Origin of the sequence: Sediminibacterium soli, assembly GCF_009939225.1 — a bacterium.
Taxonomy (GTDB): domain Bacteria; phylum Bacteroidota; class Bacteroidia; order Chitinophagales; family Chitinophagaceae; genus Sediminibacterium; species Sediminibacterium soli.
Window position 1 is genome coordinate 346,029 of the sequence record NZ_JAACJR010000003.1, and the last position, 57,671, is coordinate 403,699.

Annotated in this window: 51 protein-coding genes (2 of these 51 cut by a window edge); 23 read left to right on the top strand and 28 right to left on the bottom strand. The window is 50.3% G+C overall.

The annotated features are described in order from the left end of the window. The 8 genes from obgE to paaA form a co-directional block, all read right to left on the bottom strand. On the bottom strand, positions 1-893 hold the 5' portion of the coding sequence (gene obgE, locus GWC94_RS01580) for a GTPase ObgE (RefSeq protein ID WP_161833247.1). 106 nt of this gene lie to the left of the window's left edge; 893 of the gene's 999 nt are visible here — the first part of the coding sequence; the start codon lies at positions 891-893; its stop codon lies off the left edge, out of view. Positions 894-1,010: 117 nt separating this feature from the next. Further along, the gene (locus GWC94_RS01585) at positions 1,011-1,610 is read right to left on the bottom strand and encodes an acyltransferase (protein ID WP_161833248.1); all 600 of its coding nucleotides are present in this window, start codon (positions 1,608-1,610) and stop codon (positions 1,011-1,013) included. A 55-nt stretch (positions 1,611-1,665) separates the two neighbouring features. Further along, positions 1,666-2,088: a hydroxyphenylacetyl-CoA thioesterase PaaI gene (gene paaI, locus GWC94_RS01590; RefSeq protein WP_202628599.1), complete on the bottom strand. Its 423-nt coding sequence runs from the start codon at positions 2,086-2,088 to the stop codon at positions 1,666-1,668. A gap of 1 nt (position 2,089) precedes the next feature. Continuing rightward, positions 2,090-2,866, bottom strand: a complete 777-nt coding sequence (locus GWC94_RS01595; protein ID WP_161833249.1) for an enoyl-CoA hydratase-related protein — start codon at positions 2,864-2,866, stop codon at positions 2,090-2,092. Positions 2,867-2,904: 38 nt separating this feature from the next. Continuing rightward, complete coding sequence (paaD, locus tag GWC94_RS01600) at positions 2,905-3,417, bottom strand: 1,2-phenylacetyl-CoA epoxidase subunit PaaD (RefSeq protein WP_161833250.1); 513 nt, start codon at positions 3,415-3,417, stop codon at positions 2,905-2,907. A gap of 2 nt (positions 3,418-3,419) precedes the next feature. Next, positions 3,420-4,184, bottom strand: coding sequence for a 1,2-phenylacetyl-CoA epoxidase subunit PaaC (gene paaC, locus GWC94_RS01605; RefSeq protein WP_161833251.1), 765 nt, complete (start codon positions 4,182-4,184; stop codon positions 3,420-3,422). A 106-nt stretch (positions 4,185-4,290) separates the two neighbouring features. Next, a complete protein-coding gene (gene paaB, locus GWC94_RS01610; protein ID WP_161833252.1) occupies positions 4,291-4,575 on the bottom strand; it encodes a 1,2-phenylacetyl-CoA epoxidase subunit PaaB in 285 nt (94 codons plus the stop codon). 129 nt (positions 4,576-4,704) lie between these two features. Continuing rightward, a complete protein-coding gene (paaA, locus tag GWC94_RS01615; RefSeq protein WP_161833253.1) occupies positions 4,705-5,643 on the bottom strand; it encodes a 1,2-phenylacetyl-CoA epoxidase subunit PaaA in 939 nt (312 codons plus the stop codon). A 130-nt stretch (positions 5,644-5,773) separates the two neighbouring features. On the opposite strand from paaA, the gene GWC94_RS01620 reads away from it, so the two are divergent. Together GWC94_RS01620 and GWC94_RS01625 are read left to right on the top strand one after the other, a co-directional pair. Next, positions 5,774-6,430 carry a GDSL-type esterase/lipase family protein gene (locus GWC94_RS01620; RefSeq protein WP_161833254.1) on the top strand — a complete coding sequence of 219 codons (657 nt, stop codon included), beginning with the start codon at positions 5,774-5,776 and terminating at the stop codon, positions 6,428-6,430. A gap of 1 nt (position 6,431) precedes the next feature. Continuing rightward, positions 6,432-7,139: a hypothetical protein gene (locus tag GWC94_RS01625; protein WP_161833255.1), complete on the top strand. Its 708-nt coding sequence runs from the start codon at positions 6,432-6,434 to the stop codon at positions 7,137-7,139. A gap of 8 nt (positions 7,140-7,147) precedes the next feature. Here the strand turns inward: GWC94_RS01625 and paaE are convergent, their stop codons facing one another. Together paaE and GWC94_RS01635 are read right to left on the bottom strand one after the other, a co-directional pair. After that, on the bottom strand, positions 7,148-8,227 hold the full coding sequence (paaE, locus tag GWC94_RS01630; RefSeq protein ID WP_161833256.1) for a 1,2-phenylacetyl-CoA epoxidase subunit PaaE: 1,080 nt from the start codon (positions 8,225-8,227) through the stop codon (positions 7,148-7,150). A 102-nt stretch (positions 8,228-8,329) separates the two neighbouring features. Then, positions 8,330-8,923: a TetR/AcrR family transcriptional regulator gene (locus GWC94_RS01635; RefSeq protein ID WP_161833257.1), complete on the bottom strand. Its 594-nt coding sequence runs from the start codon at positions 8,921-8,923 to the stop codon at positions 8,330-8,332. Between the two features lie 291 nt (positions 8,924-9,214). Here GWC94_RS01635 and GWC94_RS01640 point away from each other — a divergent pair, with 291 nt between their 5' ends. Next, a complete protein-coding gene (locus tag GWC94_RS01640) occupies positions 9,215-10,135 on the top strand; it encodes a PfkB family carbohydrate kinase (RefSeq protein WP_161833258.1) in 921 nt (306 codons plus the stop codon). 255 nt (positions 10,136-10,390) lie between these two features. After that, entirely contained in the window at positions 10,391-11,380 is a 990-nt protein-coding gene (locus tag GWC94_RS01645; protein WP_161833259.1) for an aspartate-semialdehyde dehydrogenase, read from the top strand. A gap of 190 nt (positions 11,381-11,570) precedes the next feature. Here GWC94_RS01645 and GWC94_RS01650 read toward each other — a convergent pair whose 3' ends face one another. Both GWC94_RS01650 and ligA read right to left on the bottom strand, forming a co-directional pair. Beyond that, on the bottom strand, positions 11,571-12,236 hold the full coding sequence (locus GWC94_RS01650) for a DUF2461 domain-containing protein (protein ID WP_161833260.1): 666 nt from the start codon (positions 12,234-12,236) through the stop codon (positions 11,571-11,573). Between the two features lie 82 nt (positions 12,237-12,318). Beyond that, positions 12,319-14,472: an NAD-dependent DNA ligase LigA gene (gene ligA / locus GWC94_RS01655; protein ID WP_161833261.1), complete on the bottom strand. Its 2,154-nt coding sequence runs from the start codon at positions 14,470-14,472 to the stop codon at positions 12,319-12,321. A 121-nt stretch (positions 14,473-14,593) separates the two neighbouring features. On the opposite strand from ligA, the gene GWC94_RS01660 reads away from it, so the two are divergent. From GWC94_RS01660 to GWC94_RS01685, 6 genes are all read left to right on the top strand, one after another. After that, positions 14,594-15,331: an NUDIX hydrolase gene (locus tag GWC94_RS01660; protein WP_161833262.1), complete on the top strand. Its 738-nt coding sequence runs from the start codon at positions 14,594-14,596 to the stop codon at positions 15,329-15,331. Positions 15,332-15,516: 185 nt separating this feature from the next. Continuing rightward, positions 15,517-16,392: a YicC/YloC family endoribonuclease gene (locus GWC94_RS01665; protein WP_161833263.1), complete on the top strand. Its 876-nt coding sequence runs from the start codon at positions 15,517-15,519 to the stop codon at positions 16,390-16,392. 100 nt (positions 16,393-16,492) lie between these two features. After that, on the top strand, positions 16,493-16,957 hold the full coding sequence (locus tag GWC94_RS01670) for a gliding motility lipoprotein GldH (RefSeq protein WP_161833264.1): 465 nt from the start codon (positions 16,493-16,495) through the stop codon (positions 16,955-16,957). After that, on the top strand, positions 16,954-17,928 hold the full coding sequence (locus tag GWC94_RS01675; protein ID WP_161833265.1) for a sensor histidine kinase: 975 nt from the start codon (positions 16,954-16,956) through the stop codon (positions 17,926-17,928). The genes GWC94_RS01670 and GWC94_RS01675 overlap by 4 nt, the downstream gene beginning before the upstream one ends. Then, positions 17,925-18,629, top strand: coding sequence for a response regulator transcription factor (locus tag GWC94_RS01680; RefSeq protein WP_161833266.1), 705 nt, complete (start codon positions 17,925-17,927; stop codon positions 18,627-18,629). The genes GWC94_RS01675 and GWC94_RS01680 overlap by 4 nt, the downstream gene beginning before the upstream one ends. Before the next feature lie 194 nt (positions 18,630-18,823). Further along, positions 18,824-19,957: a formimidoylglutamase gene (locus GWC94_RS01685; RefSeq protein ID WP_161833267.1), complete on the top strand. Its 1,134-nt coding sequence runs from the start codon at positions 18,824-18,826 to the stop codon at positions 19,955-19,957. A gap of 73 nt (positions 19,958-20,030) precedes the next feature. Here the strand turns inward: GWC94_RS01685 and GWC94_RS01690 are convergent, their stop codons facing one another. After that, positions 20,031-22,073, bottom strand: coding sequence for a M13 family metallopeptidase (locus GWC94_RS01690; protein WP_161833268.1), 2,043 nt, complete (start codon positions 22,071-22,073; stop codon positions 20,031-20,033). Positions 22,074-22,173: 100 nt separating this feature from the next. Here GWC94_RS01690 and GWC94_RS01695 point away from each other — a divergent pair, with 100 nt between their 5' ends. Next, entirely contained in the window at positions 22,174-23,505 is a 1,332-nt protein-coding gene (locus GWC94_RS01695; RefSeq protein ID WP_161833269.1) for a D-alanyl-D-alanine carboxypeptidase/D-alanyl-D-alanine-endopeptidase, read from the top strand. 80 nt (positions 23,506-23,585) lie between these two features. Here the strand turns inward: GWC94_RS01695 and GWC94_RS01700 are convergent, their stop codons facing one another. From GWC94_RS01700 to mutL, 4 genes are all read right to left on the bottom strand, one after another. Then, positions 23,586-24,230: an SCO family protein gene (locus tag GWC94_RS01700; RefSeq protein WP_161833270.1), complete on the bottom strand. Its 645-nt coding sequence runs from the start codon at positions 24,228-24,230 to the stop codon at positions 23,586-23,588. Beyond that, positions 24,227-24,892, bottom strand: a complete 666-nt coding sequence (locus GWC94_RS01705; protein WP_161833271.1) for a toxin-antitoxin system YwqK family antitoxin — start codon at positions 24,890-24,892, stop codon at positions 24,227-24,229. The genes GWC94_RS01700 and GWC94_RS01705 overlap by 4 nt, the downstream gene beginning before the upstream one ends. Next, complete coding sequence (locus GWC94_RS01710) at positions 24,861-25,646, bottom strand: YHYH protein (RefSeq protein WP_161833272.1); 786 nt, start codon at positions 25,644-25,646, stop codon at positions 24,861-24,863. The genes GWC94_RS01705 and GWC94_RS01710 overlap by 32 nt, the downstream gene beginning before the upstream one ends. Before the next feature lie 122 nt (positions 25,647-25,768). Then, on the bottom strand, positions 25,769-27,628 hold the full coding sequence (gene mutL / locus GWC94_RS01715) for a DNA mismatch repair endonuclease MutL (protein ID WP_161833273.1): 1,860 nt from the start codon (positions 27,626-27,628) through the stop codon (positions 25,769-25,771). Positions 27,629-27,735: 107 nt separating this feature from the next. Here mutL and GWC94_RS01720 point away from each other — a divergent pair, with 107 nt between their 5' ends. Beyond that, positions 27,736-29,454, top strand: coding sequence for a M3 family oligoendopeptidase (locus GWC94_RS01720; RefSeq protein ID WP_161833274.1), 1,719 nt, complete (start codon positions 27,736-27,738; stop codon positions 29,452-29,454). A 186-nt stretch (positions 29,455-29,640) separates the two neighbouring features. On the opposite strand, the gene ricT is transcribed toward GWC94_RS01720, so the two are convergent. The 5 genes from ricT to radA all read right to left on the bottom strand — a co-directional run bounded on the left by ricT (position 29,641) and on the right by radA (position 35,655). Further along, on the bottom strand, positions 29,641-31,083 hold the full coding sequence (gene ricT / locus GWC94_RS01725; protein ID WP_161833275.1) for a regulatory iron-sulfur-containing complex subunit RicT: 1,443 nt from the start codon (positions 31,081-31,083) through the stop codon (positions 29,641-29,643). A 308-nt stretch (positions 31,084-31,391) separates the two neighbouring features. Then, a complete protein-coding gene (locus GWC94_RS01730; protein ID WP_235918419.1) occupies positions 31,392-32,651 on the bottom strand; it encodes a DNA polymerase III subunit in 1,260 nt (419 codons plus the stop codon). Between the two features lie 57 nt (positions 32,652-32,708). Beyond that, positions 32,709-33,242 carry a glutathione peroxidase gene (locus GWC94_RS01735; protein WP_161833276.1) on the bottom strand — a complete coding sequence of 178 codons (534 nt, stop codon included), beginning with the start codon at positions 33,240-33,242 and terminating at the stop codon, positions 32,709-32,711. 116 nt (positions 33,243-33,358) lie between these two features. Next, positions 33,359-34,054: a ComF family protein gene (locus tag GWC94_RS01740; protein WP_161833277.1), complete on the bottom strand. Its 696-nt coding sequence runs from the start codon at positions 34,052-34,054 to the stop codon at positions 33,359-33,361. A gap of 230 nt (positions 34,055-34,284) precedes the next feature. Further along, positions 34,285-35,655: a DNA repair protein RadA gene (gene radA, locus GWC94_RS01745; RefSeq protein WP_161833278.1), complete on the bottom strand. Its 1,371-nt coding sequence runs from the start codon at positions 35,653-35,655 to the stop codon at positions 34,285-34,287. A 494-nt stretch (positions 35,656-36,149) separates the two neighbouring features. Here radA and GWC94_RS01750 point away from each other — a divergent pair, with 494 nt between their 5' ends. The 4 genes from GWC94_RS01750 (at position 36,150) to GWC94_RS01765 (ending at position 42,826) form a co-directional block, all read left to right on the top strand. Beyond that, complete coding sequence (locus GWC94_RS01750; protein ID WP_161833279.1) at positions 36,150-36,806, top strand: hypothetical protein; 657 nt, start codon at positions 36,150-36,152, stop codon at positions 36,804-36,806. 392 nt (positions 36,807-37,198) lie between these two features. Then, complete coding sequence (locus GWC94_RS01755) at positions 37,199-40,378, top strand: SusC/RagA family TonB-linked outer membrane protein (RefSeq protein WP_161833280.1); 3,180 nt, start codon at positions 37,199-37,201, stop codon at positions 40,376-40,378. A gap of 22 nt (positions 40,379-40,400) precedes the next feature. Beyond that, positions 40,401-42,038, top strand: a complete 1,638-nt coding sequence (locus tag GWC94_RS01760; RefSeq protein ID WP_202628601.1) for a RagB/SusD family nutrient uptake outer membrane protein — start codon at positions 40,401-40,403, stop codon at positions 42,036-42,038. An 80-nt stretch (positions 42,039-42,118) separates the two neighbouring features. Continuing rightward, the gene (locus tag GWC94_RS01765; protein ID WP_161833281.1) at positions 42,119-42,826 is read left to right on the top strand and encodes a hypothetical protein; all 708 of its coding nucleotides are present in this window, start codon (positions 42,119-42,121) and stop codon (positions 42,824-42,826) included. A gap of 83 nt (positions 42,827-42,909) precedes the next feature. On the opposite strand, the gene GWC94_RS01770 is transcribed toward GWC94_RS01765, so the two are convergent. The 3 genes from GWC94_RS01770 to GWC94_RS01780 all read right to left on the bottom strand — a co-directional run bounded on the left by GWC94_RS01770 (position 42,910) and on the right by GWC94_RS01780 (position 45,912). Further along, positions 42,910-44,460, bottom strand: coding sequence for an Rne/Rng family ribonuclease (locus tag GWC94_RS01770; RefSeq protein WP_161833282.1), 1,551 nt, complete (start codon positions 44,458-44,460; stop codon positions 42,910-42,912). Positions 44,461-44,763: 303 nt separating this feature from the next. Then, complete coding sequence (locus GWC94_RS01775) at positions 44,764-45,612, bottom strand: tetratricopeptide repeat protein (protein WP_161833283.1); 849 nt, start codon at positions 45,610-45,612, stop codon at positions 44,764-44,766. Between the two features lie 9 nt (positions 45,613-45,621). Next, complete coding sequence (locus GWC94_RS01780) at positions 45,622-45,912, bottom strand: HU family DNA-binding protein (protein WP_161833284.1); 291 nt, start codon at positions 45,910-45,912, stop codon at positions 45,622-45,624. A gap of 189 nt (positions 45,913-46,101) precedes the next feature. On the opposite strand from GWC94_RS01780, the gene mutY reads away from it, so the two are divergent. The 7 genes from mutY (at position 46,102) to GWC94_RS01815 (ending at position 53,286) form a co-directional block, all read left to right on the top strand. Beyond that, complete coding sequence (gene mutY, locus GWC94_RS01785) at positions 46,102-47,175, top strand: A/G-specific adenine glycosylase (protein WP_161833285.1); 1,074 nt, start codon at positions 46,102-46,104, stop codon at positions 47,173-47,175. 108 nt (positions 47,176-47,283) lie between these two features. After that, complete coding sequence (locus tag GWC94_RS01790; protein WP_161833286.1) at positions 47,284-47,712, top strand: single-stranded DNA-binding protein; 429 nt, start codon at positions 47,284-47,286, stop codon at positions 47,710-47,712. Between the two features lie 60 nt (positions 47,713-47,772). Beyond that, positions 47,773-49,125, top strand: a complete 1,353-nt coding sequence (gldE, locus tag GWC94_RS01795) for a gliding motility-associated protein GldE (RefSeq protein ID WP_235918420.1) — start codon at positions 47,773-47,775, stop codon at positions 49,123-49,125. Between the two features lie 9 nt (positions 49,126-49,134). Then, positions 49,135-49,749 carry a gliding motility lipoprotein GldD gene (gldD, locus tag GWC94_RS01800; RefSeq protein WP_235918421.1) on the top strand — a complete coding sequence of 205 codons (615 nt, stop codon included), beginning with the start codon at positions 49,135-49,137 and terminating at the stop codon, positions 49,747-49,749. A 207-nt stretch (positions 49,750-49,956) separates the two neighbouring features. Then, complete coding sequence (locus GWC94_RS01805) at positions 49,957-50,544, top strand: DUF3109 family protein (RefSeq protein ID WP_161833287.1); 588 nt, start codon at positions 49,957-49,959, stop codon at positions 50,542-50,544. Between the two features lie 23 nt (positions 50,545-50,567). Beyond that, on the top strand, positions 50,568-51,947 hold the full coding sequence (locus GWC94_RS01810; RefSeq protein ID WP_161833288.1) for a LutB/LldF family L-lactate oxidation iron-sulfur protein: 1,380 nt from the start codon (positions 50,568-50,570) through the stop codon (positions 51,945-51,947). A 19-nt stretch (positions 51,948-51,966) separates the two neighbouring features. Next, positions 51,967-53,286: a polysaccharide deacetylase family protein gene (locus GWC94_RS01815; RefSeq protein WP_161833289.1), complete on the top strand. Its 1,320-nt coding sequence runs from the start codon at positions 51,967-51,969 to the stop codon at positions 53,284-53,286. A 147-nt stretch (positions 53,287-53,433) separates the two neighbouring features. On the opposite strand, the gene purH is transcribed toward GWC94_RS01815, so the two are convergent. From purH to GWC94_RS01830, 3 genes are all read right to left on the bottom strand, one after another. Beyond that, positions 53,434-54,936, bottom strand: coding sequence for a bifunctional phosphoribosylaminoimidazolecarboxamide formyltransferase/IMP cyclohydrolase (gene purH, locus GWC94_RS01820; RefSeq protein ID WP_161833290.1), 1,503 nt, complete (start codon positions 54,934-54,936; stop codon positions 53,434-53,436). Positions 54,937-54,965: 29 nt separating this feature from the next. Beyond that, a complete protein-coding gene (locus tag GWC94_RS01825; protein WP_161833291.1) occupies positions 54,966-57,053 on the bottom strand; it encodes a ComEC/Rec2 family competence protein in 2,088 nt (695 codons plus the stop codon). A gap of 117 nt (positions 57,054-57,170) precedes the next feature. Further along, positions 57,171-57,671, bottom strand: the 3' portion of a protein-coding gene (locus GWC94_RS01830) for a serine hydrolase domain-containing protein (protein ID WP_161833292.1). The gene runs 693 nt beyond the window's last position; 501 of the gene's 1,194 nt are visible here — the last part of the coding sequence; its start codon lies beyond the right edge, outside the window — the gene reads right to left on this strand; the stop codon is at positions 57,171-57,173.

The following is a 57,671-nucleotide window of genomic DNA, read 5'->3' on the forward strand; positions in this document are numbered from 1 at the left end:
TTTGCGATCGCTTCTTTCAGTTCCTCATCCAGCATATCGCTTTTACTTACTGCGATGATAAAGTCTTTCTGCAATAATTCGGGATTGTATTCTTCGAGTTCTTTTCTGAGTATCTCAAATTCCTGTTTATGGTCTTTGCTGTCGGCCGGTAGCAGGAACAGCAAAACGGAATTGCGTTCTATATGCCGCAGGAAGCGATGGCCCAGTCCCTTTCCCTCTGCCGCTCCTTCGATAATGCCGGGCAGGTCTGCAATGCAGAACGAGCGCTGGTCGCGGTACTGCACCATACCCAGTTGCGGTACCAGTGTGGTAAATGCATAATTCGCGATCTTGGGTTTTGCCGCAGTGATCACCGATAACAAAGTTGATTTACCTGCATTGGGGAAACCCACAAGACCCACATCGGCGAGCACTTTCAGTTCGATGACCTTCCATCCTTCCATGCCTGGTTCGCCGGGTTGTGCATGTTCGGGCGCCTGGTTGGTGGGAGTGGCAAAATTGCCGTTACCCAAACCGCCGCGGCCGCCGCGCAGCCAGATGATTTCCTGGCCGTCCTGAAGTATTTCTGCTTCTTTTTCCCCGGTCTCTTCATTACGCGTGATCGTTCCCAGGGGCACTTCTATGATGATGTCTTTACCGTCTCTGCCGGTGGAATTGTTTTTGCTGCCGTTCTCTCCATTTTCCGCAAGCACATTCTTGAAGTACCGCAGGTGCAGCAATGTCCATAGATTGCTGTTGCCTTTAAGAATGATATGTCCTCCGCGACCGCCGTCACCGCCGTCGGGTCCGCCGTAAGCAGTAAGCTTGTTGCGCATAAAATGACGCGATCCCGCACCTCCATGGCCGCTCCGCGCAAATATCCTGATATAGTCTATAAAGTTCTTTTCCGACACAGCGCGAAGGTAGGTATTTGGTTTGTTCGGTTGGTTTATCGATGCTAATGGTTATCGGCGCCCTGTCATACAAGGTATAACAGTCAGAACAGGGTTCTTTTGAGCGATGAAAAACGATCAGTCCCCCGGTTTCATTTCTTCCCATGTCCGGTACAGCACTTCCTGCGCCGGTCTGCCGGGTGGTATTTCCCTCAGCGGCTCGGTTTCTTTCCAGCTGGCGCGCATGTCTGCGGGAAGGGACTGGTACAGTCGGGTGCCGGCTGTTTTCCAGCGTATCATGTCATCGCTGACGGCTTTTGTTCTTTTTGCAGGATTGCCGACGATCAGGCTTCTTGCCTCGAATACTTCACCGGCTTTCAGAAAACTCAGTGCACCAACAATGCATTCGTCGCCCAGCACAACTTCATCCATGATAATGCTGTTCATTCCCACCAGGCAGTTTTTTCCGATCTGCGCCCCGTGGATAACGGCGCCATGACCGATATGTGCATTTTCTTTCAGCACCACGGTAATACCCGGAAACATATGAATGGTACAGTTCTCCTGCACATTGCAGCCGTCTTCGATAACAATGCCGCCCCAGTCGCCGCGTATGGCTGCGCCGGGACCGATGTATACATTTTTACCGATGACCACATTGCCCGTAACGGCTGCCTGCGGATGCACAAAAGACGAGGGATCTATGACGGGGATGAAATCTTTGTAGGCGTAGACCATGGATAATTTGAAAATTTGATAATTTGAAAATGCAGAACCAAATCAACTTCCGGGCTTAGGGTAAATGTTTGTCTGTTTTGTAGCAGGTGCCTTTGAAGAGGGCCACAAGTTCGTTGTGCTGGTTGGTAACATGGATCAGGTACAGGCCTGTGCGCCTGGTCTGGCTGATGCGTTTTGCTTCTGCGGTAAGTGTATCGCCTTCCCGGCCGGGTTTGGGAAAAGAGATCGATGCATCCAGCGCCACGGTGATCATGCCATCGCTGTTGCACGCAAATGCGAAGGCGCTGTCGGCAAGTGCAAAACTGATACCGCCGTGGGCAATGCCGAAGCCGTTGAGCATTTCCTTTCGCAGCACCATCTGTATCCTGCTGTACCCTTCTTTTACATCGAGTACCTGTACATTCATCCACCGGCTGAAATAATCGGTTTCCAGCATCCGGTTCACCACTTTTTTTGCAAGCAGGTCTTTTTCGTCCATATTATTCGCCTTTGAAGTTGGGAGATCTTTTTTCGAGGAAAGCCTGTACACCTTCTCTGAAATCATGTGTTGCGGCACAGACCTGCTGAAAAGTGTCTTCCAGCTGCAGCTGCCCGTTGAGATCGCCGGTGGCAGAATGATTCAGCAGTTCTTTGATATGCCCCAGCGCTTTGGTGGGCATGGCCGCCAGCGAGACCGCTATCTTTTTGCTTTCATCGGCCAGTGCTTCGTCTGCAAACACTTTGTATACCATCCCCATCGAGAGCGCATCCGCGGCAGACACTTTATCGCCCAGCATCATCAGTGCGCTTGCGCGCTGAAAGCCAACCAGTCTTGGCAGATGCCAGGTGCCGCCGCTGTCAGGTACCAGTCCTATTTTTGAAAATGCCTGCAGGAACGATGCCGATGCTGCGGCCACCACGATATCGCAGGCCAGCGCTATATTGGCACCCGCACCTGCCGCCACACCGTTTACCGCAGCCACAACCGGTTTGGGAAGGGAGCGGAGTCTTTGTATGATCGGGTTATACTGTTCGCTCAGTATCCGGCCCATGCCCGGGCCATCGGGATCCACCACGTCCGCCAGGTCCTGTCCTGCAGAAAATCCCTTGCCTGCACCGCTGATATGTATACACCTGATGCCGGTATCTTTCCGGCAGGTGTCAAGCGCTTCCTGTAACCGAAGCGCCATTTCCCGGTTAAAGGAATTGAGTTTGTCGGGCCGGTTCAGTGTGATGAACGCAACACTATTTTCTGTATGGAACAGAATGGAAGACATAAAAATCGTTTATTATTAAAATAAGAGGCTTTGCTATCTCAATGACACTTAAAATAATCAAACGGCTCTCCGCAATCATTGCACTGGTACAGGGCCTTGCATGCCGTACTGCCAAACTGCGATACCACTCTTGTACGGTACGAGTTACAGAGCGGGCACTGAATTGCCTCCTCCCGCTGAAAATGGTCGGGCGTACAAACCGATTGAGCGGGAAGGGGCGGCGCAATGCCAAATGCTTTCAGTTTCTGTTTGCCCGATTCGCTGATCCAGTCTGTTGTCCAGGCAGGCGATAATGTCTGGTTGATCACGATATCCTGAAATCCGGCCTGCAGCAGCGCCATGCGGATATGCATTTTCATCATGTCTATGGCCGGGCATCCGCTGTACGTGGGCGTAACCGTTATTTCCACACACCGGCCCTCTGTTTCGATATTGCGGACGATACCCAGATCGATCACCGATAAAACGGGCACTTCGGGGTCGGGCACCGTTTCCAGTATCTCACGGATATGCTGTATGGCCGGGTCGATATGTGTTGCCGTTGTTTTCATGATCACCATGCTGCGCCGGGATAGGCTCTTTGCAGGAACTGCATTTCTGCAAGGATATAACCCAGGTGTTCGGAATGTATTCCTTTTTTGCCTCCCGATTGCGTCCAGGTATTTTCCGGAACAGTCAGTGTTGCTTCTTCCAGAACCTGTTTTATTTTTTGTTCCCAGTCTGCTTTGACCCGCGCAGGATCCACGGCAAACACTTCCGTTTCGTATGCTTCCGGAATAAACATGTCGCCGGTATACGTCCAGAGCAGGTCAAGCGCCCGGTTCATTCTTTCATGACTCTCTTCCGTACCGTCACCAAGACGTATCACCCACTCGCTGCTCCAGCGCAGGTGATAGCTTACTTCTTTCCACGCTTTTTCCGCTATGGCAGCCAATTGTGCATCACCGCTTTTCTGCAGCTGCCGGTAAAGATAATATTGGTAAGCGCTGAAAAAGAACTGTCGCAAAACCGTCTGCGCCCAATCGCCGTTGGGCAATTCAGCGATCAGGGTATTCTTAAAATCCGGTACGTCGCGCAGGTAGGCCAGGGTATCTTCCGTGGCGCCATTACCGGTTAATTCCGCTGCATACTGGTAAAAATTACGCGCCTGGCCAAGCAGGTCCAGCGCAATATTGGAGATGGCGATATCCTGTTCCAGTACCGGTCCGTGCCCGCACCATTCGCTGTTGCGGTGTCCCAGGATGAGTGCATTGTCTCCCAGGTGCGTTGCATAATGGATAAGCCTGCTTTTTGTGGTATCGGTTATCTGGTCAGCCATGTCTAACTGTTTGGTGTACCTTCCGTGCCGCCGTGTCTCTGTTGTTATTTTCCGAAAACCGGGAACGTTGTATTAGCGCAGAGACAGGCGGACAGGGAGGATGGTATTACATATGTTTGACCTCATCGGGCAGATCGTAAAAGGTCGGGTGCCGGTAAGCCTTGTCATTGGCCGGATCATATAGTTCACCGGCTTCGGTGGGATTACTGGCATGGATGTGTTTGCTCTCAACAACCCAGATGCTCACACCTTCCATGCGGCGGGTATACACGTCGCGCGCGTTTTCGATCGCCATCTGTGCATCGGCCGCATGCAGACTGCCCACATGTTTGTGATCCAGTCCCTGGCGGCTGCGGATGAATATTTCCCAGAGAGGCCATTCTTTGTTCATGTCAGTCTATTAGATTGTTGGTAGATAGGTTCAATTGTTATATGGTTCGGATCAGTTGTAAGCAATCAGGCTGTATGACAATTAAGCCATATAACCATTCAACTTATCAGCCGATCAGCCTTTCAACTGTTACGCCACTTTCTGTTCGCTCTTTTTCTTCTCTGCATAGGCCGATGCCGCTTCCCTTACCCAGGCGCCGTCTTCCCAGGCTTTTTTCCTGGCGTTGAGACGATCCCTGTTGCAGGGACCGTTGCCGCTGACCACCTGCCAGAACTCGTCCCAGTTGATCGGTCCAAAATCGTAGTGACCGCGGGTTTCGTTCCATGTAAGGTCTTTGTCGGGCAGGGTCAGTCCCAATATCTTTACCTGGTCTGCACAGATGTCTACAAATTTCTGGCGCAGTTCGTCGTTGGTGAAGCGTTTGATCTTCCAGCGCATGCTTTGTATCGTGTTGGGACTTTCGTCGTCCGTGGGACCGAACATCATGATGCTGGGCCACCACCAACGGTTAAGGGCATCCTGCGCCATGTTCTTCTGTGCTTCGTTTCCCCTGCTGAGCGTGAGCAGTATTTCAAAGCCCTGGCGCTGGTGAAAGCTTTCTTCTTTGCAAACACGCACCATCGCCCTGGCATAGGGACCGAAGCTTGCGCGGCAAAGCGGCACCTGGTTCATAATAGCGGCCCCGTCTACCAGCCAGCCTATGGCACCCATATCGGCCCAGCTTAGTGTGGGGTAATTGAAGATGGAAGAATATTTAGCCCTGCCTGAATGCAGCTGTTCATACATCTCATCACGTGTGATGCCCAGTGTTTCGGCGGCGGAATACAGATAGAGACCATGCCCGGCTTCGTCCTGCACCTTGGCCAGCAGTATCGATTTCCTGCGCAGGCTGGGTGCACGCGTAATCCAGTTGCCCTCGGGCAGCATGCCAACGATCTCGCTGTGCGCATGCTGGCTGATCTGGCGGATCAGTGTCTGCCGGTATTTTTCCGGCATCCAGTCCTTCGGCTCGATGCGGATCTCCCTGTCGATCTTATCCTGAAATATGTCTTCCAGGTTCTTCTCCATATAAACGATTGAGACGTAAATGTACAGAAATCAGCCGAATCGCTAACAAATGTTAGCTTTTTCAATACATAAAATCGAGGATTTTGTTAGCATTTACATGGTAGCCGCAGATGGTCACTATCTTTCCTGCATGAAAAAGCTATTGTTTGTGCTGTTAACGGGGCTCTGTTTGCATGTGTATGCACAGAACACCCCGCCGTTCAGGAAAGAGATCGATGCATTCAGGAAAAAAGACAGCCTGCAGATGCCGGCGAAAGGAATGATCCTGTTCGTGGGAAGTTCCTCTTTTACCAAATGGACCGATGTGCAGTCTTATTTTCCGGGTTATGCGATCCTGAACCGGGGATTCGGAGGATCTTCCTTACCCGATGTAATACGGTATGCGGATGAGATCATCTATCCCTACCAACCCAAACAGATCGTGATCTATTGCGGTGAGAACGATATTGCCGCATCGGATACAGTGACCGCCCAGACGGTACTGAAAAGGTTTACGCAATTGTTCGGTATGATCCGTTCCCACCTGGGCAATGTGCCGGTGGCTTTTATCTCTGTCAAACCCAGTCCGAGCAGAAGAAAATTCCGTCCCGTTGTTATCGAAGCCAATAAACTGATCAGGGATTTTCTTCGCCGGAAGGCCAATACAGCTTATATCAACGTGTACGATGCCATGCTGAACAGCGATGGTTCTGAAAAAGGCGGGATATTTGTACAGGACAGCCTGCATATGAATGCGAAAGGGTATGCGATATGGCAGCCGATCATTCAGAGAAAACTAAAAAAATAATATGCGCAACAGGGTTCGCATAGGATTATCGGTGATCGCATTGTGTGCCGTTATGCAGGTGACGGGACAAAAAAAGCGGGACACCATTTTCCTGATGCGCGAATTCATTACAGAAGGGGATTCAGAGTTGTACCACACGGTATTTATCGATATCGATAAACGTTCACGGTATTACCGCCGGGCGGCCGATTTTTCGGTGGACAGGTTCGGCAGGGAAGCACTCAAAAACTCACTTGCCTACCTGGCCAAAAATAAACGGAAACTTACCAGGAAACCGGTTACGGGCCTGCCAAGAAAATGGGTGCCGCTGGAATGGTATAAAAACAAATACTATCTCTATCATCCCAGTGATTTTTACGGGTATTACCGGGTTAACATAACAGACACCGCGTTTCTTGATGATTATGGGGAGGGACTGACAGCCAATAAAATCCTTTCCTTCACGAGACAGGACGCAAAGACATTTGCGTTTGAGCTGACCGGTATTGAAAAACCGCAGCATTCGCTTGTTATTCACCTGGTCGACAGTAAAAAAGGAATTGCTGTTTTTGAAGACCGGTTTAACAAAGGCAAAAAGCAATATTACCTGATGATCGATGCAGGTAAGATCAGGCAGTTCCCGGTGATCGTTAATTATTGTAAGGATTCGAAAATGAGAGAGTTTGATTTTGACAAGCCGGATTTTGAGAAGCTGATCAGTGGGAAGTAGCCCGCCGGTTATTTTACATCAAAATCCACCACCACTTTCTCTGTACGCGGGTGCGACTGGCAGGTGAGGATGAATCCCTGTTCTATTTCTTCCTGTTCCAGGCCATAATTGACTTCCATATCCACTTCGCCTTCCAGCAGTTTTGCGCGGCAGGTACAGCATACACCGCCCTTGCATGCATAGGGAAGATCGGCGCCCTGTTTCAGGGCCGCATCCAGGATGGGTTCGCTGTTGAAGCCCAGGTCAAAATCAAAACTGATACCGTCGAGCTTTACTGTGATCCGGCTTTTGGCTTCGGTTTTTTCGTTGGTATGCTGCTGCTGACCGGTATGCTTTTTTGCGCCCGGTGTGGTAAACAATTCAAAATGGATCTTGGCGGGTTCAACACCCAGTTTTTCCAGCTGTTCCTTTACCGAAAAGATCATGGTCTCCGGTCCGCAGAGAAAAAATGCGTCCGTACTGTCTGCATCGATCGTTTTCTCACAAAGTGCGCAGCATTTTTCTCCGTCGATCCTGCCGAAATTGATCTCCGCATCTGTCTTTTCCCTCGAGAGTATATAGATCACGCGGAACCGGTCCATGTATTGGTTCTTCAGCGCCTCCAGTTCTTCCCTAAAAATGATGGAATGTCTGTTGCGGTTTCCGTATACCAATGTAAAGCTGCTTAACGGTTCGGTGCGCAGCGTTGTTTTGATAATGGATAACAATGGCGTAATACCGCTGCCTGCAACGAAACCCGTGTACTGTTTTTTCTGAGCCGGATCCAGTTCCGTAAAGAATTTGCCGATGGGCGGCATTGCTTCGAGAGCGTCGCTTTTTTTCAGTTGTGTATTGGCAAAGCCCGAAAAAAGGCCCTGCTCCGTCTTCTTCACCGCCACCCTGAGCTCATGGTCCAGCGGGCTGCTGCAGATAGAATAAGATCTTCTTATTTCCTCGCCGTTGAGATGGGTACGCAGGGTAATGTATTGTCCCTGTATAAAACGGAATGTCTCCGCCAGGGATTCCGGCACGGCGAACGCAATCGAAACACAGTCTGCGGTCTCTCTCCTGATATCACTGATAACAAGCGGATGAAAATGTATGGCCATGTAAGCAAGTCAAAAGTCAAAATTCAACAATCAGAACCCCACCCTCCTCTGTCAAAAAAACCCACGCCACTCACGATAACTCACGTTTCACGTCTCAACTCCCTACCTGTTCACCAACCCCCCCACCAATATCGTAATCATATTGTCTTCAAGCGATTCGGCGCTGATCTTCTGGGTGGAGCGGTGCCAGCTTTCTATGCCGCTTACGGCGTGTAGCATAATGAGCACGGCGGTAGGCGCATCGATCTTCTTGATCTCTTTGTTGCGGATGCCGTTCTCGATAATGGCGGCAAAACGTTTGCGGTAAATACGCCGCTGGTTCTGGAAATTGGAGAGATAGGGATCGGAGAGGTGTTTCCATTCGCGGTCGCTTACATACACCTCCTCGTAATGCTCGATCATTTCATTGATATGAAAACGGAGCAGTTTCTCCACTTTCTCAATCGCCGTGCCCGGGCCGGCCTCTATCTCGTCTATTTTCTGCATAAACCGGTTAGCAACGCCAAAGCACAGTTCGTGCAGCAGTTCGGTTTTTGATTTGATGTGGTTGTACAGACTGGCCGCTTCCACGCCAACCGATTCGGCCAGGTCGCGCATGCTGGCTGCTTTAAAGCCTTTTTCCCTGAAAAGCGCGGCGGCTTTGGTTACGATCACGTCTTTCCGGGAGATATTTTTCTCAGTTTTGATCCGTGCCATGCCACGAAGATAACATTTGTTAGTTAAAATTCCTGTTCGAAATACTTCCGGGTGTTAGTTTGGGGGGAAGAGACTAAAGGATTGGCGGATGATGGATTAGCGGATTGGCGTTTCAGGTTCGGAATACGGTCTTTTTTGTGTCCTGATTTATTGAAGCCGCCCCAAGCACAGGATGCACTAAACCAGAACCACGCCAAACACAATCCGCTAATTCATCATCCGCTAATCCTGGAATCTTTATTAATCGCCCGAAACCCTTAATTTCGGCCCCCGATACCAAAATCACCTATTATGTCCCTAGTTGTTGTCGGATCTATGGCCTTTGATGCTATTGAGACGCCGTTTGGCAAAAGCGATAAAATCATCGGCGGAGCGGGCACCTATATTGCATGGTGCGCTTCCAATTTCACCCCTGTTAAACAGATATCCGTTGTGGGCGGCGATTTTCCGCAGACCGAACTGGATGCGCTCACTGCGCGCAATGTATCGCTCGAAGGCGTACAGGTTAAGAAGGACGAGAAGACGTTTTTCTGGAGCGGCCGTTATCATATGGATATGAATACCCGCGATACGCTTGATACGCAGCTGAACGTGCTGGCCAACTTCGATCCCGTGGTGCCTGACAGCTACCAGGATTGCGAATTCCTGATGCTCGGTAACCTGCTTCCCTCCGTACAGAGCAGTGTGATCAGCCAACTGAAAACACGTCCTAAACTGATCGTGATGGATACCATGAACTTCTGGATGGAAGTGGCGATGGACGATCTGCGCAAGACCATATCAATGGTGGATGTGCTGATGGTGAACGACAGCGAAGCAAGACAGTTAAGCGGCGACTATTCCCTTCTCAGGGCCGCATCCACCATTATGAAGATGGGTCCCAAATACGTAATCATCAAAAAAGGGGAACACGGGGCGCTGTTGTTCCATGGCAAACAGGTGTTCTTTGCACCGGCGCTTCCGCTCGAGGAAGTGTTCGATCCCACCGGTGCGGGCGATACTTTTGCCGGCGGTTTTATCGGCCACCTGGCGCGTACCAAGGATATCTCGTTCGAAAACATGAAAACAGGTATTATCCTGGGCAGCGCGATGGCTTCTTTCTGCGTGGAAAAATTCGGCACCGAAAGACTCCGCCAGATCAACAAGGCAGATATTGATGCCAGGATGAACGAGTTTGTTCAGCTGGTGAATTTTGATATCAGCCTGGTGTAATTGCTGAATGGCTGAATGGCTGTATTGCCTGCGGAAGGCAATTCGGTCCAGCCAGGCCAGAATTTTTTTTGGCAGACAATTTCTCCCGTATTACATTCGCAGTACAATGATGAATAAGAAACATACAAAACGTACCAAGAAACCTCTCTGACGGGAAGTGCTTTACGTTTTTGTATGAGTCCATATAATACTGAAGGCCTTCCCGAAACGGAGGGTCTTTTTTTTATGTAAACCTAAAACAACAAACAAACCCAAATGAAAGTAGCAGTCGTAGGCGCCACCGGTCTGGTTGGCACCAAAATGATGCAGGTTCTCGCAGAACGCAATTTCCCGGTAACCGAACTGGTTCCCGTGGCTTCAGAAAGATCCGTAGGTAAGGAAGTGGAGTTCAAGGGAAAGAAATACAAGGTGGTGGGTATGCAGGAAGGCATTGACGCGAAACCGGCTGTTGCTATTTTCTCTGCAGGCGGCAGCACTTCGCTCGAATGGGCGCCGAAATTTGCGGAGGCCGGCATCAAGGTCATCGATAACTCCTCTGCCTGGCGTATGGATCCCGCCAAAAAACTGGTGGTACCCGAGGTGAACGCGGATGTGCTCACTGCCGAAGACATGATCATTGCCAACCCCAACTGCTCTACCATACAGATGGTGGTGGCGCTGCAGCCTTTGCACAAAAGATACGGTATCAAACGCGTTGTGGTAAGCACCTACCAGAGTGTAACAGGCACCGGCAAGAAAGCGGTTGACCAGCTGTTTAATGAACGAAACAAAGTGCCGGGCGAAATGGCTTACAAATACCAGATAGACCTGAACGTAATACCCCAGATAGATGTTTTTCTTGACAACGGTTATACCAAGGAAGAAATGAAAATGGTAAAAGAAACCTGCAAGATCATGGGCGACGATACCATCAAAGTAACCGCAACCACTGTGCGTATACCCGTGGTGGGCGGTCACAGCGAAAGCGTAAACCTGGAATTTGTGCATGATTTCGATCTGGCTGAGGTAAAAGACCTGTTAAGCAAAGCCCCCGGTATCATTGTACAGGACGATCCTGCCGCAGCGTTGTATCCCATGCCTTTGTGGGCGCATGAAAAAGACGAAGTGTTTGTAGGCAGGCTGCGCCGCGACGAAACCCAGGCCAATACCCTCAATATGTGGATCGTAAGCGATAACCTCAGAAAGGGCGCAGCTACCAACGCAGTGCAGATCGCCGAATACCTTAGCGCTAAAGGACTGCTGTAAAAAATTGTGAGTGAGTGCAGGCAACCGTGAGACAGCCCCGTGAAAACGGGGCTTTTTAATTTGAAAATTCGGCAATTTGAAAATTTGAAAATGAGAGCATTGCTTAATGGGTGCATGGTTATATGGCTATAAGAAGGTATCCAGCTGCCAATATCCCATTTTCAAATTTTCAAATTGCCAAATTTTCAAATTACTCAATCGCCCTGTTCAAAAAATAAATCATCGGTTGCAGTGCTTCGAAGGACTGGATGATCTTTTTGACAAGGGTTTTGTCTGTAAGTTCGGCATCTGTGAGCGGGTGAAATGCGATCCAGCTTTTGAGCTTGATATAATCGATGGCGGGATTGTCTTTTTCATAATCCTTGGGCTCCCTGCTTAAGGAGAATTCGGGGCTTTTGTCGAGATCGCCGTAGACGGAAACAAATTTTCTGCTCCTGAGTATGGCGCGGAACGCTTCCCAGTTATAGTCTATCTCCTGCCGGATTCGCTTCAGCATCGGCGGATCTGTCATGTACTTGCCGCCACCGATAAAGGAGCTGCCCGGTTCGATATGAATATAGTAACCTGCGAGGTCAGATTTCTTGCCGCCGCTGATCAGGCTGGCGGCCATGTTTTTCTTGTAGGGAGATTTGTCTTTGCTGAAACGGATATCCCTGTTGATACGGTACAGGCAATCCCTGCCCGACAATGCAGCGATCGTGGGATCTTTTTTACCAAAACCGCTGACCACCTCGCTGATCATCCCGATCATATCCGATTTGGCCTCCTCGTAAGCTCCGCGGTTCTTTTCAAACCATTCGCGGTTATTGCTCTTAGCCAGTTTTTTCAGAAAGGAAAGCGTGCCTGGATTAAGCATACAGTAAAATTCAAAGTTCAAAAATAAAAAGCAAATCACACATTTCACTTCCCTCAACTAACGCCAACTCACGTTTGACGTCTCACGCCTCCTCCCCCGCCAACTCCAAAAATTCATCTTCCGAAATAATTTTCACCGTATTGATCTTTTTTGCTTTTTCAAGTTTGCTGCCGGCGTCTTCGCCCACCACCAGGTAATTGAGTTTGGCGCTGACGCCGCTGACGATCACACCGCCCCGGGCTTCGGCCATGGCTTCGGCTTCGCTGCGTTTGAGTTTGGCGAGTGTGCCGGTGAACAGGAAGGTCTTACCCGTTAAAGAGCCCGCAGCTACCGCCTGTTTTTTTTGGTTCTTCAGCTGCAGACCCAGCTGTTCCAGCTCTTTCAGCATGTGCAGGTTCTGTTCGTTCAGAAAAAACTGGTGGATGCTTTTTGCCACTTTCACACCCACATCCTCCATCTGTGTCAGGTCCTCTTCCGAACGGTCTTTGAAATCGAAGATATTTTCCACGGAATTGGCGAGTGTTTTGGCGGTGGTCTCGCCAACAAAGCGGATGCCCAATGCGTAAACGAGCCTGTGCAGCGGCTGCTGTCTGGAAGCTTCTATCGCCGCTTTGAGGTTGTCGAGGCTTTTTTTTCCAAAGCCTTCCAGCCCGCCTATTTTATCATAAGGCAAACGGTATATGCCGGGGATATCTTTCAGGAAACCGAGTTCATAAAATTTGCGCACATTGGCTTCGCCGAAACTTTTGATGTCCATCGCGTCCTTGCTCACAAAATGGATCATTTTCTCAACCACCTGCGCCTCGCATTCTATGTTGATGCAGCGCCATACGGCTTCGGTTTCCTCCTTGAACAATTCACTTTTGCAGACAGGGCAACTGCGCGGAAATGCGATGGCGGTTTCTGATCCGTCGCGCAGCTCGGGCATCGATTTTACGATCTGCGGTATCACATCGCCCGCGCGTTCGATCAGTACGGTATCGCCGATCTTCAGGTCTTTTTCGCGGATATACTCTTCGTTGTGTATCGAGATGCTGGATACGGTAACACCGCCCAGGTACACGGGATCCAGTTTGGCAACAGGGGTAACGGCTCCCGTTCTGCCCACCTGAAACTCCACGCCCCTGAGGGCAGTGGTTGCCTGCCGAGCTTTGAATTTAAAGGCAACCGCCCACCGGGGGTGGTGCGAGGTCATACCCAGTTTATCCTGTAAAACAACATCGTTCACTTTTACCACCATGCCGTCGATCTCGTAGGGCAGGTCATCGCGTTTTGCTTCGAACTCATGACAGTAATCGATCACTGCCTGAATACCCTTTACCACTCTTTTTTCTTTTTCGGGAGACCGGAAACCCAGGTCCCACAGCATTTTCAGCGAACCGGAATGCGTGCGCAGCGGGTCTCCTTTTTCCAGGTGGTCTTTGATGTCTGCATCATGGTTCTCGTCCGATTTCTGCCATCCGTCCGCCATCGTAAAAAAACTGACATGGTAAAGGAACGCATCCAGTCCCCTGCGATGCACTTCTTTGGGATCTTTCATACGCAGGCTTCCCGATGCGGCGTTGCGGGGATTGGCCAGGGGAGGCAGTGCCTGTTCCGCCAGCCAGCCGTTGTAACGGTCAAATGATTTTTTGCTCATGATCACTTCACCGCGTATCTCTATCTGCTGCAGGCCGTACCTGGAGAATTCGGCCGTCAGCGGGATGGATCTTACCTGTTTCAGGTTATTGGTGATCTCTTCTCCTTCCACACCATCGCCGCGGGTAGCTGCCCGGGCCAGCATATCGTTCTCGTAGATCAGTGAGATACTTGCGCCGTCGAACTTGGGTTCAATGCAATAGTCGATCGTGTCAAGACCGGAGAGCTCCCTTGCTTTGCGGTCGAAATCGAGCAGGTCGTCCGCATTATAACTGTTGTCGAGGCTCAGCATGGGCACCAGGTGCTGTACCGTGGCAAATCCCTGGTTCAGGCTGCTGCCCACCCGCTGCGTGGGAGAATCGGGTGTTTGCAGCGCAGGGTGTTTGTTCTCGGTACGCAGTAACAACTGGTATAGCTGGTCGTATTCAAAATCGGAGACAAGCGGTTCGTTGAGTACATAATAGCGGTACTCGTGAAAGCGGAGCAGGTTCCTTAACTGCGCTATTTCATTTGCGGCCGTACTGCCGGGTATTTGTGCATGCATCAGCAATACCCGGGACTGTTCCTGTAACTCGCGGGTCTGTTGGGTACCGTACATAGGGTAAAAATTGGCCCTTAAAGGTAAGCGCTTGTAAGTTTACCGGGAAACATCGGTTGCGATGCAGAATCTTTGTATCTTGTTCGCCTGGCCCGATCCACAAAGTGCCTGATGTTTTGCGATGAAAAAAAATGCTGCCGGCGTTTCTCACAATGCCCATCTTATTGCCGATGCCAGGGAACTGGTAAACTCTTATCCGAAAGTTCCCCTCACTGTTGACTGTGTGATCTTTGGTTTTGAAGAAAACAAACTGAAAGTATTGCTGATCAAAAGCGACCTGGCCATTTATGAAGGCAAATTATCATTGCTCGGAGACATGGTTAAAGACGATGAAGACCTTGAGAATGCCGCCTACCGTATCCTGAAGGAAAGAACCGGAATGAACGATGTGTTCCTGGACCAGGTCAGGGCCTTCAGTCACCCAGCCCGCCACCCCGGCGGACGTGTGATCACCATAGCATATTGTTCACTGCTGAACGTGAACCACCACGAGTTGAAAATTCATGATAACGATCTTCACTGGCATAGCGTATCGTCGCTTTCCGAGATGGCTTTCGATCATAAGGAAATCGTCGATGTTTGCTACCAGTGGCTGCAGAAACGTATACAGGAGCATCCGCTTGGTTTTAACCTGCTCCCCGAAAAATTCTCACTCCGCGAATTACAGAACCTGTATGAGGCTATCCTGGGGATATCCCTCGACAGACGGAATTTTCGAAAAAAATTCGCTTCTATGGACCTGCTCATCGATATCGACGAAATGGAACAGGATGTTCCCCATCGCCCCGGCAAACTCTACAAATTCAACTTCGAAAAATACGAACGGAATAAGCGGAAATGGGTGGGGATTGATTTTTAATTTGAAAATTTGATCATTTGAAAATTTGAAATTGTGGGTACAGCTTGTTTCCCGCTGACAGCGGAATCATACAGCTGTAACAATTGAGCCATACAGCCATTAAGCCATACAATCCATTTTCAAATTTTCAAATGACCAAATTTCCCAATTGATTAATCCCTACATTTACAAACAACCTACTCCTTATGTTACATTCAATGACGGGTTATGGAAGAGCGGAACAGACGCTGGCGGATAAGAGCTATCTGGTGGAAGTTCGTTCGCTTAACGGTAAGCAGTTTGATCTTCGTCTGAGCATCCCTGCCTTACTGAAGCCCTACGAATTTGAAGTGCGTAACCTGCTCAACGAGGGTTTGCAGCGGGGGAGTGTGGAATGCACCATCACCATCAAACAGAACGGTGCGGGCAAACCCGTCTCCATCAACACCGATCTGGCAAAAGCCTATTACGAACCCGTGGCTCAGCTGGCTGCGGAATTGAAACTGGAAACAGGTGATATACTCGGTACCCTGCTGAAACTGCCCGATGTGATCACACCCTCAACAGAAGTGCTGGGCGATGAAGACTGGAAATGTTTTGAAAATGTATTGCGCGATGCCATAGCCGAACTGAACAGGCACAGGCTTGATGAAGGTAAATCCATCGAGGAAGACCTGGTGCTTCGGATAACGAATATTGAATCGCACCAGACAACGGTTGCCGGACTGGAGCCTGCCCGCCGTACCAAGATCCGGGAGGGACTTATCAAACTGCTGGAGGAAAACCTGGGCGCCGACGGCTACGATGCCAACAGGCTTGAGCAGGAGCTGATCTATTACATTGAAAAGATGGATATCAGCGAAGAGCAGGTGCGTTTAAAGAACCATTGCGACTATTTCAGGTCCGTGCTCACCGACACCGAAACGGGAAAGGGTAAAAAACTGTCCTTTATCCTGCAGGAGATCGGCCGCGAGATCAATACCACCGGCTCAAAAGCCTACGATTCCACCATCCAGAAATGCGTGATCCTTATGAAAGACGAGCTGGAGAAGGCGAAGGAGCAGATATTGAACGTGCTCTGAGGCCGATGGATTGCCTGTTTTGGCGGATTTAACCGGTGCTCACTTTTTTCGGCCCGCGCTTCACGCCCCGTGTTTCCTATCTTTGCCCAAATCCATCATGGTGAAAAAATTTCTTGTTACGGCGGTGGTTGTATGCATGATTGCCGGTTGCGGTACAATGGATGTATTTGAACGAACGGTATTCTTTCCCAAACACGAATGGCCGGGCAGTGAAAAGCCGTCTTTTTATTTCCAGGTGGAAGACACTGCCGCGCGGTACCATATTTTTGTGGTCTTCCGTCACGAAGACGCCTATCATTTCAATAACCTCTGGCTGAACATTATTACCCGGGCGCCAGGCGATACGGCGGTTACGCAGCAGGTGGATATCAAGCTGGCAGACAATACACGCGGCTGGCTGGGCACCGGTATGGACGATGTGTATGATCACCGTACCCGTATTACGCAATCGCCCGTAAAACTCCGCAAAGGCGCTTATACCTTTACCCTGCAGCAAACCATGCGCGAGGATCCGCTGCAGTCTGTGCTCAATGCGGGCATCCGCGTGGAAAAAGTGCAGCCATGAGTTTTTTCCGGAAACATAGACTGGCGGTGGCAACAACTGTTTACTGGCTGCTGCTGTTATACATGATCGCCGCCCTGCTGTTCTGGTTCCTGGCTTTGGAGAACCAGAATAAAAATATCGCCACCATCCGGCTGAATGAGCTGCAGTATAAAGACGATCCGGCTTATTTTTCAAGAGCGTCGGAGATAGAAGACATCAAAAAAAGAAAGACCGCACAGTACCTCGGCGAGGGTATTACTTTCCTGGCAGTGATCGTAGTGGGTGCGGTGTTCGTATTTCGTGCCACACGAAGACAGTTCCGCCTGTCGCAGCAGCAGCAGAATTTCCTGATGGCGATCACCCACGAACTGAAAACCCCGATCGCCGTTACCCAGCTGAATCTCGAGACCCTGCAAAAAAGAAAACTCGATGAAGAGAAACAGCAGAAACTGATCAGCAGTACCCTGCAGGAAGCCAACCGGCTGAATATGCTCTGCAACAATATCCTGCTGGCCACCCAGCTTGATGCGGGGTATGTTTCCAATAAACAGGAGATCAACCTGACCGATCTGGTAGAAGGTTGCGTGGACGATTTCAGGATGCGTTTTCCGCAACGTGTCGTTGAAGAAGCTATCACCCAAGCAATTTACCTGAACGGAGACACGCTGTTACTGCAGATGCTCGTAAACAACCTGGTCGAAAACGCGATAAAATATTCCCCGAAAGATACACCGGTGCGGGTTTGCCTGGGCAACGAACAGGGTAGGATCCGGTTGTCTGTTTTAGACGAAGGGTACGGCATACCTGCGGAGGAAAGAAAAAAGGTGTTCGAGAAATTTTACCGGATCGGCAATGAGAACACCCGCAAAACAAAAGGCACCGGCCTGGGTCTTTACCTGTGCAGGAAGATCGCAGAAAGCCATAATGGCTACATTTCTGTGACAGATCATAAGCCCTCGGGAACTAATTTTGCCGTACTGTTCAGACCATGAAAGACAATAAGGCCAATATATTGCTGGTAGAAGACGAGGAAAACCTGCACGAAACCCTTCGCCTGAACCTGGAAATGGAGGGGTATGATGTTACCTCTGCCTTTGATGGCAGCGAGGCACTGCGTAAGGTAGGCAACGAATATTTTGATCTGATCATCATGGACATTATGCTGCCGGAACTGGACGGCATCAGCGTAACAGAAAGTATCCGCGTTAACCATAACGAAGTGCCCATCCTGATGCTCAGCGCCAAAAACGCCGGTGCCGACAAAGTACTGGGATTGAAGAAAGGCGCCGACGATTACCTGACCAAACCCTTTAACCTGGAAGAGCTGCTGCTGCGTGTAGGCAAGCTGATCGACAAGAACAAAAAGATACAGGAAAAAGAAGGCATCGGCGATGCGTACGATTTTGGGAATAACAAAATAGACTTCAAAGCCCAGGATGCCATCACCTGGAGCGGGCAGCGTGTGGAGCTCAGCAAGAAGGAAGCCATGCTGCTGAAACTGCTGATCGAGAACAAAGGAGACGTGGTAACCAGGGAAAAAATCCTGCAGGTGGTCTGGGGCTACAATGTTTACCCCACCACGCGTACCATCGATAATTTCATTCTCAACTTCCGCAAATATTTTGAAGAAGACAGCCGCAACCCCCGCTATTTCCATTCGGTGAGAGGGGTGGGGTATAAGTATACGGATTAGCGGATTTCGGATTCGCGGATTATTCGTTTTCTGCGGTGGTCGTCTGTATTTTATCCGGGTTACACTGAAACGAAGAAAAACAATTTTACAGGAAAACAATCCGCGAATCTGCAATCCGTTAATCCGCTAATTCAAGCCCCGCTTGACAATAAACCGCGCTTCTTTTCGTTCTTGCAAATGCAAACCAACCATTCATGTCTCTCCAAACAATCATAGATTTTCTCGAACCGGTGAATATCGCCCAGATATCCAACGATGAGGGCTTTAAGGAAACACAGCTGGGAAAACATATTGCCGTATACGACGAATCATTCCCCGATATAACAGAAGCCGATATGGTACTGATCGGCTGCGGCGAAATGCGGGGCTCGGGCATACAGCATAACAAGACAGACGCCCCCGATATTATCCGCTCGGAGTATTACAGGCTTTTTCACTGGCATACGGCGGTAAAAGTGGCCGACCTGGGCAATGTAAAAACCGGAGCAAGTCTGCCCGACAGTTATGCGGCGCTTCGCACGGTGATCAACGAATTGGTGGAGCAGGGTAAAAAAGTGGTCATTATCGGAGGTTCGCATGATAATACCACGGCACAGTACCAGGCTTACGGTGTACAGAGTAAGATCATCGACGCGGTCTGCGTGGATGCCAGGATCGATCTGGATATGGACAGTGTATTGCCTGCCGATAATTTTTTAGTGGATATGTTCACAGGCATGCCCAATCACCTGAAACATTACACGCATATCGGTTTTCAGAGTTATTTTATGCATCCCAATATGCTGGAAACGATCGACAAACTGGGGTTCGATTGTTTTCGCGTCGGAAAAGTCAAAGAGGCCATAGAAGAAATGGAACCAGCTATCCGTAACGGCGATATGCTGAGTTTTGATATCGCCGCCATTCAATATGCACATGCACCTGCCAATCATATCACCCCCAATGGTTTTAACGGCGAGGAAGCCTGTACACTCATGCAGTATGCGGGCATGAGCAGGCAATGCACCAGTATCGGCATCTACGGTTATATACCGCAGCAGGACCAGCACCAGCTTACCGCCAAACAGGTATCGCATATGCTGTGGTATGTGATGGACGGCATTAACAGGGGAAAGCAGGAGGCGGAGATCAGCAACAGGGCCGAATTCGACGAGTTTACCATTGCGTTTGGCGAAGTGGAGACAGCCTTTCTCCGAAGCAAACGCACCGGCCGCTGGTGGATGCAGATGCATACCGGCGAGTTTGCCGCCTGCAGCTACCACGATTACCTTACCGCCAGCAGAAACGATATACCCGAGAGATGGATGCGCGCGGTGGAGAGAAGCTGAGATAGTCTGTAGTCTGTGGTTTGGGGTTGATTCAACGAACCACAAACCACAGACTACGGACCCCACCACCCGTTTACCAAACCTTAATTCTTTCCTCCGCAGGTTTATACATTTTATCGCCCGGTTTTACCTGGAATGCATCGTACCACGCATCGATATTGGTAACGGGTGCGTTGGCGCGGTGTTCGCCGGGTGAATGCGGGTCTGTTTTGATGAGGTTGGCCGCGGTTTCGGGCAGGGTGTTGTTACGCCAGATCTGTGCCCAGCTCAGGAAGAAACGCTGCTGCGGTGTTAACCCGTCTATCTTTTTTCCTTCTTTGAACTGCCTGGTCTTGGTGAACGCTTCGTACGCCATATTCAGACCGCCAAGATCGGCAAGGTTTTCACCGAGCGTCAGTTTGCCCTGTACATGGATAGTGTCGAGCACGGTCAGTGCATTGTATTGCGCCACCACCTGGTCGGCGCGGGATTTGAATTTATCCGCATCTGATCTGGCCCACCAGTCTTTCAGGTTGCCGCTTGCATCAAACTGCCTGCCCTGGTCATCAAAGCCATGGGTTATCTCGTGGCCTATCACCGCCGCAATGCCGCCGTAATTGACCGCATCATCGGCCCCGAAATCAAAGAAAGGAAACTGCAGGATGCCGGCAGGAAACGTGATATCGTTATTCGAAGGACTATACGAAGCGTTGATCGTAGGAGGTGTCATGCCCATTTCCTTGCGGTCAACGGGTTTACCCATCCTGCTCACATTGTAGGTATACTGCCATACACTTACCCTGCGCACATTGCCGTAGAAATCGCGCCGGTCGGTGGTAACGCCATCGTATGTTTTCCATTTATCGGGGTAAGCGATTTTTTTGGCGATGGCATTCAGTTTCTCAAGCGCTTTCGTCTTGGTTTCATCGCTCATCCAGTCGAGACGGCGGATACGATCGGCAAAAGTGCTTTGCAGGTTGTTTACCATCTTCACCATATAGTCCTTGGCTTCGGGTTTGAAATATTTAGTCACATACAATTCCCCGATCATATCTCCGAGTGTACGATCTATCAGACTACTGAGCCGCTGCCACCTGGGGGTCTGCTCTTTTTGTCCGCTCACCACTTTGCTGAAAGCAAATTCAGCATTTACAAACGCACTGCTGAGGTACGGTGCGGCGTTTTTGATCAGGTTCCATTTCAGGTAGGTTTTCCATTCGCCCACGGGAACAGCAACAAGCATTTCGTTCACCGTTTTTACAAAAGCAGGATTGGTGACCACCACGCTGTCGGCGCCCGCTATCCTGGACTCAGCGAGGATATTTGCCCAGTTCATATTCGGCGTAACGGCGGAAAGATCCGCCACGGAAAACTTGTTATAGGTGGCGTTGGGATCGCGCATCTGAATGCGCGACAGCTGCGCTTTGGCCAAAGCGGTCTCTATTTTCAGAACGGTCTCTGCACTTGCCGCGGCCGTTGCAGCATCCTGTCCCACCAGCGAAAAAGCCCTGCGCAGGTAATTGCCATAAGCCTCGCGGATCGCAATACTGCGGGGGTCGTTGTTGAGGTAATAATCCCTGTCGCCAAGCGTGGTGCCGCCCTGGCTGATATTGGGTATGTACCTGGTAACATTTTTCCTGTCGGGCCCAACGGCCATGTTAAACAGTGCGCTGCCCAGGCCGTTGATCTTCAGATAGGCGATCTCATGCAATACGTCTGCAGTAGAACCGATATTGGCGATCCTGTCAAGATCGGTTTTAATGGGCTGGTAACCCCTGGCTTCAATGGCAATACTGTCCATGCCGCTGGTATAAAAATCGCCGATGATCTGTGTTTTGCGGTCGCGGTTGGTTTTTTTAGCCGCATCCTGCAGCAGGTTCTGCAGGCGCCTGGAGCTTTCTTCGCGCAGCATATCAAAACTGCCCCAGCGCGTTTTGGAACCGGGCACGGGATTTTTCCTTAACCATCCGCCATTGGCATAGCGGTAAAAATTGTTGCCGGGGTTTACCGACAGATCCATATTCGCTCTGTCGATGTATTTTGGAATTTCCTTCGAGAATCTGTCATCGCCCGATGCAAAGGCAAGGCATCCCGATAGCAGACCTGCCGCAAGCAGCGCCGTAGTATTGATTTTCATAGCAAGTTTTTTTGAGGGTAACCAAGTTAGGGATTTGCCGGTAATCGCAGGCGGATAATGGATGAATGGGCTAAATTTAGCACCAGTATAACCAAACCATATGCGAAACACCGCCGGTATCTGTTTGTTGCTGCTGTTGCTGAGCTCCTGCAGCAGCTCCCGTAAATTGTCTGCCGCGGCAGACAGCGCCATCCTGTCCAATACCGATTTTGCTTCGGCCCATATCGGCATCAGTGTATACGATCCTGCAAAAGCAAGCTATCTTTTCGATCACCAGGGCGATAAATTTTTCGTTCCCGCCAGCAATACCAAACTGCTTACCTGTTACGCGGTGATGAAATACCTGAGCGACAGTTTGCCGGGAATGCGGTACGAACGCCAGGGCGATGGGAAGGTACGGATCAGCCCAACCGCAGACCCCACTTTCCTGCATCCGGATTTTGCAAAACAGCCGGTACTGGAGCTGTTGAAACAATTGCCCGCAATGGCGTATGCGCCCAACCCGCAAAACCGGTTTCAGCCGCTGGGCCGTGGCTGGGCATGGGACGATTACGAAGCGGATTATATGCCCGAAAGAAGCGCTATGCCTGTATATGGCAATACGGTTTCTTTTTATTACCGTAATGACAGCCTCGGCGTATCCCCGCATTTTTTTTATGATTCGAGTAACCTGTCGGCCATTAATAAAACAGCGCCGGCGCAGCGCAAAGCCACCCGGTTTTCCAGAAAGGAAACCAACAATGCATTCTATGGCATCGCCGGCAAGGCAGCCGACTTTCCCGCCGCGGGCGAAGCGGTTCCGTTTACCACAAAAACGGATAATGACATCCCCCTGTTCATTAAACTGCTGGCAGACACTTTGCATACGGCGATAGCGGTAAGCGAGGAGACAATCAGTCCCGCTGCAAAGACCGTTTATTCGCAGCCCACCGACAGTATGCTGGCCATTATGATGCACCGCAGCGATAATTTCTTTGCCGAGCAGTCGCTATTAATGGTAAGCAATGAACAATTCGGTTTTATGAGCGATACAAAACTCATCGATACCCTGCTGAAATCGGATTACAAAGACATGCCGCAAAAACCCAAATGGGTGGATGGCAGCGGGCTCAGCAGGTATAACCTGGTATCGCCGCAGGATTTTGTATGGCTGCTCACCAAAATGAAAAATGAATTTCCCTGGAAAAGAATTACTGCGATCCTGCCTACGGGCGGAACGGGTACGCTGGCCAGCTATTATAAAAACTACGCAGGATATATCTATGCCAAAACCGGCAGCCTCAGTAACCACCTTGCCTTGAGCGGTTACCTGCTTACAAAAAAAGGCAGAACACTGGTGTTCTCCGTTATGGTCAATGCAGCCATGGCCCCCGCAGCCGCTATCCGTAAAGGGATTGAGAAATTCCTCACCGGCATCGTCGACAATTATTAGGCATCTCTGTTTTCGGAAACCCATCCCTGCGCAGCTGCTGTAAAGGCCTACCTGTTTCTCTTACCGAAGGGACAGGGAGATCATAACGTTTTCAGCAATTCCCGGATATCGGCGATCAGGTTTTGCATGGAGGCCAGACTGAGACCGTTGTAAATGCCGCGGATCCTGCGCCGCCCGTCGAGCAGGATAAAGTTTTCCGTGTGCAGGAATTCCGAACTGTCTTTTTTAAGTCCCATATCTTCCTCAACGAAGTAGTATTTTCTGCCGAGATCGTAAATGTTTTTTTTATCTCCTGTCAACAGCAGCCATCGCTTTTCATTAACACCTTTTTTTTGCGCATAGGCGCGCAGCACAGACACGCTGTCGCGATCGGGGGTTACGGAATGGGAGAGAAGCTGCACATGCGTTTCGTGCAGGAAACTGTCCTGCAATAGTTTCATGTTGGTGGTCATCCTGGGGCAGATGCCGGGACAGGCCGTAAAAAAGAAATCGGCAACGGTGATCTTTCCATCGAGGTCTTTTTCGGTGACAGGTTTGCCCGTATGCGCAGTCAGCGTAAACGCCGGAATACGATGAAAATTATCGGGGACCGTATCGGCAAACAGCGGCGTAAAATCTGCGGACCGGTAATAGGGCAGTTTCTGTACGGATGGCTTGGCTTTTTCCGGAGAATGGCATGCGGTAAAGCCAGCTGTCATACAGGCAAACACCAGGGCTTTTGTCATAGCTTAGGTATTTGCTGTTTGCGAACGGTGTAACAAAGCTGTGTTTCTTCGAGCCCGTATTTGCGCCCGTTCTTTGCAACATAATTGATAAACAGTTTGCCGCTGGTTCTCCATGCCTGCTGTAAGCCGTCTTCCTGATCCTGTATATAATGTGTTACCATATAAGGTTTCCCGTTTTCATACCATTGATACAGGTAGCCGTTGCGTCGGTCATCCCTATACTGGTAATCGAATTTTCTTTTTCCGTTGCGCCAATAGCCAAGATGTCTTCCGTTGGCAAGGTTGTGTTGGTAGCAACGGATCTCGAAGATACTTCCATCCGCATAAAAACTCCTGTAAATACCGTGCCGCATTCCCGCGTAAACAGGTACCAGGAATTGGGTCTTCCCATTTGCATAACAAGCCCTGATAACCCCCGAAAACAGGCCGCCGTTAATATAAAACAGGTTGTTCCGGAACCGGAGACCGGGATGCCGGGACGGGATGGTATCGCGCGCCGGTACGGAATCCTTAACGGGTAACGACAGGTTTTGTCCGGGTGTATCGAATACAACCGTTGTTTTCCTGAAAACATACAGCGTGCCAAGAAAAACCAGGCCGGCCACAATAAATGCAGCCGGTGCTGTTCTGCTAAAAAACAAATGTGCCCTTGGTGCCTGCATAACTGCCCGATTTAAGTATATAATAACCGGAATTGAGGAAGTTCACGTTCTCTGCATGGTAATGGTATACGCCGTTGGGAAATTCGGTGGTTGCGGCAAAATGACCATTGTATGCATCGAGTCCGGTGGGGTAACTGCCGTCTTTGTCCTTGCGTCCGTACAAAGGAAACCCATCGCGCAGAAAACCGATCAGGTTGGCATCGTCCAGCGAAGTGTAAGCACCGGTAACATGGTAATGGTAATTCTGGCTTTGCGCCGGGTGCGCACCTGCTTTGTCGAAAGAGGAAATGATGCCCGCATCGATGGATACACCTCCCATCTCCAGGTTATTGAATATGGCCACGCCGTTCAACGCCATACCGATAGGCCCCAGGCTGGTGGCTTCGTGTGTACTGGCAACCGCAGGTTTGGAAGGAATGGTCATGGTGTAATTCTGTACGCCGATGGCACCATTCGGGTTGCTGGCATGGCCCGTGGGGAACGCCTCATACAGGGCATTGCCGGCACCCCAGTAGGGCGATTTGTGGTTGGGGCGCCCATCGCTCCGCAGCACCAGGTTATCGCCGCTGGTCGTAACGGTTACATACCCCGTGACCATTTTGGCGTTAACAACGCCGGCAATATCCACCACCGTTGTTCCAGATGAGTTTGTGCCGGTATTCGTACCGGTGTTGGTGCTCGTATTAGTGTTATCACCACTCTTGCTGCAGGCGATCAACGCCAGCAGCGTAAAAAAGCAGAACATCCTGTTCATAAGGCTGATTTTCCTATTTGACGCAGGACAGATACAAAACCTTCGGGCAAAAAAAAATTTCGATATGCGAGTGGCGCCAAATCGGCGATCGGCAATCGAACCTCCTACAATTCTCTCCCTTCCTATCTGCCGAACATTCTGTCCAGGTAGTCTTCTTTGAACTCAACATAGGTAGGGCTGCCGGTGGGGGTGCTGTTGGGGGTATGGCAGGTGAACAGGTCTTCGATAAGCGTTAACATTTCTTTTTGCGACAGGGTCTGTCCCGCCTTGATGGCCTGCTGTCTGGCCATACAGCGAACCAGTTTCTCCCGTTTGCTGAATTTGATATCGCTGCTGAAATGCTTGAACTGTTCGATAAGCAGTTCGATCGAATGTTTTTCGTTGCCGGCATCCATATCTGCCGGTATGCCCTGTATCACGAAGCTGTTGCTGCCAAAGGGTTCTACCTGGTAACCGATGGTCTGCAGATCGGGCAGCAGGTCGGTGAGCAGGGCTGCATCGGCATGGCCCAGTTCGAGGGTGGAGGGGAACATCGTTTGCTGTGTGGCCATTTTTTTTCCATGCGCGGCAATACCAAAACGCTCGTATAAAATCCGTTCATGTGCAAACTGCTGGTGAACAAGCAGGAAGCCATTGTTGGTGGATGCGATGATATAGGTAGTATGCAATTGCAGCAGGGGTTTTTCTGCCAGCACCTGTATGGCGGGTCCGCTGGCCACATGCGGCTTCAGTAAAAGACTGCCGGCATCTGCAGCCGGTGATGCATCGGTTGTTCCTAACGGTGTTTCGCCCGCTGTATCGTAAAAACTTTTCCAGTGCTTCAGGTCGCTTTTGTTATCGCGTTCGATAAAATGCGCCTGGTGTTTCTGTGTAAAAGCTTTGAACAGATCGGATGAAACGGCCGCGTCTTTTTTTTCGGTCGTGAAGGGTTTGTTCACAGCATCCAGGTTCTGTATATCTGCATTCAGTGTAAAATCGAGCGAAGGCGATATACTGAACTGTGCCAGCGCATGTTTCACCGCGGCCTGTGCAAATGCATATACGATCTTCTCGTCCTCGAACTTGATCTCCTGTTTGGTAGGGTGCACATTGATATCCACCTGTGATGGATCAAGATCGATATACAGCACATAACTCGGAAAACTGTCTTTGGCGATCATGCTCTCAAACGCGCTGTTGACCGCGTGGTTCAGATAAGCGCTTTTGATAAAACGGTTATTGACAAAGAAATACTGGTCGCCCCTTGTTTTGCGCGCAGTCTCGGGTTTGCCTGCAAAACCATGGATGTTCATGTAATCGGTTTCCTCTTTTACCTGCACCAGTTTGGCGTTGTAGGAGCTGCCCAGTACCTGTACGATCCTGCTCTTAAGACTTCCTGCTTCGAGGTGGAACATTTCCTGGCCGTTGGCGGTAAGCGAGAAAAAAATGTTGGGGAAAGCCATGGCTACGCGGATGAACTCATCCACGATATGCCGCATTTCCGCCGCATTGCTTTTCAGGAAATTCCGCCTGGCGGGTACGCTGAAGAAAAGATTCTTCATGCTGATGCTGGTGCCCACAGGGCAGGCGCAGGGCTCCTGTTTCAGTACGCTGCTGTTCTCTATCTCTATATAAGTGCCTAATTCATCCTCCGGTCTCCGGGTCTTCAGCTCCACCTGCGCAACCGCGGCAATGGAAGCCAGCGCTTCGCCGCGGAAGCCCATGGTCCTGATGCGGAAAAGATCGTCGATATGGCGGATCTTGCTGGTGGCATGCCGCTCAAAAGCCATGCGCGCATCGGTTTCGCTCATACCCCTGCCGTTATCGATCACCTGTATCAGCGCTTTGCCGGCATCGCTCACGATCAGTTTGATCTCGGTGGCGCCCGCATCGGCCGCATTTTCCAGCAGCTCTTTGACAGCGCTTGCCGGCCGCTGGATCACCTCGCCCGCCGCTATCTGGTTCGCAATATTATCCGGTAACAATTGTATGATATCCGCCACTGGCCCTCTCTTTTGATAAAGTTTGTAAAAATAGAACAGCTTTGGGAAAGTTTAGAATTTTCCTAAGCCCCGCCCTTCGTAAATTTGACGATTAAAACATACGTGTAATGACAGTAAGTGCGGATATCAAAAAACTGGAAAGACATTTTGTACCCGGGGATTTTACGATCAGCGACTGGGCTTCGCTGGAGCCTTTGTTCAGGAACCTTGCCGACAGACCCCTCCATTCGCGCGGCGACCTGGAGCAGTGGATGCGGGATATCAGTGAAGTGGAGGCCGTGGTAAGCGAAGATGCCTGCTGGCGCCAGATCAGGATGACCTGCGATACCACCGATAAATCGCTCGAAGATGCATTCACCTATTTCTGTATGGAGATCCAACCCAAACTCCAGCCCTATGCGGATATGCTTAACCGCAGGCTGATCGACAGTCCTTTCTCCAGAGAACTCGATGACCAGAAATACTATACTTACCTGCGTACGGTAAGAAAGAACATCGATCTTTTCCGGGAAGAAAATATTCCGCTGCAGGCAGAACTCAGCGTTATGCAGCAGCAGTACGGCGCCATCGCCGGCAAAATGACCGTAGAAGTGGGCGGGCAGGAATATACCCTGCAACAGGCGGGTAAATTCCTCGAGAGCCACGACCGTAACCTGCGGGAAGAAGTATACCGGAAGATACAGGATAGGAGGCAGCAGGACAAACAGGCCATGCACGATCTGTATTCGCAGCTGGTACAGAAACGGGACCAGGTGGCGAAGAATGCGGGGTTTGCGAATTACCGCGACTATAAATTTGTGGAACTCGGCCGTTTCGATTATACGAAAGAGGATTGTTTCCAGTTCCACGAAGCCGTAAAACTGCATGTGCTGCCGCTGATCGAAAAGATCTACGAAAAGAAAAAACAGAAACTGGGTCTCGATACACTGCGCCCCTGGGATACCGAAGCGGAACCCGAAGGCACCGAGCCCTTAAAACCGTTTGCCACAGGAAACGAACTGTATGAAAAATCGGTGAAATGCTTCGAACAGCTCAATCCCTTCTTTGCAGACTGCCTGCGGAAGATGAAAGAGATGAATCATTTCGATCTCGAAAGCCGTAAGGGTAAGGCACCCGGCGGTTACAACTGCCCCCTTACCGAAAGCGGTGCGCCGTTTATTTTTATGAATGCGGCCGGACAAATGAGCGATGTAACCACCATGGTTCACGAGGGAGGTCATGCCGTTCATTCTTTTCTTGCGCACCAGCTTGAGCTGAGTGCTTTTAAAGAATACCCGATGGAGATCGCAGAAGTGGCAAGTATGGCGATGGAATTGTTCAGCATGTATCACTGGGAAGCGTTTTTTGGTGATGCGGCGGAACTGAAACGGGCAAAAGAACACCAGCTGGAAAGAACCATCACCATTTTTCCCTGGATCGCCATCATCGATAAATTCCAGCACTGGGTATATGAGAACCCGCAGCATACCGTGGAAGAAAGAACGGAGAAATGGATGTCGATCCTTAACGAGTTCTCGACAAAAAGCATCGATTTCACAGGCCTTGACGAATACCGCAGGATCAGCTGGCAGCGCCAGCTGCATTTATTCGAAGTGCCGTTTTATTATATCGAATACGGTATCGCCCAATTAGGCGCCATCGGTCTCTGGATGCAATACCGGCAGCATCCGAAACAGGCGCTTGACAATTATATTGCGGCGCTTAGTCTCGGCGGAACAAAAACGCTTCCCGAACTGTACAAGGCCGCAGGATTGAAATTCGACCTTTCACCCGACCATATCAAAACACTGATGGCGTTTACGGCGAAGGAGATGGAGGCGCTGTAGGGGGGCGGATTAGCGGATTATGGATTAGTGGATTGGCGGATTATCCGCCTATGTTGGTCGCCTGACCAACATCCGATGATCTAAAATAAAAGCAGCCTGATTATAACCCGGCTGCTTACTTCTATGTATCGGAAAAAATAATCCACAAATCCGCAATCCGTTAATCCATATCCCGCGAATTCACCATCATTCTTCTTTCGGAGGATTGTTTTGCGGAGGCCTTTGCCCCTGCGGCCTGTTACCCTGTGGCGGACGGTTGCCCTGTGGTCTGTTGCCGCCTGGTTGCTGTGGCCTCTGTCCGCCGTCGCCCTGCTGTGGCGGGCGCTGTCCGCCTGGCTGCTGCGGTCTTTGCCCCTGTGGCCTGTTACCCTGTGGAGGTCTTTGTCCCTGTGGTCTGTTGCCACCTGGTTGCTGTGGGCGTTGCTGCCCGCCCTGCTGGGGTCTTCCATCGGGTTTATTGCTGCCGGGCTGTCCGCCTCTGGCCTGTTGCGGGTTCCTTTTTTCGTTGCGTTGCTGATCCCTTCTCCGCTTGTCGTTACGCTCCAGCGAACGCAGGCTGATCTGTCCTACCAGGTCCACAAAACCGGTACTTTCTTCCTTGGCCTTGCCGCTGGCAATTTCCACGGGCTGCAGTTCCTCGGCTTTCTGACCCTGCTGGTTCATGCGCTTGATCTCTTTCACCCGTTGTATAGACAGCGGGAAATGCTTGCTGTTATTAGGCAGCACATACCACATCAGGTTCTTGAAAATATCTTTTTTGATCAGCTGCGCGGTGCCGCTCAGTGTATCAAGTGTTTCGGCATAATCGGGAAAATGCTGCAATGCATCGAGGTAGGTATCGAGTTCGTAATTCAGGCAGCATTTCAAACGGCCGCACTGGCCGCTGAGTTTGGTCTGGTTGATCGAAAGATTCTGGTAACGTGCGGCGGTGGTGTTAACGCTTTTGAAATCGTTCAGCCAGGTGCTGCAGCATAACTCGCGTCCGCAGCTGCCGATGCCGCCCACTTTTGCGGCTTCCTGGCGGATACCGATCTGGCGCATCTCCACTTTCACCTTAAAATCGCCTGCATATACCTTGATCAGCTCGCGAAAATCAACGCGGTCGTCGGCGGTGTAAAAGAAAGTGCCTTTTTTACCGTCGGCCTGTATCTCCACCTCGCTCAGTTTGAGCGGAACATTCAATTGTCGGGCAATGGCACGGCCGCGCGACAGTACCTCTTTCTCCCTTCCCTTGCTGATCCGGAAGCTTTCGATATCGCGGTCCGAACTGCGGCGCAGCACTTTTTTCATTTCAGCGCTGAACTCATCCACACCTTTTTTCTTCAGCTGCAAACGCACCAGTTCACCCGTAAGACTGATCTCGCCCACGTCGAAACCGCTTACGCCTTCCACGGTGATATATTCGCCTTTTTCAAAATATTGAAGGGTGCTGTTGCGGAAGAATTCCTTGCGGCTGCCGTTTTTGAACGTCACTTCCACCACTTTGCAACTGCTCTCGGGGTCGCTGAACGGAAGGTTCAGCAGCCAGTCGTGCACGTTCATCCGGTTACAGCTGCCCGTGCTGCAACCGCCGTTGCTTTTGCAACCGCCCGGTTTACCGTTAGATGTACCACAAGATCCGCAGCCCATAACTGGTTTTTTAAGTCAAAAATCAAAAATCGAAAGTCAGAAGTCAAACGCCGGGGAATACCTATAAAGTATCCTTTTGCATGTTTAATGTTGACTTTTGAATTCCTGGGAACGGGCTGCAGTATGCCTATGATGCTTCGTTGTGTCACTCAGTTCAGCGTTCGGTACGCTGCTGAGCTGGATAGTAAATAATTGATAATCAGCATCTTGCCTTCAAAATATATTGAGAAGCAGTAAACAGTACTTATAAGCCTCCCGCTCTCCGGGGTCCCCGTTCATTCACACGATCCTGCCCACGGGCGGGATCCTCAATCCATCAAAATTAGGGTTTTGTTCTGAATGATATGGTAGAGTTTAATGGTCAGTGCCTGGAACAGCATCTTGGCATTGGCATTACGCTCTATATAGTAGGCGGCCCGGTCAAGTTCGGCTATAACCGACTGCTGCTGGCTTACCGATGCGATCTTGTTCAGCCGCCCGGCAAAATCCTTTTCATTATCCGCTACCACCACATTATCGGCGCCGAGCACTTTTATGCGTATGCTCTGCTCCAGCAGGTGGTTAAAATACCGCAGAAACTGTTTCTGCTTTTCACGGCCCAGCTTACTGGCTTCTTCAACAAATTTTACCTGCGCCACCGGTCCGCCTTTTAAAGTGGCGTTAAGCCATTCACGCAAAAGACTTTGCCAGTCTTCGTCGGCATGCTGCAGCAACTGCAGCGCCTCGCGGTAATTGCCTTCGCTGATGGCGGCTATCTGTCTGGCGGTCTCGGGTTGGGCACGGGCTCTTTCAACCAGTGCCTGTTCCACATCACGGTCTTCGGGCATCGGTACTTTTACCAGCTGGCAGCGGCTCAGGATGGTGGCAAGAATCTGTTCTTCGTTTTCGGCAACCAGCAGGAACAGGGTATTCGGCGGCGGCTCTTCTATCAGCTTTAATAATTTATTGCCTTCCTTACCCAGGTATTCGGGCATCCATAGCAGCAGCACCTTGTATTCGCTCTCAAAACTCTTCAGGTTCAGTTTGCGGATGATATCATTGCACTCGTCTGCGGTAATATTACCCTGTTTGTTCTCCGCGCCGATAAACTGCAGCCAGTCGTACACATTGCCGTAAGGATACAGCTGTATGAACTCGCGCCACTCGCCGATATAATCGGCACTGACGGGTTTGTCGCCGCTTTTTTTCGGGATAACGGGATAGGAAAAATGCAGATCGGGGTGTATCAGCTGTCTTGCCCTTTCAAATGCCGGCTGCGAGGCAATGCCGTCGGGATGCAGGAAAGCAGGTGCCAGCGCCGTCATCCCGCCAAACAGGTCTTCCACTGCGGGCGATGGCTGTGGCAGGCTTACCACATACTGGGCAAATGCCATGGCCAGCGGTAGTGCCCCGCTGCCCTCTTTACCCAGGAACAGCAATGCATGGCTCAGGCGGTTCTGTTCCACCATCTCGGCCAGGTGCTTTTTTACTTCCTGCTGTCCTATCACATCGCTGAATAACATCGCGTCAAAAATAACGGATTCTGCCTCCTCCGTGCGGAAAATAAACCGCACCGCGGTACCTGTCAAAATAAAAACACCGGATAAAATTGCTTATCCGGTGTTTCTGTTCGTTATGCGGGATTTCTATCGCAGGTATTTTAAAATATCCTCGCTATCCGGTTTTACATTACTGGGGAAATAGGCGATCATCTTTCCGTTTTCATCCAGCAGGAACTTGTTGAAATTCCAGGAAATGGTTGCATCCAGTACGCCGTTCTCGGATTTGCTGGTAAGCCATTTGTAGATGGGTGCGGTATCGTCTCCTTTTACGCTCACCTTGCTGGCCAGCGGAAACTTAACACCGTACCGTGCTTTGCAGAACTCCTGTATATCGGCATCGGTGCCTGGTTCCTGCTCTTTGAAATTGTTGGCAGGGAAACCAACGATCACCAGTTTGTCTTTGTACTCATCTGAAATTTTTTGCAATGCTTCGTATTGCGGAGTGAAGCCGCATTTGGATGCGGTGTTTACAACCAGTATCTTCTTGCCTTTGAACTTGGCAAAATCGATCGTTCCGCCTTCAATGGATTTTACTTTGAACTGGTGTATGCTTGGATCGCCTTTCAGGGTAAATGCACTTAACAGGGCCACCGTCAGGACTGTCAACAGGTATTTCATGGGTTGTCGTTTAGGACATTAAAGATAAACAAGAGTTGCGAACCGGATTTGTATTACCTGAACTTATCGGTGAACGGATGAAGGACTGCCCGGGTCGGCGGATGGGTATATAGGCGTCAGTTTGTATAGGCTGCGGTGGCAATGCTGAGTATGGCGCCCGCCCGCAGGATCGCCGAGCCGCAGGCCTCCAGCGTGGCGCCGGTGGTTACCACATCGTCGATCAGGAGTATGTGTTTATTTGCCAGGACAGCGGCGTTCGTTACGTCAAACACATCCTGCATATTCTGCCAGCGGCCGATACGGTTCCGGTGGGTCTGTGTTTCGGTGAACCGGTTACGGGTCACAGCATCGGTTACCACTTTTTTATGCCATACCCCGGCAATGGCATGGGCAATAACCGCCGACTGGTTGTACCCCCTCCGGTATTCTTTCTGTTCGTTCAGCGGCAGGGGAATCAGCATATCAACCCCGGCAAAACGCGATGTGTTCCGCAAGGCATGCCCCATCATCCTGCCAAGATAGGTGCCGGCATCCCGGTTGCCGCGGTATTTCAGCTGCACCAGTATATGCTGCAGCAGCGAGTGCTTGGTAAAATAATACAGGGATGCGGCTGCCGCTACCCGGCACCTGCCATAGAATATCCTTTCAACCGGGTTGTCCGCGATGCCAAAAAATCCTGTAGCCGGCAGCTGCTGTCTGCATTTTGCACAGAGCAACTGATCCTGGAGAACACGATCTGTTCCGCATCCCTCACAGTTATGCGGATAAAACAAATGCAGCAGATCCGATAAACCCCTTCCCGTTAAATGCATCCTGCAAATTGCGAAAACCTGTGGGTAGAGGGTAGGGTATTTGTACGGGTGAATTGTATCGTGAGTTGAGGTGAGCTATCGTGAATCGACGTGAGTTACTGGGGAGGTGAAAACCGTCCAGGAATTCCTTTGACCCAACGTGCCTAACTACCAACGATATTCTATATTCCCCCTCACGCCAACTCACATCGATTCACGATAACTTACGTTGCCTCAGGCCAACTCGTTACCTAAAACAACTGCCTATACACCTCATCCACCCTGCTCAGCGCGATCACCTGTATGCGGTAGGCTTTGGGGTCGAAGCTTTTTTTGTTGTAGCGGGAGACGATGATCTTTTCGAAGCCGAGTTTTTCCGCTTCGGCGATGCGCTGTTCAATGCGGTTCACGGCGCGTATTTCGCCGTTGAGGCCCACTTCGCCGGCAAAGCAGATATGGGCAGGAAGCGGTACATCTTCGTACGATGAGAGCAGGGCGCAGATCACCGCCAGGTCGATAGAGGGGTCTTCCACCTTGATACCGCCGGCGATGTTCACAAACACATCCTTCATGCCGAACTGGAAGCCGCCGCGTTTTTCGAGTACCGCCAGCAATAACTGCAAACGGCGAAGGTCAAACCCTGTTACCGTTCTCTGCGGGGTGCCGTATACACTCTGTGTTACCAGCGCCTGCACTTCCACCAGCAGCGGCCGCATGCCTTCGAGGGTTGCGGCGATCGCGCTTCCGCTGAGCTGCTCCTCGCGCTGGGCAATAAGTATTTCGGATGGATTGGATACGGTACGCATGCCTTCGCCCGTCATCTCGTAAATACCCAGTTCCGAAGTGCTGCCAAAACGGTTCTTCAGCGTGCGCAGAATGCGGTAGGCATAATGGCGGTCGCCCTCAAACTGCAGAACGGTATCAACCATATGCTCCAGTATCTTGGGTCCTGCAATGGTGCCGTCTTTGGTAATATGGCCGATCAAAAAAACGGGCGTGCCCGTATCTTTTGCAAAACGTTGAAATTCGGCAGCGCATTCGCGTATCTGCGATACACTGCCGGCGGAAGAATCGATCAGATTGGATTGCAGGGTCTGCACCGAGTCTACGATCACCAGATGCGGTTTCAGTTTCCGGATCTCTTTGAAGATCGTCTGCGTGGCCGTTTCGGTGAGCAGGTAAAAATTATCGTTGCTTGCTTTCAGCCTGTCTGCACGCATCTTTATCTGCTGCTCGCTTTCCTCACCGCTGATGTACAGCACACGAAGCTGCTTCAGCAGCAAACCATTCTGAAGAAACAAAGTGCTTTTGCCGATGCCGGGTTCGCCGGCCACCAGTACGATGCTTCCCGCAACAATACCGCCACCGAGCACGCGGTTAAGCTCCGCATCCCCGGTAACGATCCTTTTTTCGGGATCACCGGTCACATCGGAAAGGGCCACGGTTTTTGCCGATCTTTTATCGCTGTTGTAATCGCTCCAGCTTTCTTCTTTGGCGGAACCTTTGTCGAGCACTTCTTCGGTAAACGTGTTCCATTCGTTGCATGCCGGACATTTACCCAGCCATTTGGCGCTTTCATAACCACAGTTGCTGCAGAAAAATGCCGTTTTGATTTTGCTCATGGACTAAAGATAACAACCGTTACAAACCGGTAACGATACGCGTATACTAAACAGGAAAAGAAAGCGTTGACGATGGTGTAAAAAGAGAAAGGGAGGGGCACGTAAAAGGGCCAACATTGCTGCTGACCCTGTTTACTTACTAACCCATTAAATTCTGGTACTAAGTTACAATAATGGGGCAGACGCCCAAATTATTTTTGATTCCGCAGCGGGATTTTCGGGGAGAAAAAATCCGTCAAACAGGCCGGAAAAACAAGCCGGAAAAATTGGTAAAAATTCTTTATATATTATCATAAGTAATTAAATGAAAATAATTTATATAATACATAAAAAAAATATTCATTTGCATAACTCACACCGGTTCACCGGCTTTATGGATGGCAAAAAAATCTTGTGAAAGAAGAAATAAATTTCCATTCATATTATCTTTTTTGATAAACTAATTTTAGGCGGCTTTTGCGCGATTGAGTACCTTTGGCCAACAATCGATAACGATGCAACTGGTGCTGACCTGGCTGCTTGCCCTGGCGGTGTCTATTCCGCTTTCCGTTTCTTTTTCCCCGCCGCAACCGGATGCTATCCGGCCGGCTCTATCATACAATATCGGGTCTCCTTTTTTTACGGAAGCATTTCACTATTCCGATCTCCTGCTGCAGCGTGGACGAAAGATGTTGAACGTGCAGGCCCGGGTTAACCTGTACAAGCGCGAAGTGCAGATCATTGCCAGCGGCATTGAAGCGGTGCTGCCTTCCGGCATGGTGAAGGAGGTGGTTTTCTCCGATACGGTCTCGGAAAGGATCAACGTGTACCGTTTGCGTGCGGGTTATCCCGAATTTGACGGAAAGACCGGCGAACATTTTTACGTGGTGCTGGCCGACGGCAAATGCCAGGTGCTTAAACTGATTGATAAAAAAGGAACGGAGAAAAGGAATGCAGCCAGTAACGAGATTTTTACCGACTACGAAGACATCGAATCGTATTATTTTTTCAATAAGGGCGTGCTGAAAAAACTGAAGCGGGAAAAAGACTTCCTGCTCGAAGAACTCTCGGATAAACAGGCGGATCTGTCGGCCTATATCGAAAACAATAAACTGCGCATGGTCAATATCGACCATATTGCCCGGCTCGTGGCGTACTATAATACCCTGTAAGCAGCAGCTCCTTCAATGCTGGCGGTCTTGCGGCCAGACCCTTTGCCGTGCCCTTCCCACGCACCCTAACCAGGGAGCAGCTCCCGGAACACCGCCTTCAAAGGCAAATGACCATGCAGATCCTGGCTGCCGATAAAAAATTAGCATAATAGCATATATGAAACACTTCTATAGTTCGTTATAAAGTACTATTTTTTATAATTTATATTATTCTAATATCGTAGCAATGATAAATGGTTTTTTATCGGTATGTACGGTGCAAAATCAGGATCGATTCGGTAAGCGGGGAGATTTGGCAAAAATTAAATTAATTGCTCATTCGTAATTTAACGAATTTTTAATACATTTAGTACCTCCTTAGGTAAGTAAGGAGGTACTAAAAAATTAACAACATGAGAAAAAAACTGCTTACAAGCTGTGCGGTTCTCTTTGCCCTGTCCCTGGGCATCGCGCAGCAAACAAACCCCATTACCGGTAAGGTGGTGGACGACAAAGGGGCGCCAATTCCTGCTGCCTCTGTGGTGGCCAAAGGCACCCGGACGGGTACCATGACCAATTTAGACGGCTCTTTTTCGATCAAAGTGCAAAGCGGGACCACGCTGCTCATTAGCGCGCTGGGTTTTGAAGACCAGCAGGTGGTGGCTTCCTCTTCCAACCTGATGGTGCAGATGGCGCCCGATGTTAAATCACTCAGCGAAGTGGTGGTTACCGGTGTGGGCGCCGCCACCAGTAAAAAGAAAGTGGCCATTGCCGTGGAAACGGTTAATCTTGCCAACCAGGTAAAAGTCAGTTCGGGTGATGTGGGTCAGCAGCTTGTTGGACAGGTTGCCGGTGCGCAGATCACCAGTACCAACGGTAACCCTGGCCAGCCCCTGAATATATTGCTGAGAGGTGTTAACACCATACAGGGCGGTACCTTTCCGATGATCCTGATGGATGGTCTGCAGGTGGGTGCCACCGATCTGAACACCATCGATGTAAACATCATCGAGCGTGTGGAAGTGGTGCAGGGCGCCGCGGCCGCTTCGCTCTACGGTGCGCAGGGCGCCAACGGCGTTATACAGCTGTTTACCAAGAAAGGAAAAGCGGGCCGCCTGAATATCGATGTGAGCAGCAGCGCAACTTCCACAGAATTGCTGAACGTAGGTAAGGTGCACAAAGCAGACCGGCACGCATTTGTTACCGATGCCAGCGGCAATGTGATCCAATCAAGCGGTGCGCCGCTCAATTTCGATCCGGTGCTCGGCACTTACGATGCCAACGTACAGTACAATTCTCTCAGCGCCACCAGCTATGCGGAGAAAGCCTACAATGCCAACCTGAAGTATTACGATCATTACAAAATGTTCTTCCAGAAAGGCTATGTACTGAACAATTCCGTAACCGTTTCCGGAACACGCGAAAGGGTTGACTTTTTACTGTCTGCTTCTTTCAACAAACAAAACGCCAACTTTAAAAAACTGGGCGATTATACCCGCAGCAACCTTACGGGTAAACTGGGTATTGAACTGGCCAAAAACCTAAAGCTGACCAGTCTTACGCAACTGATCTACACCCGCAATACGCTTAACGAACAAAGCGGCCGCAGCATTTTGTTTGCACTGAACAATACACGTCCCTTTGCCAATTACGATTACCGTGATCCGGATGGTAACTACGGCGTTTATTTCGGTGATGCGGCAGGTGTGAACGGTTACAACCCCAACTACGAGAACCAATACTCAAGCACACTGATCAACAAACTCGATGTGATCCAGAGTTTTGACCTGAACTACCGTTTCCCGAAATTTGTTGAGTTGGATGCAAAATACAGCCTCAACTACCGCGCGGAGAACACTACCTATCGCTATGAAGACCAGGTGGGCAACAAGAATGCCATTTACCATGATTACTTCTTCAGCAATTACAATCCAAACGCCACGCCGGCGAGCACCGGTGAAATAGATAATTATTTTGAAAGGACAACCTTCCAGAACTTTATCGGAACGGCCACCGTGCGTACCGATTTTGAAAAAGATTTCCGTATCAAACTGCCGATCCGTACCACCACTACGCTGGCATTTGACTACCGCAAAAACTATTACAGAACATTCTCTGCATACGGCTACGATGCCCCCGGCTACTATCCCTGGAACGCAGCCCAGGCCGGCGTATACAAAGTGATCTCCGACTACGAAGAACCATTTGTGACCTACGGTTTTCTTGCCAACCAGCGTTTTGAATATGGCGATATCGCGGGTTTGTCTGTTGGTGTTCGCAGCGACTATTCTTCCGCATTCGGCAGCGGTGCCAATGCGCAGACCTTTCCCCGCGGCGATGCGTTCCTGAATATCTCAGGGTTTAAGTTCTGGCAGCAGTCCAGCATATCCAATGTGCTGCATACTCTCAAACTGAGAGCGGCCTATGGTGAAGCAGGTATACAGCCCGGCGCTTTCCAGCGTTTTCCTGTATTGTCTGCCACCAACCTTGGCCAGACAAGCGTGTATACCTTCCCGATCACCAGCCCCAATCCAAAACTGGCCGTGGAGCTTTCCAAGGAAACAGAATTGGGTGTGGATCTCGGCATCAACCTGCTGAAGGGATCCTGGCTGCGTAATGCCAATTTATCGTTCACCTACTGGAAAAGAAATACGGACAACGCCATCTACCGTGTGGATGCTGCGCCTTCAACCGGTGTGGGAAGTATATTGAACAATGCATTCGGACTGGGTTCACGCGGCGTACAGGCTTCTCTTAGCCTGAACATGCTGACCACGCGTGATTTCACCTGGGATATGACAACCAATTTCAGCAAGCAGACATCCGAGATCACAAGCATCAGCGGTCCCGATGTGGTGGTAACTTCCGCTGCGGGCAGTACAGGGTTAACGCTGAAAGCAGGTCAGAAGATCGGCCAGTTGTTTGGCTTCCTGATACTGAAATCAGTGGACCAGATAGAGCCGCGCACCGGCCAGCCCGTGATACCCAAAGCTTCACAGGGCAACTATGAAATAGCCAGCAACGGATGGGTGGTTGATAAAACAACCAAGCGTCCTGTTAACACGGCCAGTCAGTATTCATTTGGCGATCCGAACCCCAATTTCAACATGAGCTTTATCAACAACCTTTCCTACAAGGGAATGATCGGGCTCAGCATGCAGTGGGATTGGGTTAAAGGCAGCCACCTGTATAACCAGACCAAGGAGTGGATGTACCGCGATGGTATTTCCGGCGACTATGCAATTCCCATCACGGTTAACGGAGAAACACATGCATATACGGCTTTCTACCGTGGTATTTACCAGGCGGGCGCCAACAACGGAACCAAGGATTACTTCTATGAAGACGCTTCCTTTATGCGTCTGAGAAATATCTCGGCTTCGCTCGATTTTGCAAAACTGTTTCATATCAAGGGCGTGCAGAAACTGCAGCTGGTGCTTTCGGGTCGTAACCTGGTTACTTTTACCAAGTACACAGGCATGGATCCCGAGGTTAGCTCAGGTGCTTCCAACTCCACATTTGACCGTGGAGTAGACCATAATACCATTCCCAACACAAGGGCCTATACCGTAGGACTCAATGTTGGATTTTAATTAATACAAAAACATTGCAGCTATGAGCTATAAAATAATCATGACTGGTATCCTGGGAGCATCGATGCTTTGTTTTGCATCCTGCAAAAAGGACCTGGATATATCCAATACCAACCAGCCGACTCCTTCCAGTGCACAGAACGAAGATGGCGTTGTTTCGCTTGCACAGGGTTCTATTTACCGGAACGGTTTTTACAACCTCAAATATTCCGACGGTGTATACGGCAGGTTCTGGGCCGGCGCCACGGGGTTTCATGAACTGATGGGCGATATCATAGGCGCCGAAGCGGCCAATGCCTATATGAACCAGATCGGTTGTCCCAATAAAGTAACACTGGATAACGGAACAGTGGTATTAAACCCCAGCGCCATCAACACGCAGTACGCCTTATTGCGTGCGGTGAATGTGAACGCCCAGCAGGGTGGCAACCCCACTTTTTACGAATGGGCGTATATGTACAATATGATCACTGCCGCCAACTCTATCATCGAGATCGCTAATAACACCACGTTCTCCGGATCGGGTGCGGCCAGTAAAAAGTCAACGGTGCTGGCCTGGGCATACTGGTGGAAAGGATACGCGTATGCGCGTGTCGGTTCTATTTATTATGCGGGTCTTATCCAGAACCAGACCACCACTTCCGCATCTACCAATGGTAGCTATGTGACAAAAGAAGCGATCATAGCAGAGTCGAACGCCAATTTCGACAAATGCGCCACCGCCCTGGCGGCGGTTACATCGCCAACCGACTATGCAACCATGCTTGGCAAATTGCTTCCTTCCTTTTTGCAGAAAGGAAAAGGCGGTGTATTCACAACGGCTATGTGGCAGCGTAACATCAACACCATGAAAGCGCGTAACCTGCTCGTGAACAGCACACGCTCTGCGATGACGGCCACACAGTGGAACAGCATCCTGACACTGGTCAATGCCGGCATCACATCGTCAGACTTCATCTTTACCGGCCGTACCGATGTAAACGGTGATTTCCTGGGTACAACGATTGCCGACAAGATACAGTCACTCGGAGCGGCTACCGGTACCTACAAACTGAGCGAGCGCTGGGTGCAGGAGTTCACTGCGGGTGATAAACGCAGAGACAACAACGTACGTACGCTTAGCTCTGTCGGTATTTTCAACACAGACCGCGGTAATGCCTTTAATACACGCTACAGCCTGATCAACGGCGGTGGTGGTATGGCAGGCGTGATAACCTGGGCCAATACGGCATCGGGCGGCAACGAGATCACGCTTTGCGGCACCTATGAGGAAAACGAGCTGATGAAGGCCGAAGCCATGATCATGACCGGTAACATAGATGCCGGTACGCAGTCTATCAACAACGTGCGCAATTACCAGGGCGCGGGTTTAACACCCCTGGGCTCGGGAATGACGCAGGCGGCAGCCTACGAAGAACTGAGAAAAGAGCGCAGGATTGCACTTGCCTTTAAAGGACTGTCTTTCTATGATGCCCGCAGATGGGAGATCATAGCACCCGATAAATCAAGAACCGGCTGTACGGTGATTGCCGCCAACGGCACACTGAATACCAACGCAACGCTGGTATACGGTTACCTCGACTATTGGGATGTTCCGGATAACGAACTGGCGTATAACCCGCCTGCAGCCGGAAGCGCTCCGGTCAAGAATCCAAAATAGTTTTCTTGTGTGCAGTTTTTTGGGGCCCGGAAGGGCCCCTTTTTTGATCAGAGAATTACCGTAATTGTAAAACCGAAACGATGCGCAGCATTCTTTTCTGCCTGGTTTGTATCAGCCATACCGTCTGCCTGGCGCAGGGTTCGCTGAGCGGCACTTCCTCCAATACACGTTTTGGCACGCAGGTAACACTTAGCGATGCCTTTGGCCGCCCCATTATCACCGCCACGGATGAGGGCAGGGGTTCTGCATTTTATTCAAACGAATACAAATACGCAGACATTGTGCTCCGGCAGGGCAGGAACCTCAGCGGCGTAAAGACGCGTATAGACCTGTTGTTGCAAAGCGTGCAGGCGATTGGCCGGGACGGTGTTGCCATGACACTGGAAGCGGGCCTGGTAAAAGAGCTTCGTTATGCAGATACCACGAGGGAAGGCGTTCTGTTATACCAGTGGCAGACCGGCTTTCCACCCGTGGATGATAAAACCGACAAACAGTTTTACCTGGTATTGGCCGAAGGTAAATGCACACTTCTCCGCTCCATACAAAAGCGGGTGAACGAACGCAAAAACGAACTGTCGGGAGAAATCACCCGGGAATTTGACACCTACGAGGATTACTATTTTTTTCAGAACGGCGCCATGAAACGCTGGAAAAGAACAAAAGAGTTTCTGCTGGAACTGATGGCAGACAGACAGCGGGAAATACTGAAATACATCGAAGACAACAAGATCAAACCCGGCAAGATAGAGCAGGTGGCGAAGCTGGTGTTTTTTTACAATACACAATAAACAAACGAATACGCCCCGGGATTCCGGAGCGTATTCGTTTATAGTTATCCGCAAAACAGCGCGGTGGCGCAGCCGCAGTTCGTTTAAAACTTGATCTCTTCCTCGTGTTCGTTGAAGAACCGGAACTCTATCAGCTGGTAATTCGTATTCTTCTGCGCTTTGAGGTTGATGCGGTATTTGCGTTTCCATTTTTTGATGATGGATCGGAACAAACCCTTGGTAAGATAGGAGTATACGATCGGATGTACCGTAAGCACCAGCGTTTTGTGGCCGTGTGTGGCCAGGTAATGCAGGCGTTTTTCCATTTCATCTTCCAGCAGCAGGGTAGAGCTGATCTTACCGGTGCCGTTGCAAACCGGGCATGTTTCGGAAGTGTTGATGTTTACTTCGGGGCGCATGCGCTGGCGGGTGATCTGCGCCAGGCCGAATTTGGAAATAGGCAGCACCGAATGTTTGGCCCTGTCGCTTCGCATAAAACCTTCCAGGGCCTCGTGCAGCTTGCGTTTGTTATCGGGCAGTTTCATATCGATAAAATCGATCACGATGATACCGCCGATATCACGCAGCCGCAGCTGTCTGGCAATTTCCTCCGCTGCCTCGAGATTGGTCTGCAGGGCATTGTCTTCCTGGTTATTGCTGACGCTTTTATAGCCGCTGTTCACATCGATCACATGCATTGCTTCGGTATGCTCAATGATCAGGTAGGCGCCGCTGGGCAGGTTTACGGTTTTACCGAAAGAAGATTTTACCTGTTTGGTTACTCCATAGTGGTCAAAAATGGGCAGGCCGTTCTGGTAAAAGCTGACGATATCTTTTTTGTCGGGGGCAATGCGCTCTATGTAACTCTGCGTTACGGAAAAAAGGTTCTTGTCGTTAACAATCACCTTGTTGAAATCCGCATTCAGCAGGTCGCGCAAAATGCTGTTGGTCTTGTTTTCCTCGCTCATAATGCGAACGGGGGCCACAGCGCCTTTGAGGTTTGTCTTGATGGTTTTCCAGGTGTCTGTCAGCGACAGCAGGTCCTGGTGCAGTTCAGCCGTGCTTTTTCCTTCGGCAGCGGTGCGTACGATCACGCCGAAATTCTTCGGGCGTATCGCTTCCACGATCTTGTGCAGCCTTTTTCTTTCTTCAGACGAGTGCACTTTTTTGGAAACCGCTACGATCTCGTTGAACGGCGTCAGCACCACGTACCGGCCGGGCAGCGATAATTCGCAACTCAGCCTGGGGCCCTTGGCTGCTATCGGCTCTTTCAGTATCTGAACCAGCACATGCGGTTTGCCGTTAAGTACTTCGGTGATCTTTCCGGTTTTTACGATCTCGGGTTCGGACTGGAACCTGGCGAAATCAAAACCGTTCGGCTCCTTGTCGTTCATCGCCAGCTGCGTGAATTTAAGGATGGAGCGTACGTAAGGACTGAGATCGGTGTAATGCAGGAAGGCGTCTTTCTCAAAACCCACATCCACAAATGCGGCGTTGAGACCCGGTATCAGTTTTTTGACTTTTCCGAGGTAAAGGTCTCCCACTGCGAAAATGGCGTCTGACTTTTCATTGTGCAGCTCCACCAGTTTTTTATCCTCCAGGAAAGCGATCTCAACGCCTGAAGGGCCGGAGTTAATAATCAGTTCTTTGTTCACAAAATGCAACTTTTTAATGCAAAATCACAGCCGGGTATGCGGCAGCTCTACCACACTTTGTATCTGTAACGCTCGCCACCTGATAAGGAAGGATAAGGTAAAAGTTGCAGCGGGAAGGTAATGGCGAAATCCAGTAAAGTGTAAAAAACCTGCCGGGCATGCCCGACAGGTCAAGAAAGTTATTTCTTCTTCTTATGACGATTCTTTCTTAAGCGCTTCTTGCGTTTGTGTGTCGCGATTTTATGACGCTTTCTCTTCTTACCACAAGGCATACACAGAGTAATTTTAAGTGAGTTAAATAATTTATTTTTTCAGTTCGTCGGTTCTCTTTGTCAGTTCTGTCTGGGCTTCCGGAAGCTTTACCAGTTGTTTTGTCCGCTCGTACCACTTTACCGCGTTTGCCTTATCCCCCTTCAGTTCGTAGCACTCGGCCATATTCAGTGTCGCTTCCACATTCTCGGGCTCTTTGTTGATGATGATCAGGAAACGTTCAATCGCCTTATCATACTGGCCGCTTCTCTTACCACCCAGCGCAAGAATCATCTGGCCGTACAGGTTACCGGGATTTTTTTCAACGATCGTCCGGATAGGCAGGATGCCCTCCATCGGATTCTCTGAAATATGCCCGAAAATATAACAGGCTCCCAGCCCGATCCTGCTCGAATCGTTATGGGGATTGATGACCAATGCTTTTTCAAAAAGATCTTTCGCGTTCCCGGCCAGCCAGTTTTGCATGGCAGGCTGTTCCTCGCGCATCAGTCCGTCTAAAAACTGATGGGCGGCAAAGGTGAGGCTTTTTTCAGAATTTTCCAACTTCGCAGCTTCCCCCGTATAATAAGCATAGGGTTCAAATACATGCGCGGAATCGGCCCAGAACCGGGCAAGCCGGTGGTAAACATGGATCTGCTGCTCTTTTACATCGCCTCTTACCACTGCATTTTCCAGTTTCAGCAAACGCTCCGACTGGGCCGCAGAAATATGCCCCTTGGCCTGGGTTAACAGGGTTTCAAAGCTAACAGATTGATGCTCATGCTGTTGGGCAGTTGGGGGACTGGCTGTTGTTTTACGGGTGGGAACCGTTTTTCCGAAGACAAATAATAAAATACACAATACCAGGGCACTGCCCAGTAATACCCACTGCTGTTTTTTCATCCCGCAAAATTACTCCGGCTTGCGCTTGCTTTTCACTTCGCTCACAAATTCTTTTGCGGGCTTGAAGGCCGGGATATAATGCTCGGGGATCTCAACGGCAACATTTTTCTTGATGTTGCGGCCGATTTTGGCGGCCCTTTTCTTCGTAATAAAGCTGCCGAAGCCACGGATATAGATATTTTGCCCGTTCGACAGGCTCTCTTTTACTTCTTTGAACATGGTTTCGAGCGTAACCAGCACATCCACTTTGGGTATACCGGTCTTGTCTGAAATCTGGTTGATGAGATCGGATTTTCTCATTTTTTTCTGGTTTATGTGCAAACAGGAATTTAAAATAAGTTAAAAAGATTGAATAATGCAAGAAAGATGGAACAAAAATTATAGGCGTTACTGATTGATAGATAAAACGTTCAACCTTTTGCCCTAAAAACACCCTCTGAAACCGTTTTCCCGGCCCTATGCAATCGGTTTTTATTGAATATTTGCCCGATGCAATCCCGGTTTACGCAGTTACTCATGCAATGGCATTTACAGGAAAATGACCGTTCCATGCCCTGGAAAGGCGAAAAAGACCCCTATAAAATATGGCTCAGTGAAGTGATACTGCAGCAGACAAGGGTGGCACAGGGACTGGCGTATTACGAGCGGTTCATCAAAAAATACCCAACCATCGGCAAACTTGCCAAAGCCGCCGACCAGGAAGTGTTTAAGCTCTGGGAGGGATTGGGTTATTACAACCGCTGCCGGAACCTTTTGCATACCGCGCGCCAGGTAACCAACAGCCGGAACGGGGTTTTTCCGGATTCCTACGAAGAGATCCTTGCACTGAAAGGCGTAGGTCCCTATACCGCTGCGGCCATTGCCTCTTTTGCTTACGATCTTCCCTATGCGGTGGTAGACGGTAATGTTTTCAGGGTATTGTCGCGTTTTTTCGGCATGGATGAGCCGATCGATTCGGCAAAAGGGAAGCAGTTATTTGCGCAGCTGGCCGGCCAGGTGCTCGATACAGAACGGCCCGGCGCCTATAACCAGGCGATCATGGATTTTGGCGCCCTGGTCTGCAAACCCTTTGCTCCCGGCTGCAGCCATTGTCCGCTGCAGACAGGCTGTGCGGCTTTTGCGGAAGGAAGGGTGAACGAACTGCCGGTAAAGGAAAAAACCCTGCAGCGCAGGCATCGCTGGTTCTATTATTTTTTATTCGAACATGAGGGAAAACTGCTGGTTCATGAACGCAGCGCAAAAGATATCTGGCAAAACCTGTACGAATTCTATCTGCTCGAAAGCGGGGAGCGCATACATTGGGACGAAAAAGCCGTAAAGCGCTGGGCGAAGGAGCAGCTGGGTATCCGGAATGCAGTCATCAAGAGCATTTCTCCGCTGATGCAGCAGCAGCTCACCCACCAGCAGATCAGGGGGCAGTTTATCTGGCTGCAAACCGACAGTATTCCGGCATCGTTGCAGAAACACAAATGGCAACCTGTTAAAGTGCTGCACAAACTGCCCTATCCGCGTTTTATCACCCAGTATCTTGAAAAAGCGGGGCTGCGCCCGCAGACGGGTTAACCATTTGCGGCCAACCGGCAACGGCAGCCCGGTTACCGTTCTTTTACTGCGTAAAAAAGCGTATTTTTAAGGAGGGCTATTTTCTATAGAAAGTAAAAATTCATTTCTATGAGAGGAGTTAATCGGGTAATGCTGATCGGTAACCTGGGCAAGGACCCCGATGTACAGCATCTGGAGGGAAATATTGCCGTATCCAAATTTCCGCTGGCAACTACGGAAACCTATAAGGACCGATCGGGCAAACTGGTTTCACAAACCGAATGGCATACCGTGGTACTGTGGCGGGGCCTGGCCGAACTGGCACAGAAATACCTGCACAAAGGCAGCCTGATTTACGTGGAAGGCCGTTTGCGGACAAGAAGCTGGGAGGACAAGGAAGGCAACAAAAAATTTGCAACAGAAGTGGTGGGCGATAACCTGATCATGCTCGACAAACGCGGCGAAGGTCATGGCGGACAGGGTGGCGATTCGCTTGAGGGATACAACGGAGACGATGTGCCACCGCCAACCGATCCCGGCGAAACATTGCCGTTCTGATCATATAATTGCGGAACCCATATTTTTGCAGAAGCCCATTGTTAACAAAAACCATCTGTTTTGGATCATCACTCGGTTGGCCAGCTTTTTCCCGGTCTTAGTTTGCTGTCCGCTATCCAGGCACAGGGCACTACGGTGCTGGTAATGGTATTGCTGGTGCTTTTGTTTCTTTCTTTTGTACTGTCCGGTGCGGAAGTTGCTTTTTTCTCTCTCACACATAAAGACATCAACCTGCTTAAAGCCAAGCAGGCACCCGGTTACAAGCGTATCGTGGATATGCTCGAGCATCCGAAAGTATTGCTGGCATCGTTGCTGATCGCAAACAGCATTATCAATATCTCCATCATCATCATTTCCAACCTGCTGATCGATGATATGTTCAATTTTGAACGCTTTGATGCGGTATGGGTGGAATTTGTGATCAAGGTGATCGTTGTCTCCTCCATCCTGGTACTGTTTGGCGAGGTAATGCCCAAGGTGCTGGCCACGCAGAACAATATCCGTTTTGCCAAAGACTTCGGCGGTATCGTACAGGGTATATCCTACCTGGTGAGCGGGCTGAGCAAGGGACTGGTCAAATACTCCGATATCATAGAGCGCAGGCTGGCCAACCGGTCAAGCGGCTCGTACAGCCTGGAAGAACTGGATCATGCCATCGATCTTACCACGCAGAATATCGCCTCGGAGAATGAGAAAAATATACTGAAGGGTATTGTCAAATTCGGCAATATTACGGTTAAACAGATCATGAAAACGCGCGTGGATGTGCATGGGGTGGAGCAGGACACCGGTTTTGGTGAGCTGGTGATAACGATGCGCGACCTGCATTACAGCCGTTTGCCGGTGTACAAGGAAGACCTGGATAATGTGGTGGGAATGATCCATACAAAAGACCTGCTGCCTTACCTGGATGAACCCGATGGTTACGACTGGCACGGACTGATGCGCCAGCCTTTTTTTGTGCACGAGCAGAAATTCATCGAAGACCTTTTAAAGGAATTCCAGTCGAAGCGGATACATTTTGCCGTGGTGGTGGATGAGTTTGGCGGTACCAGCGGTATCGTTACGCTGGAAGATATTCTTGAAGAAGTGATCGGCGAGATCAAAGACGAATTTGACGAGGAAGAATCCGTTTACCGGAAACTGGACGACAACAATTATATCTTTGAAGGCCGCACCATGATCAACGATGTATGCAAGATCATGGACCTGCAGACGGATACATTCGACCGCATCAAGGGCGAAAGCGATTCGCTTGCAGGGCTTGTTCTTGAACTCGCAGGCGAGATACCCCAGCCGGGCAAGCTGCTTGGCTCGGGCGATTTTGAATTTGCGGTGCTGGAAGTGGAAAAGAACCGCATACAGAAAGTAAAAGTCACCATTAAACCACAGGCGCCCGAAGGGGTTTACTGATATTTGGGTATGATCCGAAAAACCGTTTCCCATTGTGCCGGTAGGGCCGTTTTGTTGCTGATAGTATACGGATTATCGGCGCTGGCATCCTGCAACAGCTCGTTTACGCCCAAGCCAACGGGCTATTTTAAAATAAACTTTCCGAAAAAGGAATACCGGGTATTTGACCAGCCCGGGTATCCTTATTCGTTCGAATACCCGGTATACGCCAATATTGTAAAAGACAGCACTTTCTTTGGCGATGCAACGGAAAATCCCTGGTGGATCAATGTAGACTTTCCGCAGTTTGCCGGCCGGATATACGTAAGCTATAAGAACATAGGAAAAAACAAGTTCGACACGCTGATCAAACATGCGTTCATGCTCACGGACAAACATACTTCTAAAGCCTATTCCATCGAAGACTCGGCCCTGGCCACGCCGCTGGGGGTACATGGTATGTTTTTCAGCGTGGGGGGTAATGTAGCCACGGCCAACCAGTTTTTTTTAACCGATACCACCCGCCATTTTCTGCGGGGTGCCCTGTATTTTGACGCCACACCCAACGAGGATTCACTGGGTATGGTGAACCGTTTTCTGGTGGAGGATATGCGGCACCTGATCAATACCTTCAAGTGGAAATAAGGAAATAAGCCGCCCTTCTGAAGGGCGGCCCAAGGCAAACACTGGTTCATCCTCACCTCTGCCAGTGTACCCGTTAATACGTTTGAAACAGGCTGCGGGTTACCCCGGAAATGTTAAAAATCAGAGAGACTGTCCTTGTCCATCCTGCCGGAATATAACCCTTTGTTATAGGCGATTGGGTTATCTTTGAATGATCAAATAACGCATATGATTGCGATAGACAATATACTGGTCAGTGATGAAGTGATAGAGGAGCAATTTGTCTGCGACCTCGCCAAATGCAAGGGTGGCTGCTGCGAAGACGGCGACGCAGGGGCGCCCATGGAAAAATGGGAGCTGGAAAAACTCAAAGACAACTACGATGTCATCAAACCCTATATGACAGCCGAAGGCCTGGCCGAAGTAAAACGCCAGGGCAAGTACCTGTTTGATAAAGAATTCGGCTGGGTAACGCCCACCATCAACGGGGGCATCTGCGCCTATGGCGTGCGCGATGAAAAAGGAATAATCAAGTGCAGCATAGAACAGGCGTATAACGATGGCAGGCTCGACTGGAAAAAACCCCTCAGCTGCCATCTTTTTCCCATCAAAACACAAAAAAGCAAACGCGATCCCGATGTGGAATATGTGAATTATGAACCAAGGCAGGATCTTTGCCGCGCCGCCTGCGGTCTTGGAAAAAAACTGAAAGTGCCTGTATATGTGTTCCTGAAAGAATCGCTGATCCGCAAATACGGCGAAGGATTTTACGAAGCGCTTTCAGCAACGGCCGAACACCTGAAACAAACCAAATAACCCCGATCAATTTTCGCTTCCCGATGAAAGAAACTGCTGCTTCCTTTATTGCCAAAAGCACCATCAAGGCCGCCGACCTGGAACACAGGCGCAAGATCAATTTCAATATCAGCAAATACAATGCGGTGGTGCCGCAGGGAAAAAAACAGTTTGCGGATATGATGCTGGTCCGTGAAAAAGCAAAGAACCGCAAATGGGAAGCCATCGAGCACCTGGATAAATACCTCGAGGAATTTGAAAAAAAGATCACCGCCCGCGGCGCCAAAGTGATATGGGCCGAAAATGCAGAACAGGCGCTGGAAGCGGTTGGCAGGATCTGCCGGGAGAAGAACTGCAAAACGCTTGTAAAAAGCAAGAGCATGGTAACTGAAGAGATACACCTCAACGATTACCTTGCATCCAACGGCATTGAAAGCATTGAAACCGACCTGGGAGAATACATACAACAGCTGGATGAAGAGCCACCCTATCATATCGTAACGCCTGCCATGCACAAAAGCAAGGAAGACGTGGCCAAACTCTTCGCCGAAAAACTCGGTACACCGTCTACGCTGAGCCCCGAAGAACTTACGCTGGTGGCAAGAAAAGTGCTCCGGGAAAAATATGTGCAGGCAGAAGTGGGTGTCACAGGCGCTAATTTCCTGATCGCCGATATCGGCGGTATTGCGGTTACGGAGAATGAGGGAAACGGGAGACTGAGCTGCGCCTGGCCCAAAACGCATATCGCCATCGTAGGTATCGAAAAAATGATCCCATCGATCCACGATCTTCCGATGTTCTGGCCCCTGCTGGCCACCTACGGAACCGGGCAACAGCTTACGGTTTACAACACAATTATTTCGGGCCCCAGGCAAAGCACGGAGATCGATGGTCCCGAAGAAATGTATGTGATACTGCTCGATAACGGGCGTACCAACCTGCTGGCGCATCCCACCTCGCGCGAGGCATTGTATTGCATACGCTGCGGCGCCTGTTTGAATGCATGCCCGGTTTACAAAAATATCGGCGGACATTCTTACGAAACCACCTACAGCGGCCCTATCGGTAAAGTGATCACGCCCTATCTGCGCGGTATGGACGACTACAAACATTTGAGTTATGCGTCTTCGCTGTGCGGCAACTGCACCGAGGTATGCCCGGTGCGGATCAACCTGCACGAACTGCTGCTCGACAACCGCCATGAAGCCGTGACCAAAGGAAGTTCTTCCCTGGCGGAGCGTGTTGCCTGGAAAGCCTGGAAAACAGCCAGCCTTAACCGTACCATGATGAACATGGGCAATGGCAGGATGAAGAACTGGGTGGTGAACAAAGTATTCAAGGGCTGGACCGCACACCGTGCGGATCTTGATTTCAGCCAGAAAACATTCAATGAACTGTGGAGGGAAAAACAGGATAAACATTGATCAACGCCAAATCACCAATTTGAATACGGATAAGCCGGTATGGATTTTTGCAAAAGAAGACACCCCCCGTCTTTCGTATACCTGCTCCGTTTTTTTTGACAACCGTTTCCGGATCGTTACCTCGCGCGATGTTTTCGAGGTCTGCGAGGGGCCGCGTATCAATTATTCCGATGATGTTATCGGGGGTGTATGCAGGATCGTTCCGCATGGACTGCTGTCGGAGAAGCAGGTTTCCCGGCAGGCCGTTGTTTGTTTTGACTGGGATGCGCAAAAGGTTTTTTTTAAAACGGAGGGGGATATTCCGTTCGATATTTTTGCCGCTGCTTTTTACCTGCTCAGCCGCTACGAAGAATACCTGCCGCATGAAAAAGATAAGTATGGCCGGTATGCACACACCAACAGCCTGGCTTACCGCGAAGGTTTTCTGAACCAGCCCCTGGTAAACACCTGGATGGAATTGTTTTACCGGCACCTTCGGTCTGTATTTCCCGCTGTTTCGTTTCCCCGGTCTTTGCATAGGTTCTGTTTTCTGCCTACCTATGATGTGGATATTGCCTACAGTTATCTCGGTCAGCCCGTCTGGAAGAATGTGGCCGGTTTTTTTCTAGACCTGGTAAAGGGGAAAACGGAAAAACTTATCGAGCGCGGCAACGTGTATTCGGGTAAACAGCCCGATCCGTTCGATACTTTTTCCTGGCTCGATGCATTGCATGCAGAACACCGGCTGCAACCCCTTTATTTTTTACTGACGATCCTGAAAAGAGGCGCCTACGATAAAAATCTTCCCGCAGCTTCCCGCGAGTTGCAGCGTCTGTACCGCGGGCTGGCAGACAGATATGCCACCGGTCTTCACCCTTCCTGGCAGAGCGGAACCGATACCGATTTGCTGGTGAAGGAGAAAAAAACGCTTGAGACTGTCACCGGGCGCAGGATAATTACCTCACGTAACCACTATCTCCGTTTCAACCTGCCGCAGGACTACCGCAGGCTGACCGATGCCGGCATCACTGCCGATCATTCCATGGCGTATGGCACCGTGAACGGGTTCAGGGCCTCTTATGCATTGCCCTATCACTGGTACGATCTTGAAAAAGAAACCGTCACGCCGCTGGTCATCCATCCTTTCTGTTTTATGGAAGCCTGTTCTTTTTTTGAACAGGGGTACAATGCCGCGCAGGCGCGCGAGGAGCTGCAATACTACCACGATACGGTGAAAAAGGTGAACGGTCTGTTCATCACATTATTCCACAATCATTTCCTGACCGAACAACCCGAATGGGTGCAATGGCGGGATATGTACGCGGATTTTCTGCGGAGGAATTTTAGGATTGCGGATTAGTGGATTATGGATTTGCGGATTAGTTCTCTGGGTCTCTGCGGTGAAAATTGGGTATTTGTTCACCGCAGAGACCAGAAGGGCAGGGTTTCGCAGAGAGAGAAAAAACAGTCCACAAATCCATAATCCACTAATCCGCGAATCTCATCCTCAATGTTTGAAGTGACGCATACCCGTCATAACCATTGCGAGGTTATTGGATACGCAGTACTCGATGCTGTCTTTGTCGCGAACCGAGCCGCCGGGCTGGATGAATGCTTCGATACCCGCGGCATGTGCTATCTGCACGCAATCGTTGAAAGGGAAGAAAGCATCCGATGCCAGTACTGCGCCGTTAAGGTCGAAATTGAATTGTTTTGCTTTTTCGATCGCCTGGCGCAAAGAGTCGATGCGGCTGGTTTGTCCGCAGCCTTTGCCTACCAGCTGTCTGTTCTTTACCAGCGCAATGGCATTGCTCTTGAGGTGTTTGCAGATCAGGTTGGCAAATACCAGTTCCTCTTTTTCGAGAGCGCTGGTCTCGCGGCCGCCCACTTCGTCCCATTTGCTGAAATTGCCGATATCACCGTCCTGCTCCAATGTGCCATTGAGGATGGAACGCGAAGGTGATTTCAACGCACCGCTATGATCGTGTAGCTGCAATAGTATGCGGTTCTTTTTGCTTTTCAGCACTTCCAGTGCATCGGCATTGAAGGAAGGAGCGATCAGCACTTCAAAGAAGATCTCGTTGATGGCGTCTGCGGTGGCTTTATCGATAACGCCGTTGCAAACGATCACGCCGCCGAAAGCGCTTTCGGGATCACCCGCCAGCGCCGCATCCCAGGCATCTTTTACCGTAAGCCTGGCGGCGATACCGCAGACATTGGTGTGTTTGATGATGGCGAACACCATATCCTGCACATCACGCGCCGAGCGGAATTCGTTGATCAGCTGCACGGCGGCATCCACATCCACCAGGTTATTATACGAGAGCTCCTTGCCGTTCAATTGCTCAAACAATTCTGAGAGATTGCCCTTGAATGTCGCGTTCTGGTGCGGGTTTTCGCCATACCGAAGCGATTGTTCGATGCCGGGGTTGAAATAATTGCTGATGGCGATATCATAGTGCATCACCACTTCAAACGCTTTTGCGGCAAAAGCTTTTCGCTGTTCGAGGGTGGTTTCGCCTTTTTGTTCTTCGAGCAGCTTTTCCAGTCCTGCATAATCGTCTTTTGCAGCTATCACCACGATGTCGCGGAAATTCTTTGCCGCTGCACGGATCATGGAAGGGCCGCCGATATCGATCTTTTCAATGATGGCTTTTTCTTCGGTGGTGTTACGCAGGGTTTCTTCAAAAGGATAGAGGTCAACGATCACCAGGTCTATTTCGGGGATCTGGTATTGTTTCATTTCCTGCAGGTCCTGCGCTTCGTATCTCCTGCCCAGTATGCCGCCAAAAACCGCAGGGTGCAGGGTTTTTACCCTGCCGCCGAGAATGGACGGGTAGGTGGTAAGGCTCTCTACCGGTATACAGCCCACACCCAGGTCTTCCAGGAACTTCTGGGTACCGCCGGTGGAATAGATCGTAACACCGAGTTCTTTTAATTTTTTAGCGATAGGTTCCAGTCCGTCCTTATAAAAAACGGAGATAAGCGCAGATTGAATTTTCTTTTGCATGATGATGGCTTTGGGATGCAGACAGGCTGTTAGAGATCCATTACAAACGCACCCTGGTCAGGTACCGAATGGTGGCGCAAATGTAGGCTCTCTGCCTCTTTTTTCCAGTACCGGATTTTCCACAGGGGGTTGCTGCTGTCGAATACATACTGCCCGCAATTGAATGCCGCGGAAATCTGGCTGAGATAAAGCTTTGGGTTACCGCTGATAAGGATCATATCCACGGGTATCCGGTAGGCGGTTTTGGGTACCTGTATCGACTCGCCGATCAGCAGAATGGAACGGCGCCCAAGCCGGATCAGGCGGTTTTTTAAAACGGTATTTTTTACCCTTCCTACCCCTATGCCATACAGCACGCGGGCGGGTTTGAGGTAAAAGCTGTTAGCCGCTTTTCTTTCCGCAGCGGGTATGGTATGGAGAAACAGGCAGTTCTGTCCCAGCATAATGTCAACAGCGCTTCTTTTGGGAATATGGTAAACGATCAGTTTTTGCTGCCTGCCGCACCGGAACTGCCAGCACATACGCCAGCAAAGAATGGCGGACAGTCCGGCAAGCGATACCAGGGCAAAATCCTTTCTTTTATGCAACAGCCATACAGCGGCGGTGGTTATGACAAAGAATACCAGGACAGCAGTTGCCAGATCCGCATGGATGGCATCGGTAACGACAAACGGAAGCCTGTCGGTGCGTTCGATCACGCCGTTCATCTGTGCGATAAGAAAAGAGAGGGTTTGCCCGATAAGCACCCCTGCCACAGGCAGCCAGCTGAGCGCTATCAGCAGCAGCTCTCCGTACAGTATCAGTCCCGACAGCGGCACTGCGATAAAATTGGTGAAAAGGAACAGGTTGGGGAACTGGTGAAAATAGTACAGCAGCAGCGGAAGGGTAAGCACCTGCGCCGATAAACTGATGGCATGCAGCTGCCAGATACCGCCAAGCAGTTTGTTGCGGCAATACACCAGTCTGCAGATGGGTTTCATAAACAGCAGGATGCCGGTTACAGCAGCATAGGATAACTGAAAACCCACATCCCATAGAAACCAGGGGTTATACACCAGCAGACAGCATGCCGAAGCGGCCAGCGTATTGTACACCTGCGTTTTTCGTCCCAGGCTTTCGCCCACAACAATAAAACTGAACATAACGGCCGACCTCAGTATGGATGCCGCCGCACCTGTAAGCAGGCAAAACCCCCATAACACCAGCAGGATGGTAACGGGTTTTATCCAGCGTATCCATGCCTGCCGTTTAAAAGGACTGAACAGGAACAGCAGCAAGCCATAGATCATGCCCAGGTGCAGTCCGCTGATCGCGATAATATGCACCACACCGGTGTTGCTGTAGGATTGCACCAGTTCTTTGTCGAGATCGTTCCGGTAACCGATCAGCAGCGCTTCGGCAACACCTGCTTCTTTTTTGCCGGGAATGTATTTTCTGAGTGCGGCAAGCACTTTCTCCCTGGTTTCGAACAGGACTTCTGCAAGGATGCTTCCTGTTTTTTTTCCCGTAATGCGGTAGTCTTTTTCCTGCAGGTATGCCTGGTAAAAAATGTTCTGCGAGGCGCAGTATGCCCGGTAATCGAATGCAGCGGGGTTGCCGCTGTTGCGGATGGGCTGCAGACGGGCACGGATTAACAGCTGGGTGCCATATGGGAGATCGATGGGTCTGTCTTTTTTAAAATACAGCATTATGCTGCCCGAAGCCCTTATCCACCGGCCGTTTTGCCATGCCGCTTCTGCCTTTGCGATCGTTTTTACCGACCGGGGTTTTTCAGTCAGCGGTTCGCTGGTACCGACCAACAGAACCGAAACCCCGTCGCTGATAAGGTTTGTTACACAATGGGTATCGTTCCTGTTATCGTGGGTGTACAGGAGGAGGCTGCCCATTTCCGTAAATAAAACGCTTACCAATACGCCGTTGATCCAGCGGAAACGAAACGGCAGGGCGCTTTTACTGCGCAGCAGCAACAGCAGCAGCAGAAATGCCATCCCCGAAATGGCTGCAGACAGGCCCGGCGGCACGGGAAGGTAATATTGCAGCAGTATGCCCGTGCACAGCGCAATCAGCAGCCGCAGAAAGGGAAGCTGTTTCCAGAAATGTATACCAAATCTTGGCATAACGTAAACCTAACCGCGATCATCGGGATGGTTTCAGGTATTAATACCCGTTTTGAAAAGAAATAACACCCGGGAATCCAGGCGGGCGTCTGCCAAAACCGCCGCCGCTGCGATGTTCTACAGGCCGCGCGCCACACGGTGCAGAAAGGATTCTGTTTTGAAGGAGTGGTTGTTCCAGTAATGCCCCAGTCTTACGATGACCAGGTTTTTCTCGGGCTCCACAAAAACAAATTGCCCGAGTATGCCCTCTGCGTAATAAGGCGCGTTGTTTTTGCGTACGCCGAAATACGGGGTGCCGCTGTTTTTCGGCGTATAGGTAAAGATCCGTGCGCTGCTGTGTTTTTGGGCAAAGACAGCTGCTTCGGCGGAATCTGTAAAATACTCCGACCGTTGGCCGCCCCACCATTGGTTCTTGTAACCTCCGTAGCGCGCCATGGTATCTGCGTGTACGGTGCCGGTGATCCAGTTGGCCGATATGAGCTGGTGACCGTTCCAGTTACCTTTGTTCAGGTACAGCCTGCCCAGTTTGGCAAAATCCCTGGCGCTGGCATTGATACAGCAGAAAGCACGGGCTACCTGGTGTGCTTTGCTGTCTATATTCCAGCTTGCGGTTGTTTC

What these genes read in the sequence shown, in the direction of transcription:
- GWC94_RS01585 (WP_161833248.1), bottom strand. Translation starts at nt 1,610, where the DNA reads ATGGTCTACGCCTACAAAGATTTCATCCCCGTCATAGATCCCTCGTCT.
- paaI (WP_202628599.1), bottom strand. Translation starts at nt 2,088, where the DNA reads ATGGACGAAAAAGACCTGCTTGCAAAAAAAGTGGTGAACCGGATGCTG.
- GWC94_RS01595 (WP_161833249.1), bottom strand. Translation starts at nt 2,866, where the DNA reads ATGTCTTCCATTCTGTTCCATACAGAAAATAGTGTTGCGTTCATCACA.
- paaD (WP_161833250.1), bottom strand. Translation starts at nt 3,417, where the DNA reads ATGAAAACAACGGCAACACATATCGACCCGGCCATACAGCATATCCGT.
- paaC (WP_161833251.1), bottom strand. Translation starts at nt 4,184, where the DNA reads ATGGCTGACCAGATAACCGATACCACAAAAAGCAGGCTTATCCATTAT.
- paaB (WP_161833252.1), bottom strand. Translation starts at nt 4,575, where the DNA reads ATGAACAAAGAATGGCCTCTCTGGGAAATATTCATCCGCAGCCGCCAG.
- paaA (WP_161833253.1), bottom strand. Translation starts at nt 5,643, where the DNA reads ATGGAGAAGAACCTGGAAGACATATTTCAGGATAAGATCGACAGGGAG.
- GWC94_RS01620 (WP_161833254.1), top strand. Translation starts at nt 5,774, where the DNA reads ATGAAAAAGCTATTGTTTGTGCTGTTAACGGGGCTCTGTTTGCATGTG.
- GWC94_RS01625 (WP_161833255.1), top strand. Translation starts at nt 6,432, where the DNA reads ATGCGCAACAGGGTTCGCATAGGATTATCGGTGATCGCATTGTGTGCC.
- paaE (WP_161833256.1), bottom strand. Translation starts at nt 8,227, where the DNA reads ATGGCCATACATTTTCATCCGCTTGTTATCAGTGATATCAGGAGAGAG.
- GWC94_RS01635 (WP_161833257.1), bottom strand. Translation starts at nt 8,923, where the DNA reads ATGGCACGGATCAAAACTGAGAAAAATATCTCCCGGAAAGACGTGATC.
- GWC94_RS01640 (WP_161833258.1), top strand. Translation starts at nt 9,215, where the DNA reads ATGTCCCTAGTTGTTGTCGGATCTATGGCCTTTGATGCTATTGAGACG.
- GWC94_RS01645 (WP_161833259.1), top strand. Translation starts at nt 10,391, where the DNA reads ATGAAAGTAGCAGTCGTAGGCGCCACCGGTCTGGTTGGCACCAAAATG.
- GWC94_RS01650 (WP_161833260.1), bottom strand. Translation starts at nt 12,236, where the DNA reads ATGCTTAATCCAGGCACGCTTTCCTTTCTGAAAAAACTGGCTAAGAGC.
- ligA (WP_161833261.1), bottom strand. Translation starts at nt 14,472, where the DNA reads ATGTACGGTACCCAACAGACCCGCGAGTTACAGGAACAGTCCCGGGTA.
- GWC94_RS01660 (WP_161833262.1), top strand. Translation starts at nt 14,594, where the DNA reads ATGAAAAAAAATGCTGCCGGCGTTTCTCACAATGCCCATCTTATTGCC.
- GWC94_RS01665 (WP_161833263.1), top strand. Translation starts at nt 15,517, where the DNA reads ATGTTACATTCAATGACGGGTTATGGAAGAGCGGAACAGACGCTGGCG.
- GWC94_RS01675 (WP_161833265.1), top strand. Translation starts at nt 16,954, where the DNA reads ATGAGTTTTTTCCGGAAACATAGACTGGCGGTGGCAACAACTGTTTAC.
- GWC94_RS01680 (WP_161833266.1), top strand. Translation starts at nt 17,925, where the DNA reads ATGAAAGACAATAAGGCCAATATATTGCTGGTAGAAGACGAGGAAAAC.
- GWC94_RS01685 (WP_161833267.1), top strand. Translation starts at nt 18,824, where the DNA reads ATGTCTCTCCAAACAATCATAGATTTTCTCGAACCGGTGAATATCGCC.
- GWC94_RS01690 (WP_161833268.1), bottom strand. Translation starts at nt 22,073, where the DNA reads ATGAAAATCAATACTACGGCGCTGCTTGCGGCAGGTCTGCTATCGGGA.
- GWC94_RS01695 (WP_161833269.1), top strand. Translation starts at nt 22,174, where the DNA reads ATGCGAAACACCGCCGGTATCTGTTTGTTGCTGCTGTTGCTGAGCTCC.
- GWC94_RS01700 (WP_161833270.1), bottom strand. Translation starts at nt 24,230, where the DNA reads ATGACAAAAGCCCTGGTGTTTGCCTGTATGACAGCTGGCTTTACCGCA.
- GWC94_RS01705 (WP_161833271.1), bottom strand. Translation starts at nt 24,892, where the DNA reads ATGCAGGCACCAAGGGCACATTTGTTTTTTAGCAGAACAGCACCGGCT.
- GWC94_RS01710 (WP_161833272.1), bottom strand. Translation starts at nt 25,646, where the DNA reads ATGAACAGGATGTTCTGCTTTTTTACGCTGCTGGCGTTGATCGCCTGC.
- GWC94_RS01720 (WP_161833274.1), top strand. Translation starts at nt 27,736, where the DNA reads ATGACAGTAAGTGCGGATATCAAAAAACTGGAAAGACATTTTGTACCC.
- ricT (WP_161833275.1), bottom strand. Translation starts at nt 31,083, where the DNA reads ATGGGCTGCGGATCTTGTGGTACATCTAACGGTAAACCGGGCGGTTGC.
- GWC94_RS01735 (WP_161833276.1), bottom strand. Translation starts at nt 33,242, where the DNA reads ATGAAATACCTGTTGACAGTCCTGACGGTGGCCCTGTTAAGTGCATTT.
- GWC94_RS01740 (WP_161833277.1), bottom strand. Translation starts at nt 34,054, where the DNA reads ATGCATTTAACGGGAAGGGGTTTATCGGATCTGCTGCATTTGTTTTAT.
- radA (WP_161833278.1), bottom strand. Translation starts at nt 35,655, where the DNA reads ATGAGCAAAATCAAAACGGCATTTTTCTGCAGCAACTGTGGTTATGAA.
- GWC94_RS01750 (WP_161833279.1), top strand. Translation starts at nt 36,150, where the DNA reads ATGCAACTGGTGCTGACCTGGCTGCTTGCCCTGGCGGTGTCTATTCCG.
- GWC94_RS01755 (WP_161833280.1), top strand. Translation starts at nt 37,199, where the DNA reads ATGAGAAAAAAACTGCTTACAAGCTGTGCGGTTCTCTTTGCCCTGTCC.
- GWC94_RS01760 (WP_202628601.1), top strand. Translation starts at nt 40,401, where the DNA reads ATGAGCTATAAAATAATCATGACTGGTATCCTGGGAGCATCGATGCTT.
- GWC94_RS01765 (WP_161833281.1), top strand. Translation starts at nt 42,119, where the DNA reads ATGCGCAGCATTCTTTTCTGCCTGGTTTGTATCAGCCATACCGTCTGC.
- GWC94_RS01775 (WP_161833283.1), bottom strand. Translation starts at nt 45,612, where the DNA reads ATGAAAAAACAGCAGTGGGTATTACTGGGCAGTGCCCTGGTATTGTGT.
- GWC94_RS01780 (WP_161833284.1), bottom strand. Translation starts at nt 45,912, where the DNA reads ATGAGAAAATCCGATCTCATCAACCAGATTTCAGACAAGACCGGTATA.
- mutY (WP_161833285.1), top strand. Translation starts at nt 46,102, where the DNA reads ATGCAATCCCGGTTTACGCAGTTACTCATGCAATGGCATTTACAGGAA.
- GWC94_RS01790 (WP_161833286.1), top strand. Translation starts at nt 47,284, where the DNA reads ATGAGAGGAGTTAATCGGGTAATGCTGATCGGTAACCTGGGCAAGGAC.
- gldD (WP_235918421.1), top strand. Translation starts at nt 49,135, where the DNA reads ATGATCCGAAAAACCGTTTCCCATTGTGCCGGTAGGGCCGTTTTGTTG.
- GWC94_RS01805 (WP_161833287.1), top strand. Translation starts at nt 49,957, where the DNA reads ATGATTGCGATAGACAATATACTGGTCAGTGATGAAGTGATAGAGGAG.
- GWC94_RS01810 (WP_161833288.1), top strand. Translation starts at nt 50,568, where the DNA reads ATGAAAGAAACTGCTGCTTCCTTTATTGCCAAAAGCACCATCAAGGCC.
- purH (WP_161833290.1), bottom strand. Translation starts at nt 54,936, where the DNA reads ATGCAAAAGAAAATTCAATCTGCGCTTATCTCCGTTTTTTATAAGGAC.
- GWC94_RS01825 (WP_161833291.1), bottom strand. Translation starts at nt 57,053, where the DNA reads ATGCCAAGATTTGGTATACATTTCTGGAAACAGCTTCCCTTTCTGCGG.